Raw genomic sequence first — 57,671 nt, forward strand, 5'->3', positions numbered from 1 at the left:
GGAAATCCGCAAAAAGCGCCTATTTTGCGCCTCGACGTTCAAATCGAGACCAAACAAATTCGTCGTTTTATGCAAGTAAATCATTAACTTACAAGCTCCTGGCGTGAGAACGTTGGGACACTACTGATACAGAATAAACATTCACAAATCCATGGCTGCTTGCTAAAACCCGTCCCACAATTTTGTCCAGACATCAAATCTTTCTGCGGGCGCTCAACAGAGTCCACGCTAGAAATTGCTGGCATTAATCAATAGTGTCAATCATGATCAAAGCGATCTACAAAGGTGATGATCGGTTCATGATAACTATTACTATTACCATCATCGCAAGGATGAATTTGATCTAATAGCGTATAAAACGTGCGAATTTTACACACTTAATTTTATTTTTCGAAACCATGTAGTCTGAAGCGTTTCTCATTGCTACAAAAAATCGCTTTGCTTCACCCTCATACTGAATCCTCATCACACATCGTCTACATGACGTTAAGTGCCATTAGCACCTAAAATTTCAGGTTACAATAATCGATTAAGTTTTACATAAACTTGCAAACTCGGAATTATTTAAAATTACCTTGAATATAGATATTCAAAAAAGCCAGCAATTAAAACAACAATAAAGGTAGTGCAAAATGACACCAAACAAGATAACAACCATCGCGATTATTGGAGCTGGCTTTAGTGGTGTGGCTACCGCTTTGCATCTTCTCAAATTCGAATTAATAAAACCAATCAAAGTGATGTTGATCGATACGATTGAGTCATTCGGAAAAGGTTTGGCATATGTAACTGAAGATGATAATTTGGTTTTAAATGTTCCAATTGGTAATATGAGTTTATTTTCGGATCAGCCCAACGATTTTTTAGATTTTTGCCAAAAAATTGATGCGTCACTGAATTCAGGTTCATTTGTGTTTAGACGAATTTATGGCGAATATTTACAGGCCAGATTACAACAAGCAAAAACAGACTATCCGCAAAATTTTATTAAATTAAAAGATTTTGTTACGGGTATCTCGCAATCCAATAATTGCTTTATCTTAGACTTAAAATCAGGCTCGCAGGTACAAGCAGACAAAGTAGTCATGGCCTTCGGCCATTTTCAATCGAAACCGTTGGCTGAAATTCTTCCTAAAAACGCAATTAATCCCGCGATAGATAACAATATTCTTTTAGATAGTTCATGGGATATATGTGCCCTTGATCGTTTGCGAACCGATCAGAATGTGCTGATCCTGGGCGCAGGTCATACTGCAATTGATACGTTGTTTCGGCTGGTATCTAAAGGGGTTCAGCGTAAAATATATTTAGTTTCACGCCATGGATATATGCCCAACGGGCACAGAAAAGCGGGGGAATTTATAAAATTACCGATCCTGACCAAAGAAATTGAAATTAAGGTGAAAGAAGAACTGAAGATTAACCCCACCATCAGAACACTCTTTTCAACTTTACGCCAACTTACAAAAAATCATATGGCGCAGCAGGGGAACTGGCGTGATGTGATTACAAGCCTACGACAAATTACTCCTGAAATTTGGAGGGGACTTTCTGTAAAAGAAAGACGCCGTTTTTTGACTCATATTGTGCATCTTTGGGATGTATTGCGCCATCGTATTGCGCCGGTAGCGATGCGGAGACTCGACCTTTTAATCGCATCTGGTAAAGTTGAAGTTATCGCCGGGCGAATTAAGCAACTCAATCCAGATGGAAATAGCATCAATGCCGTAATTTCTTTAAGAAGGACAAATCAGAATCAGGAGGTTAAGATCGGCTCAGTCATTAATTGTACCGGCCCAAATTACGACATAAATAGAGTAATTAATCCATTGGTACGCCAATTGACTGAACTGAGAATATTACAACAAGATGAATTAAAATTAGGATTTAAGGTTGATGAGCAATACCGCTGCAGTCATATCCAACATCTTTACTATATTGGTCCTATGCTTAAAGCCAGTCATTGGGAAGCAATAGCGGTACCAGAATTACGTACCCATGCTCTAAATTTGGCCAACATTCTTGTAGAGAGTTGATGCACAGAGCGTGAAATAGAGTCGACTTTAATTATGACTCTCTGTATGCCCCCACCTGTAACGGAATCGTATGTGTCACAGCGGGCAATCAAATAACCATTTAAACCGGGAAGGGCATCGCCATAAAAATTATAGCAGTTGGTATCGATTTGATAAAACCATTTTTTCCAGATTCATGGCATAGATAGTCAATTTTGGATGCGCGTCAACACTTGGGTATATCAGTTGAAGTTAATGCAAACTTACGCGGATTAAAACCAAAGTCTTGCTTGGCTTCTAGATGGTCAAAAACCATATCGCAATTCATTCGTTCCGCCATTGCACCCGACCATTTCCGGTAACGCGGCAAAATTCGCAACACGGTCACTGTCATGCTAAACATCCAAAGCGGAATAGATAACATACGTGGGCGCTTATCCAACGCAAAACAAATTCGGGAAACCATTTCACGATAAGTAAGAACTTCATCACCGGAAATATTGTATGCGTGATTTGCAGAAGAGGATGCACACAGGGCGTCAAAACAAGCCTCAGCTACATCTTGCGCATGAATCGGCTGACGTAGACCAGAGGCTTTCCCCAATAAGGGAAAAAAACCAAATCGACGAATAAAATTAGCTATCTCGCTTATATTTTTATCGCGCCCAAAACCATAAATTAATGTTGGCCGCAATATCACCCATTCAACACAGCGACTTTCAGCCCAAATTTGCAAACGCGCTTCAGCATCTGCCAACTGCTTAGATAAAATTCGTTCATTGCGATCTGAGGAATTATCTTTGGTGAAGCGACTGGTTGAAGAAAGAGCCACCACTCGCCGCACGCAATGTGCTTCAAGTAAAGTGAAGTACTCTGGCAGCACAGCAATTGGCGCAAGACAAATCCAAAGAGGAATTTTATTTTCTGCAGCATTCTGTTGCATAGAATCTGCCTCAATCTGCAGCCATTTAATGCCACCAGTGAACTGCGTAACTGTACGACGTGAAAAAGCAAACACCGACCTATCTGCTATTTCTAACTGCTGTAGAACGGACACGCCAACAAAACTAGTTGCACCCAGCACCCCAATAGCTTGGAACTTATTATTTTCAATTTCACTCATATCTACGTCTTTTAGAACGCAAGGCGTTTCTAAAATGTTGGGTTGAATGATGGGTAGCAACCATTCCAAAGCGTAGCCATACACCTACCACGATCAACGCCATCAACGCACCGGGGTATTGATGACGAAAAAATTTATGATAAAACCGGATCATCCCCTTGTGCTTATGCCACTCAACAAACACCTTCTTATTCTTACCGCACGCACCTAATGCATGAGTAATTTTTGCAGTAGGGACAAACAAAATTTTCCAACCCTTTTGCCTAAAACGCATACACCAATCTAAATCTTCACAATGCAAAAAATAACCCTCATCCCACCCCCCAACATCCTGCATCACATCACGCCTAACCATCATACAAGCACCTGAAATTGCCTCGACCTCAATCGGATGGTCCGGAAGTTTTTGCTTATGCAAATGAAAATCATAGAACAATTTTGGCCATCGACCTGAAAAACGCACCAAACCAAATGCCCGCACAAATGAGCGCCACGGAGTAGGGATTGCTCTCCGTCCACCCGCTTGCTCTGTACCATCCCAATTAACGAGTAAACCACCGACCATTCCTACTTCCGCATCCTTACACATAGTCTCCAACAGACTTACTAACGCTCCAGGTTTAAAGGAGCAATCAGGATTCAGAAACAACAATATAGGTGCAGTGGCCTTGTTAGTGCCTTGATTACAAGCTGCGGCAAAACCAAGGTTAGTTACATTTTTAATTAGATGAACATTAGGTAGCCCAACTAGGGCATTCAAACTCTGATCCGATGAAGCGTTATCAACAATTATAATTTCGATTTTCAATGGACAATTCAATAATGAATTGACGCAAGCATACAGCAGGTCACCGGCATTGTAGTTGACAATTACTGTTGAAATATCGAAATTCATTATTTCCATTAACTTGAATCAAATCACTTATTAATACTCATAAACTAAAGGCCAATGTTTGATGTTAGGCGCAAAACATGATTTACAAACAACTTAGCTCTTAACAGGTATATATTATTTTTGCCATTAAATCCGTATTTCCATGCTTATTATAGTAAAAGGATGAGTTTTTAGTATTTTTTAAATAACTATTATAAAATGGATCAACAGATCCGGACGGCAGTTTAAGGCTTACCTAATCGAAAGATGAAGAGCTGGTAATGAGTAAGGTAAATGCACGATACTTATCGGCAAATAAAAAGCACAAGAATCTGGAGTTCCCTCAATCCAAGATCATTTATTAAAAAATTTGTTTGAAAATGCAAATCGTATATTGCAATATTGGCAATGTAAAGCTAATTTATCCAGATTCCGATCCAGCCAATTAGATGCCAACTAAACTGGTTCAATTTAATGGTAGAATTACGAAATTGCAATAGCTAATTACATAAAAAATTTAAAATACTTTGAATTTAACGTCGTAATTTCACAAAATTACTAGCGCACTAACAAGTTAAACTAAAAAATAATCTATTTCGCCACTGATTTATGCTAATGCATAATTTCCATTCACACTGAAAAATAAACAATTTTCCTAACTTAAACACACTATCAATATGACAATAAATCAAATGAAATCAGCAATTCTAGCACTAGCGGTTGCAGCGGCAACGTCCATCTCTGGTTGCGGCTCTGACAAATCAGAATTTGTCATTATTGCTGACGATAACTGTGGAATAAATGCACCTTTAGGAAATACTCCATTTAACAGACAAACAGACCTGCTTCCATGGGGATGGGCATTCGACAAGGCAACTGGAACCGTACCTGACCAAATTTTTATGCAAATAATTTCTGAAGATCATAAAAGTAGTACGAAAGCCACTATGAAACGAGCATCAAGGCCGGATGTTGCAAAAGCATTTGGCCTTCCAATTGATATGGCAGGGTACGGAGGTCAGATCGAAGTGAAAAATCTTCCTGCTGGGACTTACTCAGTTTCTATTGTACAAACATCTGGCAATAAAACCATAGTTTGCACCAGTCCTTCAAAAATAATTTTGAATTAATCTAAAAAGATCGATTTATTGAGATGCTTCCAAATCACACCAATGGAAGCAACTCTTCTCTTTTGAATAAATTTTCTTTTACTCCACATTTTTGGCAATCCTGATAAAGCATCCCATTTTGCACTTAAAATTGCACCAGAATGCCCATTAAGTACAAACCAAACAATGGAAATGAAATTTAAACCAATATGCAATGGGAGTAATATCCAGAATAAATACCCCGGCATATTCTTAATATACGTCCAAACCAGATTACGATGTCCGTGGTAAATTGAAAAATCACTATGCTGGCCTCCCGTAGTTGCTGAACCGACGTGATGCACTACTGCATTAGGTACATACCTTGCCTTATGCCCAGCAAGTCGTAGGCGAAAACCCAAATCAATATCTTCCACGTAACAAAAATAGTCTTCATCAAACCCATCTACGTCAACTAATGCCTGCCGCCGATACAACGCAGCTGCAGCGCATGGAGAAAAAATCTCCATGGCCCGCAAATGTTTTTTTTGTTGCTTTACCCCATACCGATCTCGCCAAACTAATCCACTCAGGTGATAACTATCGCCAATGCCGTCCAAAAATTCGGGATTGGCTTGACATAATTGCCGCGAACCAAAAGCCGCTACATCAGGGTAATTCGTAGCAGCAATAAGTAAATTCTCAAGCCAATCTGACTCAGGAAAAGCATCTGGATTTAACAATGCAACAAATTCATCTTTGCACTCAGCAAGAGCACGGTTATTGCCTGCCGCAAAACCTAAATTAGAAGTCATTTGAAATAAAATAACATTTTCAAACGATTCAACATTTTTAGCAGAACCATCAAAACTCGCATTATCAACAACAATAACCTGCTTGGGTAAAACAGTTTGCAAACTTAAGTGTTGCAAACATTGTGTCAAAAGTGAAGAGCTATTCCAGTTAACAATAATTACAGTTACAGCCATTGATAAATTTCCCGATTAAAGAGCATAATTTCCTGAGCTATTTTTTAATGAATCAATATATCAATGTAGATTTAAATTAAAGTTGACTACCTATTGCCACTTTAACTTCTCCGATTATTTAACGATTTCAAAACTTGATTAACGCTCAGTAGCTTCGCGCTAACAAATTTTAAAAAAAATTTCAATTGAAGTCCATTAAAGAAGCCCATATTAGTTGCACTATTAATGCGCTCGCCCAAATTTACCGCTCGCTCAATAATAGTTCGATTCAGCGTACCTATCTCACCCATTTGTTGTTGGAACCAACGATCATCTATTCGATAGGCAGTAACCATTACATCATAACATTTCTCTAGTCCAAGTATTTTAAACATATGTAATAAGCCAACTAATTTGTATGGTTTGCCTAACCATTGGTTTTCTCTTAGAAAAAGAAGTCCTTTTTCAATTTCAAGATGTTCGTCGCTCGGTAGATTTTTAACTACTAACAAATCTGAAAAGCCATCGATAAGCTGTTCACGGGTAACATGCTCAAAAAAATCTTCCGCGATTAAAAAGTGTTCATTAATAGTTCTGGTCGAATTCACTTCCGTCTGGCTGCTTGCATTCTCTCCAGGTAATATTCGGAAATTGATCAACTCACGATCTGAAATAAATATCTCGTAATACTTAATTAAGCGTATCCACATTTCAAAATCAGGCAACTGACGAAGCCGATTGTTATACATTCCAAGTTCGTTATAACAAGTCTTACGTATCAACATAGTCGGATGACAAATACAGTTCCCAAGATCAAAAAATCTTCTCAACCATTGACCTTGAGTACGATTTTCCTGATCAAAAACTGAACCAAATGGAAGTGTTTCCTTACCTATGCTTTCACCAGTTTTATCAATAAATTTCGCTCTGCCAAAACAAGCGCCAATCAAAGGATTATTTCGCAAAATTTGAACTTGGTACGCTAGCTTATCGCTACCGATCCAACTATCATCAGAATTTATTAATGCAATAAATTCGCCAGAAGCACGTTCAATTAACTCATTTGTTACGACACAAGCACCACGATTTACTTCATTCGGAAAGAATTGAATTCGTTGATCTTTGATTGAAGCAACAACTTCCCTCGTTCTATCAAAAGATCCATCGTCTGCAATCAAGAATTCGAAATCGACTCCTTGCTGCGCTAAAACGCTTTCAATAGCCTGCTTAACAAAATCAGCATGGTTGTATGTCGCCATGATTACGGAAACCAATGGAGATGTCATACTGCCCCCCTATGAAAAAAATTTACAATATATTTTTTAAGATTCGGTGGAATTAAGCCACGCATAAGTCCCATTACAAATGGCGGCAGCCAATCTACAACCTGTGCCAGTAATCCAGCAGGTGGATTTATCGCAGTAGAAACGACATGTATAAAATTTGATTTAGCGATCATATTTGTCAAATGATTTGATAAATTCTCAAACTCTGCATGATAGATGTGCTGGGTTAAAGCATCATAGCTGGGGATTAATTCCAATTGCAGCTTGAGTTGTTCTATATGGGGAGTTTGCGACCAGACACCATTTGAATGCACACGATAGACAGACATTGGCTGCTCTAAAAAGCCAATCATACTTTTTTTGGCAATACAAATATTAACTATCCAATCGTAGGAACAAATATTAAATAATTCTTCTGGTAAATTTTCAAGTGCAGATTTTCTGTACATGCAGGTAGAAAAATTTCCCACCAAATTATCAGCAATTAAATCCCGAGCCGTTACCAATCGGTGGTTATTACTAATGGCAACCCTTGGATAAAAAAGATTGCGATTTTCCTCATAAACAAAATAATTTACAGAGCACAGATCACATTCCCAATGAGTATCGAGAAATTCAATTTGACGCTGAAGTTTAAAAGGACTGACCCAATAATCATCTCCCTCAAGCACTGCTACATACTCACCAGAACAGGCCGAAAAAGCTCTTTGATAATTTTTTGTTATCCCTAAATTTTTTGTATTATCTAAATATTTGAAAATAAATTGATTGTTTTTACCTTCATAACTCTTAATAATATCTAATGTACTATCCTGAGAACAATCATCAGCAATAACAAGCTCCACTACACCACAAATATTTTGCTGAAATAAACTTTGTAAGGCTTGATTCAAATATTTTTTATGATTATAAGTAACCAATAATACTGATAACTTAATCTCATGTGGTTTATTCATTTCATTCATAAACGTTCCGCTATTTTTATTTAAATCTTAGTTTGATCGAATTATTTTAATGATATTTAAATCTATTAAATCAATATTGCCATTTTAAAAACAAGTGCTTATCGAAATTTTCATAAATTAGAAATTTTTTTAATGACTATTATTTTCTGATTCCAATGGTTTATTTTTTTTTATTGGCCTTGCGGGGTTTCCTACCACGGTCACCCCATCAGGAACATCCTTGGTTACAACTGCCCCCATTCCAACTACGGCACCCTTACCAATCCTCAAAGGCTTATCAATTTTACCTTCTTTAATTACTGCATTTGCTCCTATAAACGCGTAATCACCAACAATTACACGCCCATTACAACGGGCACCAGGTGACAATGTGACAAAATCGCCAATTACACAATCATGAGAAACAGATGAAAAAATATTTGCTTGAAAAAATTTTCCAATTTTCACATCCGATGTAATCATAGAATTTGGGCAAAATACAGATCCTATTCCAATTGAATTATTTTCCAAAAAATCGGCCCGAGGAGAGTGAATTTCAATAACTTCTGCTTTTCCTGCTACCATAGTGAACATAGCCTCACGCGCTCGCCCATCACCAATTGCGATGTTAAAATATTTATCACCATCCAATGCAAAAAAATCATCCAATGAAATTAATGGATAACCATTTACTTTGGAATTTTCTGGTTCCCACGTTTCTACAAAATAAACATGAATTATTCCAGGTGGAACAGACAATGTTTTACATATACTTGATTTCACAAAGGGCATCACTTCCCGACCTGATCCACCTGCACCAATTAATCCAAAAACTATTTTTTTCATAAATTAATTTTTAATATAGTCATATAATTCATTACTTAAATCTCAAAATCATTTTTCAACATAATACGTTGATTTTTTTACATTGAAATATGTTCGTAGCCACAACAGTTAAAACTATAAATTTGACTACAAATATCTTGAAGGGGGCATTCAAATTTGTTGAAATGAACAATCAAACTGCGAAACATAATTAAATAGCCAAAATAACTTCAATGACGCGGTTAATTTCTTCATTTGTTAATGCGGGATAAATAGGAAGGCACAACACTCTTGAAGCAGCATCCGACGCATTGGGTAAATTACTATGTTGCGCAGAAGGTAAGCTTCTATACATTGGGAAATCAGTAATTAATGGGTAAAAATAGCGGCGGGTAAAAATTCCATGATCTTTCATTTTTTGGAAAAGAGCATCTCTTGAAAGAGGATATGAATGAGAAACTAAAACAGGAAAGTAAGAATAATTTGCCACTACTTCACCACTATCCGATAAACATTGAATTCCCGAAACAGCGGCTAATCTTTCGCGGTAGATAGTATCAATTTCCTTTCTGCGCACCAACGACTGATCCAAGTGCTTTAACTGTAACAATCCAAATGCAGCATTAATTTCACTCATTTTTCCATTTATGCCAGGTGCGACAACGGTCACCTCATCCACAATGCCAAAATTCTTGAGCTGATCTATACGCTGTTTTGTTTTCAAGTCAGGGCATACTATTGCTCCACCTTCAAAGGTATTAAAAACTTTTGTTGCATGAAAACTCAATACAGCTAAATCACCGTGCCTGAGAATGCTGCCGTTTTCATCCTTTACACCAAACGCATGCGCGGCATCATAGATCACTTTTAAATTATAAGTGTCGGCAATTTTTTGAATCGCCTTAACATCGCAAGGATGTCCATAACAATGTACTGGCATGATGGCAGTTGTTTGCGGAGTAATGGCCGCCTCAATCTTTGCCGGATCAAGATTGAGAGTTTCTGGATCAACGTCAACGAATACAGGCTTAATACCATTCCATAATAAAGAGTGCGCAGTCGCCACAAAAGAATATGGCGTTGTTATCACTTCGCCCGTAATACGCAATGACTGCAATGCAGTCACCAAGGCAATGGTACCATTGGTAAATAACGAAATATACTCAACACCTAAATGCTCACACAACTCTTTTTCCAATTGCTGATGGAAAGGCCCACCGTTGGTAAGTATTTTATTTGTCCAAATTTTTTCAAGATAAGGAATAAACTCATTCAAAGGAGGCAATAATGGCTGTGTAACGTAAATATTTGGATTTGTGCTCATATTGTGTTTTAATTAATTTTTAAATAATGTTGATATACGTTTTGCTATATTTTCGAACACGGTATTTTGGCATCTTTCCAATTCAACTTCTATCAGTTGAATTCGAGTCATTTGAGATTTATTGGTCATTTCAAGATCGGAAATATGAGCTCGTAACAACGTATGTTCTTTATCACAAGATAAAATATGATCGTTCTTATCTTTTAACGTCAGATCTAAATTACTTATTTGTTTTACCCGTGAGGACAGTTCCGATTCAACTTCGTGGATATGTTTAGCCTTATCAGTAATTGTCTTTTCCAGTCCAGCTATATGCTGTGTTCTTGATGACAGCTCAGACTCTACCCCTTGAATATGATGAGTCTGATCTGTAATTGTCTGTTCTAAGCAAGCTACTTGTTGTTCCCTTGAAGACAGCTCTGACTCCACCCCTTGAATATGATTTGCCTGATCGGTAACTGTCTCTTCCAGTCCAGCTATATGCTGCGCCCTTAATGACAGCTCTGACTCTACCCCTTGAATATGATGAGCCTGATCGGTAATTGTCTGTTCTAATCCAGCTATATGCAGCGTCCTTGAAGACAGCTCTGACTCTACCCCTTGGATATGATTTGCCTGATCGGTAATTGTCTGCTCTAATCCGGCTATATGCCGTACCCTTGATGACAGCTCAGACTCCACCCCATGAATATGATGAACCTGATCGGTAATTGTCTGCTCTAATCCGGCTACATGCCGTGTCCTTGATGACAGCTCTGACTCTACTCCTTGAACATGATTGGCCTGATCGGTAATTGTCTGCTCTAATCCGGCTATATGCCGTGCCCTTGATGACAGCTCAGACTCCAACCCTTGAATATGATGAGCCTGATCGGTAATTGTCTGCTCTAATCCGGCTATATGCCGTGCCCTTGATGACAGCTCAGACTCCACCCCTTGAATATGATGAACCTGATCGGTAATTGTCTGCTCTAATCCGGCTACATGCCGTGTCCTTGATGACAGCTCTGACTCTACTCCTTGAACATGATTGGCCTGATCGGTAATTGTCTGTTCCAATCCCGCTACATGTTGCGTCCTCAACACCAGTTCTGACTTAACTTCACTTATACAGAGGGTTTGATTATGATTTTCAATCGTTTTTTGTCGGTTTTGCTTTAATAACTTATCCACTAACCTAAGCTGTGGTTTTGAATGCAAAAGCTCTTTGGACCACTTTTCAATTTTAAATATCAAAACGTTATCTTCAAATTTACTTTTTCCTGATGCAACTTCAAATAAGCTGCAATAAATTTCAGAAACTAGAGAAGGGCAACTTCCATCCAATAGTAAATCAGAAATTTGATAAGTTGTATGCCGTAATTTTGGATCTAAAAATTCTGAAACATAATTTTGCAATTTTTTTTGATCAACCTTCAAGCCAAGATAATCTGCTAGCCGATTCAATTCTTGATCTGGCATTTGCATAAGAAGATCGTAGTCAACTAATACCCTTTTACTATCAATACATCCCAATAAACTTGTGACAACGTAACTAAGCCACAAAAGATAACTATGCTCGCGTTCAAAACCATCTCGCTTAACCAGTGATTGAACTACGCTAAGTGGGTTACGTACAGCAAAAACATAACTTACATCTAAGCTGCAATAATCAAATACAATTTTCCAAAACGGTAATAATTTAGCTACCCGTGGATCTTTGAAGCCAAAAACCGACTTTGTTCCAATTTTATCTCTGAGCAACGCTACTGCCCGTAACAAATAATTTTGCTTAGTTAAAAATTCAACGTCAATTTGCTCCAACTGTTCAAGACAATTCCAGTCACTATTAATTGCATTCAACATCTCAATATTGAGCGCATTTAAGTCGATATCTTCCCAAAATCCTTTTGAATTGATCCCCTCAACACCTGGCATTATGCGGTCACCCAAGTCGACTCCAAGAACACTCAAACCTCGTGTGATCGCACTCGTGCCACTACGGTGCATTCCTAAAACAACAATTAATTTTTTATCCAACTTTTCCATAAATCCTTGTTGATTAATTGAAAATTTATTGCAATTCAAGCTCTGGATAACAGAAAAAATCAACTACGCCAGTTGCCAAATCTTCCGATTCTGGAAGCACTCTGAACATGGCAAAATCGACCACGCGATGCAAATAAGTTTCATTGCCATTCACATCACCTAGCACGCCCGCATTTAAAAAATAGACACCAGGATTCAAAGAACAACAGAATCGAAATTCGACCCGATATGATGAGTCGGCATCAACAAAGGCAATACTAGTCTTAACTGCATGAGCAGAAATTCCGCCCCCCAGCTCTACCCCAGAAGTCGTTTTAATCATCATACCAAATCGAACACTGCTCGCACTACTTGAAAATTTAACGTTATATGCATAGCGATAAACTTTGCCTCGTACCAAATTATTAACCTGCTCTCCAGATATATTCAATATCGCTGGCATACCAATATTAACCCCGCGGGATTCATATTCTATCGTGCTGCTCGGCTTCAAATTAAAGTCAAAATTTTCACGAATTTCAGTAATATGTTTTGTTGAAAGTCTTTCTTCTATCGCATCATTAATCTCATTTTTGCTATTATCAATGGCAGATATAACATAATCATCCGCATGGCGGATTTGTTCACGAATTGCATCGTATTTGTCAGCGGGGGCATAAAGCATTTTTTGGTAACGACCAACGATTTGTTTGGGTACACCTATTGCTAATTTCTCACCAGCATCCAATAACACAGCGCGATCACATAAATCAACAATCGTGCTTCCAGAATGTGACACAAACAAAATTGTCGCCCCACTAGCGCGAATTGCCTCAATACGAGAAAAACATTTTCTTTGAAATAATTCATCTCCGACAGAAAGTGCTTCATCGACAATTAATATTTCAGGATCTACATTTATAGCAACAGCAAAAGCCAAGCGCACCATCATTCCGCTGGAATATGTTTTTGTTGGTTGCTCAACAAATTCACCAATATCAGCAAAAGCAAGAATATCATCGAACCTGGCATCAATTTCTGCCTTGCTTAAACCGAGTACAGTAGCATTCAGATAAACATTTTCTCGCCCAGTGAATTCAGGATTAAACCCAGCACCAAGTTCCAATAGCGCAGCAACTCGTCCATAGGTTTGAATAGTTCCGCCGGTAGGATTAAGCGTTCCGCAAATCATCTGCAGTAATGTTGATTTACCACTGCCATTACGACCAATAATGCCGACTGTTTCCCCTTTTTTAACTTGAAAAGAAACCTCTTTCAATGCCCAAAATTCGTCAAAGTAATGTTTGGAAGATTTGCCAAATAAACGTCTTAGGCGAGGAAATATAAACTGTTTTAGCCGATCACGCGGACTGGAATAAACCTGAAAACATTTGCTCAAATTTTCAACTTGAATCGCAATTTCATTCATGATTGCAAACCACCACTCAAATATCGTTCATTTCTCATATTATTTAGCTTATTTAATAATTTCACTTTTTTGTGAACAAATATTACTCACCCAAATATCTTTTGTGGCTTGTAATTCAATCCTGCCATTTCTACCTGCTGGCAGATTAAATGCTTTTTATCCAACCATTTTGCTACGAGCGACGTCGCAATGCATGTTATGCAAACCCATTTTTAGTCAATTTATTCAAATACTTATCAAAGAACATCAGCAAAACCTTTTCTGGTTTTCTGAAAAAAAGTATATCCAGCCCAAAAAATAATGAGTGCCACAAGCGCATATACCCCTAAGCCCACCCAATTTGGCTGAACACCCCACACCAATACATCACGAGCTTGTTCAATAATAAACGTAAGCGGATTTGCCATAATGAAGGGACGAAATTGTTCAGGAACAGCAATAACTGGATAAAAAATTGGGGCCAAAAACATTAACACTGTAGTTAAAATAATAATTGTTTGACCAATATCGCGTAAATAAACCCCCAGCGATGCCAATATCCATGCTAACCCTGTAATTAGGATTATCATCGGCAAAAGCACTAATGGAATAAAAACAATAGTCCAATGTAAATAACCATTAAAAGCAACAAAGGCAATAAGCCAAACTGTAATACTGACCATACAATGAAACAAAGTCGAACCCAAAGCAATTACAGGTAAAATTTCCAAAGGAAACACAACTTTTTTGACGTAATTCACGTTGGATAAAATTAAACTTGGGGCGCGGTTTAACATTTCGGCAAATAAACCTTGCACGATTAATCCTACAAATAACACCACGGCAAATTCAGTCTTACTTCCACTCGCCGACATCCCGCCCCAACGTGATTTAAAAATTTCAGAAAACACAAAGGTATACACAATCAACATAAAAACTGGGTTGAAAAATGACCATGCCAAACCTAGGGCAGATCCTCTGTAGCGTCCTATAACTTCACGCTTACTCATCTGAAAAATCAATTGACGATTATGCCAGAGACTTTTTAATAATGAGGTGAAAGATACAGGTTGGTTAGCATGTGGATTTATTGCAATTGAGGATAATGTCATTTGAAATACTCGGCATCTGCAAATAATTTCGCGTCCAGATCTTTTGAGGATAATGCAGGAATACCTAAATTCGGCCATTTAATAGCAATTTCTGGGTCACTCCATAAAATACTGCGTTCAAACTCAGGGTTCCAATAATCTGTAGTTTTATACAAAAATTCCGCTGTTTCCGATGTCACCACAAAACCATGCGCAAACCCCTCTGGAATCCAAAACATCCGTTTATTTTCGGCTGACAATTCCACGGATACATGCTTACCAAAGGTAGGTGAATTTTTACGGATATCCACAGCTACATCAAATACAGTTCCCTGCACTACTCGAACCAATTTCCCTTGCGGTTGTTGAATTTGATAATGCAAACCACGCAAAACATTTTTAACCGAACAGCTATGATTGTCTTGTACAAAATCAACCTCACGCCCAACTAACTCGTTAAATTTACGCTGATTAAAACTCTCAAAAAAGAAACCACGATCATCACCAAATACGCGTGGCTCCAAAATTAGCAGATCTGGAATAGATGTAGTTATTGCTTTCATGGATAAACAACTTCCTTTAATACACGCAACAGATATTGACCGTAACCATTTTTAGCTAATGGCTGCGCTAATTTTTCTAATTGTTCTGCATTGATGAAATTTTTACGGAATGCAATTTCTTCAGGACAACAAATTTTCAATCCCTGACGATGTTCTATGGTTTGAATAAAATTACTTGCTTCCATTAAACTTTCATGTGTCCCTGTATCTAACCAGGCGTATCCGCGTCCCATGATTTCCACATTGAGTTTTTCACGCTCCAGATAAATGCGATTTAAATCTGTAATTTCCAACTCACCCCGAGCTGACGGCTTTAAGCTTGAAGCAATATCGACAACCTGATTATCATAAAAATATAATCCTGTTACAGCGTAATTACTTTGTGGATTTTTGGGTTTTTCTTCTAGGCTAGTAGCGCGCCCTTGTGCATCAAAAGCTACCACCCCATAACGTTCTGGATCCTGAACATGGTAAGCAAACACCGTGGCACCATGTTCACGCTGCATGGCCTGGCTTAATTGAGCATCTAAATTATGACCATAAAAAATATTATCACCAAGCACCAACGCGCTTGGTGAATTACCAATAAATTCCTTACCAATAATAAACGCTTGCGCCAAACCATCTGGGCTTGGTTGAACTGCGTACTGAAGATTTAACCCCCACTCATGACCATCACCTAACAACTGCTCAAAACGTGGTGTATCTTGTGGAGTTGAAATAATAAGAATGTCACGAATTCCCGCCATCATTAGTGTACTGAGAGGGTAGTAAATCATCGGTTTATCGTAAACAGGGAGTAACTGCTTAGAAACCGCTTGGGTTACAGGGTAAAGTCGCGTACCGGAACCACCGGCTAAGATAATCCCTTTGCGTTGTTTCATCATTATTTTTCACCTATTTCTGTCAGCATACGAGTTACACCTTTTTGCCAATGTGGAAGTTCTAAATTAAAAGTTTTTTTCAGTTTATGTGTATCTAAACGCGAATTGAGTGGACGTGGCGCGGGTAAAGGATAAGCGCTGGTTGGAATTGGTTTTATCGCCTCTGCAGCTACCTTAATTGCCAATCCAGATTCACGTGCAGATTCAATGACAAAACGTGCATAGTCGTACCACGTAGTTTCACCACCAGCAACCAAATGGTACAAACTTTGCGCTTCTGGTGTTTTAAGTGCCTGCTGTACGCAATGTGCGGTTACATCTGCCAGCAAATCAGCGCCCGTTGGCGCACCGATCTGATCATTAATCACATTTAACTGATCACGCTCTTGGGCCAATCGCAACATGGTTTTAGCAAAATTTCCGCCTCGTGCAGCATATACCCAACTAGTTCTGAAAATAAGATGCTTACATCCAGAATTGAGAATGAATTCTTCACCCTCCCGTTTCGTTTTTCCGTAAACACTAAGAGGATGGGGCGCATCCGTTTCCTGCCAATGATGATCACCACTCCCATCGAAAACATAATCCGTTGAATAATGCACGAGCAATGCGTCACAACGCGTTGCCTCTTCTGCTAACAGTGCAGGAGCTAACGCATTAACTTTTCGTGTATGCTCCTGATCTGTTTCCGCCTTATCAACAGCGGTGTAGGCTGCCGCATTAACGATGATATCGGGGTTAATTTGGCGAATTGTTTGAGCAATGCCATCTAAATTTAATAGGTCACCACAATATTCAGTACTTTGCGAACTAAGGGCAATTAGCTCACCTAAAGGAGCCAAGCTACGCTGCAGTTCCCATCCGACCTGGCCATTTTTACCCAATAATAGAATTTTCACGCACAACGCTCATTGTAGTTTTTTTCAACCCAAGCCCGGTATTCACCCGATTGAACGTTAGCGACCCATGGCTGGTTAACCAAGTACCAATCCACTGTTTTACGTATGCCAGTCTCAAATGTTTCTGATGGTTTCCAGCCTAGTTCACGCTCTATTTTGCTGGCATCAATCGCATAGCGGCGGTCATGCCCCGGTCGATCCACGACAGTAATTATTTGCTCTCTATAGCTCTTGCCTTCATCCCGCGGACGTAATTCGTCTAGCAGATCGCATAACGTATGGACAATTTCAATATTAGGTTTTTCGTTCCAGCCACCTACATTGTAAACTTCGCCCACTACCCCAGCCTCCAAAACACGGCAAATAGCACTACAGTGATCTTTAACATAGAGCCAATCACGGATTTGCTGACCATCACCATAGATTGGCAACGGCTTGCCTGCAAGTGCATTCACTATCATTAGAGGAATGAGTTTTTCTGGGAAGTGATACGGACCGTAGTTATTCGAACAGTTGGTCGTCAGTACAGGTAAGCCAAAGGTGTGATGATATGAACGGACTAAATGATCACTTGCAGCCTTACTCGCTGAATAAGGACTATTGGGCTCATAACGATGTGTTTCGGTAAAAGCTGGCTCATCTTTTGTAAGCGAACCATAAACTTCATCGGTCGAAACGTGTAAAAAGCGGAATTGTTGTTTGGCATCACCTTGCAAATTAGCCCAGTAACCACGCACAGCTTCAAGTAAATGGAATGTGCCCACAATATTGGTTTGAATGAAATCTTCTGGCCCAAGAATTGAACGATCAACATGACTTTCTGCTGCAAAGTTAATAATGGCACGCGGTTGATGCTTGGCAAGTAATGCGGCCACCAATACAGAATCTCCAATGTCACCCTGTACAAAAATATGCCGATTATCCCCAATAAGCGAACTCAAATTTTCACGATTGCCGGCATAAGTAAGCGCATCCAGATTAATCACTGTTTCATCGGATTGGGAAAGCCAGTCCAGAACAAAATTTGAACCAATAAAGCCAGCACCGCCTGTTACTAATATCATTTAAACACCTAATTTTTAATTAAAGGGAAGCTGAACAAATTATCTGCGTAACAATTGCAACAACCCACCGCTTATTTTATTTTTAAGTTGCAAAATTAATTGTGCACCGCACTAAACTCCGCACATTATATTTGATTACATCAGTTTGAAATCCGGCCTTGCGTAAGAAAGTATTAATTTTTCTTTTTTGTAGCTATTTAACCATTGCAACATTTCTCATAAATAAATTGATTTTATGCAATCAAAACCCGCTTCTTAGGCGGAGCATATTATAGCGATGGATTAATGAAGTGGCTATGCCCTATTTAGGGCATTTGAACTACACAACGCCACATAAAATTAATTTATTACTAATTTAACAGGGATTTTTACAAACTTTTTGCCCACAAATTTTGTTATGGGTTAAATTACACGAATTAACAGGGATTTACGCACTCGCTACTAAACCGTTTTCAATTTCCATTAATTTCATGCACATAACTACACGCACAATTCCAGTACAAAACCCAAACGAAAATAATGATAAGGTGTGCCCCACAGAACATTTCACCATTACGCCAACAGATCGTGAAAAGCGCCAGGGGCATCACTCCAAAGTAATTTGGCTAACAGGATTGTCAGGTGCGGGCAAATCAACAATCGCCAATGCCCTGGAAATTAAGCTGCATTTCGCCAATAAATTCACCTATATATTAGATGGCGACAACGTTCGTAAAAGTTTAAATAAAGACCTCGGATTTGACGCACCTAGTCGCACAGAAAATATTCGCCGCATATCAGAAGTTGCCAACATGATGAGGGAAGCTGGCTTGATCGTCATCGTCACTGCAATCTCCCCTTTTCGGATTGATCGGGAACAGGCAAAAAAATGCATTGGATCTGAACATTTTATCGAAGTACATATCAGCACGCCGCTGCAGGTATGCGAACAAAGAGACCCGAAAGGCCTTTATAAAAAATCAAGGTCAGGACAACTTTCCAACATGACCGGCATAGACAGCCCTTATGAATTACCTGAAAACCCGGCAATCGCGATAGACTCTAGCCGGACTGACATTGAAGCTAGTGCGGAACTTATTTTCAATTTAATCTACTCATCAGAATAACGCCCAAAAAATCACCAAGCCTATTTTTCTTTGGCACAATAATGGCTTGCATATCAGTGGCGCAACTGTAATCCTCAAACATGCTCGAGTCATAACATACCGGGTATATCAATTACTTAAATTTAATGGAAAATCATGCCACGATAAACTGGCGGGAAACATCAATCACTTCAATGAATTGACAATTATCTTGGCCTGAATTACCTACTTTCTCATCGACAATGGTTCTAACTTCTTCCACTGATCACCTCGCTACATGTTTCAACTGCTTTGTCATGGCAGTTTCCTGTTTTTCAAATGCCGAGACTGTGTAAAAACTAAAAATAAATTTGAGCGCGAAAAAATCGACCTATTAAAACGATCGCTATTCAATTATTTTAATGTTGGGAATGGTTTCCCTACCCACGCTTTTTCAGAAAAAGCGTGCAATTTTTTGTTTTTACACATAGATGGTCGCCCCCATTTTGCCAAGCTTTTATTCACTGATGTTAAGAAGGTAGAGATTGCAGCCATAGATCCGGACTTTTAATCAAGGCTGCCGCCTCTGTCCCTGATGGAATTTGCTGGTAGGTTCCTCAACAGTCTCTCGAGCTTTACGCTCCCTGTGTCAAATAGGTTTCACCTACCACGGTCTAACCTGTCTTGCCATCACTTCATAATTGCCTGTGCAATCGGTGGAGTTTTTCCTTTCTATCGTTTAATGCTTTAGCTTACAGCCTAACCTTAATGACCTGATGCAAAGTTAATCTGATATTTACGTTCGTGTGCCAAGAGCGCCCAAATGATCCGAGCATTTTTATTCGCCAAAGCGACTACGGCAACGTTGAAATTTCTGCGTTCCATCAGATTAGCCAACCAACTTCCCGCATGATGCACTTTGCGTTCAGCTGCCCGAAGAACGGATCTCGCGCCGTGTATCAGCAATGTCCTTAAATAAGAATCGCCGCGCTTACTTATTCCCAATAGCATCTGCTTACCGCCACTAGAATGCTGACGTGGCACCAACCCTAACCATGCAGCCAATTGCCGCCCATCTTTGAAGCACTTCGCATCGCCAATTGATGCCACGATCGCAGTTGCCGTTATCGGACCAACGCCAGGTATTTCTTCTAGTTTTTTACTTGCTTCGTTTTGTTTGTGCCAAATTTTAATTTGTACTTCTAATTCGCCAACTTGACGATCAAGTTCTTTTAAATGATCACCAAGTCGCTGGATTAATTGACAAAAAACTCCTGGAAGCTCATTTGCACATTCCTCCAGAATATGAGGAAGACGTTTTGTAACGTTGCAAATTCCCTGTCGTATCACAATGCAGTATTCAGACAATAAATCGCGAATCTGATTGGCTTGAGCCGTGCGCGATTTAACGAAACCTTGGCGTGCTCGGTGCAAAGACAGCACTGACTGTTGCTCAACATTCTTGATCGGCACAAACCGCATATTTGGTCTACCTACAGCTTCGCAAATTGCCTCAGCATCCGCTGCATCATTCTTATTCGTTTTAACGTAAGGCTTTACATATTGAGGAGCCATTAATTTGACAGTGTGCCCTTGCGACTGCAATTTTCTCGCCCAATAGTGTGCGCTAGCGCAAGCTTCCATACCGACTAAGCAAGGACTTAATTTAATAAAAAATTCCAAAACTTGATCGCGCCTCAGGGCTTTTCTAAGTACGGCTTTCCCTTGATCATTCACCCCATGTACTTGAAATACGTTTTTTGCCAGATCAATCCCGAATGTAGTAATCTTCATTTTGGTCGCCTCTTTCAGTTAGTGGTACGTCGCGGTTCCACTTTGGCACAATGATGCCGTTTCCGGAAGGGGGCGACCATTCCATTAGCCTCTGCCGAATGTAAACACATTTTTACGAACGTTAACAACCCCGAATATAGTAATATAGCAATTTTCCTGTCATTCAACGTCTATGTATTTAACAACTAATAATAAGCATGCGCTATTTTTAACATTAGCTTTAGCCACTTTTATTGTTTCTACAATTTTTATATGGCAAGGAAATAAAGGATTCAGTTTATGGGATGAGGGTTTTCTTTGGTATGGCGCTCAACGCACAATGCTAGGTGAGGTGCCAATTAGAGATTTCTTGGCCTATGACCCAGGTAGGTATTATTGGTCAGCAACTTTAATGAGTATATTTGGAAATAACGGCATTATCTCATTACGAGTTACCGTAGCAATATTCCAAACGTTTGGCTTATTCATAGGTCTTTTTCTAATTTCCATATCCACAAAAAAACAAAACCTCATTTATTTACTCTTATCTTGTGCAGTACTTTTCATATGGATGCTCCCAAGACACAAGCTATTTGATATATCATTATCAATATTTATTATTGGGATTTTGACTTTTCTCATTGAAAATCCAACAAATAAACGTTTTTTCATCACTGGATTTTGCATTGGTTTAATTGCATTTTTTGGGCGAAATCATGGCCTTTATGCAGTACTCGGGATGATCGGTGTAATGCTTTGGTTAAACATTAAAAAAAACCAAAATATAAATTTTTTGAAAAATTTTTTGGTTTGGATTACAGGTGTCATTATAGGTTTTTCACCTATGATTTTAATGATTGTATTCGTACCAGGATTCGCTCTTGCATTTTTGGATAGTATCCGCTTTTTGTTTGAAATTAAAGCTACAAACCTCCCTCTTCCTATCCCTTGGCCTTGGTTAATTCAATTTAATACTTTACCGTTTAACGAATCTATACGAGGTTTTTTAGTTGGCATAATTTTTATCGGTGTTCTTGTCTTTGGAGTGTTATCCATTGCTTGGGTATTTTTGGGGAAAATTAAAAACAAACAAATTCCCTCCGCATTTGTCGCAACTTCATTTTTAGCTCTTCCATATGCACAATTCGCCTATTCCAGAGCGGATGTTAGTCATCTTGCCCAAGGTATTTTCCCATTTCTTATTGGCGGCTTAGTTCTTTTGTCCTCTCAACCCTCAAAAATTAAATGGTCAATAACGATAATGTTTTGTATAGGAAGTGTTTGGATATTGTTAGCATATCAACCTGATTGGCAATGCATTGAAAACAAACAATGTGTGGAAATCAAAATTTCTAACAATAAACTGGAAGTAGATCCATCTACAGCAAATGACGTTGCTCTCTTACGTAAGCTAGTGAACCAATATGCGCCTAATAATGAAAGTTTTATTGCGGCTCCTTTCTGGCCAGGTGCATATGCATTGCTTGATCGCAAATCCCCGATGTGGGAAATTTACGCACTATTTCCCCGCTCACAAGCTTTCGAACAAACTGAAATCGAACGTATAAAAAAGACAAATCCTAGGTTTGCTATTGTTTTAGATATACCACTTGATGGGCACAACGAATTGCGTTTCAAGAACACTCATCCACTCATTCACCAGTATATTGTTGACAACTTCGATCTAATTCCTAACTCGCTCAATCAAACCTACCAAATTTACAAGTCTAAAGAGGGGAGTCTATGAAGAAAATCGCCATTCTTCAATCCAACTATATCCCTTGGAAGGGATATTTTGACATGATATCTGCCGTTGACGAGTTCATTCTCTACGACGACATGCAATACACGCGACGTGACTGGCGTAACCGCAACCAAATCAAGACACCGCAAGGATTACTATGGATAACAGTTCCAGTTTTAGTCAAAGGTAAGTACCATCAAAAAATCAGGGATACTGAGATAAATGACAATGATTGGGCTGCAAACCATTGGAAAGCATTGGTTCAAAACTATCGGCGTGCGCCACATTTTGAAGAAATTGCGTTATGGCTGGAACCGATTTATTTAACTAAGACCTATACCCATATCTCGCAACTTAATCGCAATCTAATTGAAGCTATTTGCAATTACTTGCATATAACAACTCGAATAACCAACTCATGGGACTATAACCTGCTTGATGATGGTAAAACTGAGCGTTTAGCCGATCTCTGCAAACAGGCAGGTGGCTCTGAATACATTTCAGGACCATCAGCCAAAGATTATGTTGAAGAGCGTGTATTCACCGATATGGAAATACAACTTAGTTGGTTTAACTATAATGACTATCCCGTATATCCACAACTTTGGGGAGAATTCACACATGGAGTCACCATTCTTGACCTTTTGTTTAATTGCGGGAAAGATGCTCATAAATATATGAGGCATGTGAGCCCATGAAACTATCAATAGTTACTACACTCTATCAATCGGCATCCTATATCAATGAGTTTCATCGCAGAGTAAGTGCCGTTGCCAATCAACTAGTTGAAGAAAATTACGAAATTATTTTAGTAAATGATGGCTCTCCCGATAACAGTCTTGAGCTTGCTTTACATCTTACCAAAAACGACAGCCATGTTGTCGTCATTGATCTTTCACGTAACTTCGGTCATCACAAGGCGATGATGACAGGGCTTGCTCATGCGAAGGGAGAATTAGTATTACTCATTGACAGCGATTTGGAAGAAGAACCAGAATATCTAATTACATTCGCCGACAAAATGCTAAAGGAAGGCTGCGATGTAGTGTATGGAGTTCAAGAGAAGCGTAAGGGGAATTGGTTTGAACGCAGGAGTGGTCAGTTATTCTATCGTTTTTTTAAAGCGCTGACAGGCTTAGCGCTACCGGAAAACATAGTTACGGCAAGACTAATGACCCGTCGTTATGTTGCAGCTTTATTACAGCATAAGGAAAGAGAGGTTTTCATGGCCGGTCTATGGCATATCACTGGATTTGAACAACGCCCACACTTAGTAAAAAAACATAGCTGCAGTGAAACCACCTATACCTTCCGCAGAAAAATGTCTCTGCTAGTCAATTCAGTGACCTCATTTAGTAATGCACCGTTGGTCGGTATTTTCTATATTGGTGTTTCGATCTCCTTGGTTGCATTTTTTTACACTTGCTATCTTGCAATTCAATGGGCATTCCTTGCCAAGCCCTTAAGTGGTTGGACATCAGTCATGGCATCAATCTGGCTGTTGGGTGGAATGATCATTTCTTTTATCGGCGTGGTTGGTATTTATCTCTCTAAAATATTTTCTGAAACCAAACAGCGCCCCTACACGATCATCAGGCAGATTTATGCTAAACAAAAAAACTGACCTATTAACCGAAATTGCGGAATATTACTCAACCAAATTGGCAGAGCATGGTGAGACACCTCTCGGGGTTGATTGGAATGGCGAAGATAGTCAACTACTACGTTTTGAGCATCTATGTAAAATTATTGATCCAATAAACCGCTTTTCATTAAATGACCTGGGTTGTGGTTACGGAGCTCTTTATGACTTTCTTCTTAAAAAGTACACCCAATTATCCTATTCAGGAATCGATGTTGCCGAAGTGATGATAAGTGCTGCTGAGCAACGCTATAAAGACCAACCTTTAGCTCGTTTTATTATTTCACACGAACCTGATCAAATTGCCGATTATTCGGTAGCAAGCGGTATCTTTAACGTCCGCTTGGACAAAACAGATGACGAATGGCTGTCTTATCTCAAAACCACTCTTGACGTACTGAATCACAGTAGCCGCAAAGGCTTCGCTTTCAACTGCTTAACTTCCTATTCGGACAAAGATAGAATGCGCGATTATCTATATTACGCAGACCCTTGTATATTATTTGATTTGTGCAAAAGTCGTTATTCTCGCAATGTTGCTCTACTTCATGATTACGGATTGTATGAGTTTACAATTTTAGTTAGGAAATAAACATGAAAAAATCTTTAGTAATATTTGGCGTCGGTGACATCGCCCAGCTTGCACATTTTTACTTTAATAGCGATTCAGAATATCAAGTTGTTGCTTTTACGGTTGACGCAGCCTATCTAACGAAAACAAATTTTTGCGGATTGCCTGTTATCGCCTTTGAGAAAATTGGAGAACATTACACACCAGACAATTACGAGGTTTTTGTTGCGCTCAGCTACTCCAAACTCAACGCTATACGCAAGGAAAAATATCTGCTCGCTAAAGCTTTGGGTTACCGGATAGCGAGCTACATTAGTTCTCGCGCCACTGTTTTAAATGAAGGACGTATCGGTGAAAACTGTTTTATTTTCGAAGATAACACCATTCAACCGTTCGTTAACATTGGCAACAATGTTACGCTTTGGAGTGGTAATCACATTGGACACCACTCCATTATCAAGGATCACTGCTTCATTGCCTCTCATGTGGTAATTTCAGGCGGTGTAGAGATTGGGGAGCAATGCTTTGTCGGGGTAAATGCAACGCTGCGTGATCATATCAAAGTTGGCGAAAAATGCGTAATTGGTGCCGGAGCTTTACTGCTTTCCAACGCAGATCCGGAAGGTGTATATATTGGCCTTGAAACAAATCGATCAAAAGTGCCAAGTACGAGGCTAAGTCATATATGAGCACTAAATGGCAAAAACTTGGTCTATTGTATTGCCCTTCTGAGATTGGTCAACACCCCAAACTCTTATCACACGCATCAAATCCATTACCAGTGTTAATCGACGGGGATGTCTATCGCGTGTTTTTTAGCGGTAGAGACGCTGATAATAGATCATCAGTAGGCGCCGTCGATGTCGATGTCGTCAAACATAAAATCGTTCAAGTTCATCGCCAGCCTTTTTTTGAGCATGGACAGGAAGGCAGTTTTTTTGCCGATGGCGTGAGCATTGGTAACTGCTACGAAATTGATGGTAAGCGTTACATGCTGTTTATGGGATGGCAAAACCCATTCAATAGGCACTGGCGCGGCGATATTGGCCGACTTATCGTGAATTCTGATTTGACGCTAGAGTTAGATAGTGACACCCCCTTTATGTCCTTAGACGAAGTCGATCCCATTAGCCTTTCTTATCCATGGGTGCTCAGGAATGAAAATGGTGGTTACAACATGTGGTATGGATCAACGACAACATGGGATGCTGGCAATAAAGAAATGCTGCACGTAATCAATTACGCCTCATCTTCTGATGGAAATCACTGGGAACGTGAGGGCTTGGCCGTTCCATATGAACTTGGCACAGCTCAAGCTTTTTCAAGACCTACAGTAGCATATTATGCTCAAGGATATGAAATGTGGTTTTCCTACCGTAGTGGATCAGATATGAAATACCGAATTGGATATGCCAATAGTAAAAATTCAAAGGAGTGGAAACTTCGATTGGAAGAGGCAGGAATTAATGTTTCCGCAGCTGGGTGGGATTCTGAAATGATTGAGTACCCATTCGTGTTCAAGCATAAAGGCATCAGATATATGTTGTATAATGGCAATTCTTACGGAAAAACTGGCTTTGGCTTAGCAATAGAGGAAGATGAGCATGGCGCGTCCAAGTGATTACATTTATATTTTGGCCACTATAGGATTCACCGTTTATGGACAACTGATTCTTAAATGGCGTATTTCCCATTATGGACCGCTCCCAATGGCCCTATTAGAAAAGCTAAAGTTTTTGACACTTCTTTTATTAGATCCCGCAATTTTTTCAGGATTTTTCGCAGGCTTTATTGCTTCACTCGCCTGGATGTCGGCAATGACAAAATTTGATTTGAGTCATGCATACCCATTCATGAGTCTTAACTTCGTTGTGGTCCTGTTGCTGAGCGGCTGGTTCTTAAACGAACCAATTACTCTCCAAAAAACACTAGGTATCCTATTAATTGTGGTTGGGACTGTGGTGGCCGCACGTGGCTGACTTAAGATCAATAGGCACGCCTTGGATGACTTAACTCACCAAGTTATCCTATGGAATGAAATCGTTTATCCAGTCTTGGGCGGAGTATCTTCTTTGGCATATAATTTAATGCCGTGGGTGCTTGACTTCTAGCACTTTTCCCCGTTAATTCCTTAGAAAAAAACGACCATAGCATGAGTGATCTACTTGTAAGCGAAGGTGATATGACAATTATTGCTAATGAACAGCGTTTTAATTTTCTTAGTACTTATTACAAATGACATTTGCATGGAGATTTGACAGAGCTGTTGGTTCAAAAATACGGTTAAATTCAATTTAGCAGGTGTCGATGTGTGACTACTACATGACGATCACATTGTATATAAGTGAAATTCTTGAAGTACGACCCTAAGGAACAGGATATGACCAATAAACGAATCCCTTTTAACTGGCCACATATGACCGGAAAAGAGCTATATTACATCGCCGAGGCTCACTTTAATGGTCGCTTGGCAGGTGATGGCCCGTTCACAAAACTTTGCCATAACTGGCTTCAGGAGCGTACAGGCAGCAGTAAGGCTTTGTTGACCCACTCTTGCACTGCTTCTTTGGAAATGGCAGCCTTACTACTGGATATTCAGCCTGGGGATGAGATCATCATGCCATCCTACACGTTTGTTTCCACCGCAAATGCATTCGTATTAAGAGGAGGCATTCCTGTTTTCATTGATATTCGTGAAGATACACTAAATATCAATGAGAGATTCATTGAACCTGCAATAACCCCACGCACTCGTGCGATTGTCCCTGTACATTACGCTGGCATTGCCTGCGAAATGGATACCATCATGTCAATTGCTAAGAATCATAATTTAAAGGTAGTTGAAGACGCTGCACAAGGCGTAATGGCGACTTATAAAGGGCGTGCTCTTGGTAGCATTGGTGATCTTGGTGCTTATAGTTTCCACGAAACAAAAAATGTAATTTCAGGAGAAGGAGGGGCACTGCTGATTAACGACCATAAGCTTTCCTTACGTGCTGAAATTATTAGAGAAAAAGGTACTAATCGAAGCCAATTTTATCGAGGTGAAGTGGATAAATATACCTGGCAAGAAATAGGATCATCATTTTTACCCGGTGAATTAATTGCCGCATTTCTTTGGGCTCAATTTGAAGAAGCAGATAAAATTACACAAAAACGAATGGTAGCTTGGCAGCGATATCATGAGTTACTTGCCCCTCTGGAATCTAGTGGAGTAATTCGTCGTCCGGTTATTCCCAAAGAATGCCATCATAATGCCCATATGTATTACGTAATACTTGGACCTGAAATCGATCGACAAAAAATATTGGATGTACTCAATCGCAATGACATTAATGCAGTCTTCCATTACGTTCCATTGCACTCATCTCCAGCAGGGCTTCGTTACGCAAGGGCGCATGGATCCCTTGAAATAACAAATAAACTATCTGAACGATTATTGCGTTTACCTCTTTGGGTAGATATTACAGAATCAAAGCAAAATAAAGTTATTGATGTCCTTAAAGAAGCAATTTATAGCGCCACACATTAGATAAATATCCTATAAAAAATACCCGCAAACGCGGGCATTTTTCAAAACACATTTCTAATTCTACAAATTTAATTAAACTAAATCAGCTTATTTATGTGTTTCTACATCATGAATAGCGTGCTCAGTAGCGTGGATAGCGGCATGGATATGATCCATCACACGGTGTTTCAACTCTCTTGTTTCTGGATTGTCTTCTTCGCCTGAAACATCAGATTCTGCTTTTTTCAACAATTCCAAAGCATGATGCAAACGACCTGGATGATCCATAGCAGCATCTTCATGCGGATGGTCATTCAAATTTTTGCCATCATCAATCGCTGCTTTTTTAATTTCGCCGATAGCTTTATCAACTTCAGTAATTGCAACATCTTCTTGACCACTTACCGCTGCATCGCCTGGGCGGTGCTCTAATTTCCAACGTGCATCACGCAAGTCGCTTAAAGCATGTAAATATGCAGGATGCTTACCTGGCAAATCGGCGTGCGCAGCTAGCGGCAACAATGCAGCAAATAACAAGGCGAATAGTGGTTGTTTCAATTTCATGATCAGATTTTCCTCTAGTTGTATAAATGTTGTATCACTAAAATAACTTCGTTATATAACAACGGTAAGCACCGTCTTCCCTTACCTGATTTCCTAACGATTAAAACATGGTTAGGATGACATATTAATTGCAAATTGACAACTAATTGGTGCAAGCTGGAGCACACGATTACTCTCTAGCGCCTTCCAACTTGCACTTCTTTCCCGCTTTAAAGTCCCACAAGAACTTACTGCGAAAAATTATTTACCAATAGCCTGGCTGTTCTGATTCAACTGCTGATTCAAGGCTTTTTGATCGGTTTTAGTAATGTGACCGTGATCTTGTGAGGCCATGGCTTTTTCTTCGCCATGTATTGTTTTATCATTGGCGCGTAAATTGTGCGCTTGTGCCTTGGTGATTTCGCCTTCTTTAACTTCTTTAGTGATGCGTTTATTTTGATTTGCCAAACGGTCATTCACCTGATCGCGACGTGGGTGATCTTTTTGCCATTGTGTTTCATCGGCAAAAGCAGAACTGGCCAACAGTGTGCTAACAGTGGCGATAGCGGCTAAAGTCATCATAATGCGAGTGCTGTTTTTCATGCTCTATTCCCCTTTAATCTGTGAGTTTGGTCTTACTTAGTGTCGTATTGTTCGACATGACTCATTAACGAGGCTTACCAAAACTGCGATGACCTGCATTACAATTTGTTTCAACTGTCCGCACTTCTCGCAAAACAAAATTTAACTTTAATCCATACCCCTGTATTTTATTTTAATACCAGGATATTTACCAATATCTACTTTAGCCTTACTACATACTGTTGAAAAATTAATTTCCAATCAATGGGAAACCCATTGGGCACGTTAAATTTTATAAAAAAACATGAGAGTATATAAAATTCATCTTTTCACCCATAAAATACGTGTTTTTTTGACCAAGCTAGAGCAACTTCCACTTTCACCAAATAAGAATAAAACCGCGCTTTCACCCAGTAATTTCGTATCTACGAGGGAAAACATTTATAATCACGCGTTTGATGTATTTGCCGAGATAAATAATGCCGATTTATGCTTACCGTTGCAACGAGTGTGGTTTTGCCAAAGATGTCTTGCAGAAAATGTCTGACCCTGTGCTCACCGATTGCCCTTCTTGCGGCAAATCTGAATTTAAAAAGCAAGTGACCGCCGCTGGCTTTCAGCTAAAAGGCTCGGGCTGGTATGTGACTGATTTTAAAGGCGCCTCAGGTGGGACGTCGGTAGCAGCATCTGACGCAAAAAAAACAGACTCTGGCAAATCTGATTCTGCCAGCTCAGCGGCAACTACGACAGCAGCCGCAACCAGTTCTACGGAATCCAGCAGCACAACCCCAAGCGCCACCAAGTAGAAATCAAGCTCGCTATGCTACGAAAATATTTTATTACCGGCTTACTGATATTAGTGCCCCTGTCGATTACCTTATGGGTAATTCATTCAGTGATCGGCCTGATGGATCAGTCGCTGCTACTGCTACCGATGGAATGGCGGCCAGAAACTTTGCTGGGTATGCATATTCCTGGCGTCGGCACGATCCTGACTTTATTGATCATTTTGGTCACCGGCTTATTGACCAGAAATTTTATCGGCAACTATGTGGTCGCCGGCTGGGAAGCATTATTAAATCGCATACCGATTGTGAATTCGATTTACTCCAGCGTAAAACAAGTTTCCGACACGCTTTTTTCCAGCGATGGCAATGCGTTTAGAACTGCCGTGTTAGTGCAATATCCACGCGAGGGAATGTGGACCATTGCCTTTGTTACCGGCACGCCCAGCTATGCAGTTCAACAGCATTTAACCGGTGACTATGTGAGTATTTACGTGCCGACCACGCCCAACCCGACTTCCGGATTTTTTTTGATGGTACCCAAAGCGGACGTCATCGAGTTGGATATGAGCGTTGATGTGGCCTTAAAACACATCGTGTCCATGGGCGTCGTTGCACCGGAACAGCACAACATTAGTAAGCAACCTGATTAACGTAGGTCGGGCTTGCGATTTGTCAGCCCAACATGCTCAACCAAATGCTGGGCTGATAGCGCTTTAGCCCAGCCTACGAATTTTGATTCGAATTTTTATCTATTAACTGGAACTATCATTATGTCCATGCGAACTCATTACTGCGGCCAAACTACCGAAGCCGCGCTAGATCAAACCGTTAGCTTATGCGGCTGGGTACACCGTCGTCGCGACCACGGCGGCGTTATTTTTATTGATTTACGTGACCGCGAAGGTTTGGTGCAAGTCGTTTGCGCACCGGAACAAGCCGAAGTATTTGCTGCAGCCGAAACAGTGCGTAATGAATTCTGCTTACGCATCACCGGTGTAGTTAGAAATCGCCCGGAAGGCACCGTCAATTCCAATTTAAAATCCGGCAAAATTGAAGTGTTGTGCCAGGTATTGGAAGTGTTGAATGCGTCGGTAACTCCACCGTTCCAATTAGATGACGATAATTTATCTGAAACCACGCGCTTAACACATCGCGTATTGGATTTGCGTCGCCCGCAAATGCAAAACAATTTGCGCCTGCGTCATAAAGTTACGATGGAAGTACGTCGTTACTTAGATGCGTTAGGTTTTATCGACGTTGAAACGCCGATGCTCACCAAATCAACGCCAGAAGGCGCACGTGATTATTTGGTGCCGTCACGCGTGAATGCCGGTCAATTTTTCGCCCTGCCGCAATCCCCGCAATTGTTTAAACAATTGCTGATGGTGGCCAACTTTGATCGCTACTACCAAATCACCAAATGCTTCCGCGATGAAGATTTACGCGCGGACCGTCAGCCTGAATTTACCCAGATCGATTGCGAAACTTCGTTCATGTCAGAACAAGAAATCCGCGATTTATTTGAAGACATGATTCGCCTGATCTTTAAAAACTGTTTGTCGGTTGATTTAGATAGCCAGTTCCCAGTCATGGACTACAGCACCGCAATGGGTATGTACGGTTCCGACAAACCTGATATGCGCGTTAAATTAGAATTCACCGAACTCACCTCCGTCATGAAGGACGTGGACTTTAAAGTGTTCTCCGGTGCGGCAAATATGGTCGGCGGTCGCGTAGTTGGTTTGCGCGTTCCAGGCGGCGGCGCAATGCCACGTTCAGAAATTGACGCTTACACGCAATTCGTTAGTATCTACGGCGCAAAGGGCTTGGCTTACATCAAGGTCAATGACAAAGCGGCGGGTCGTGAAGGCTTGCAATCACCTATCGTTAAAAACCTGCACGACGCGGCATTAGCCCAAATCATCGAACTCACCGGCGCACAAAACGGTGATTTGATTTTCTTTGGTGCGGATAAAGCCAAAGTCGTCAACGACGCTATCGGCGCGTTGCGCGTCAAAATTGGTCATAGCGATTTCGGTAAATCAAACGGCTTATTTGAAAACGTGTGGAAACCATTATGGGTTGTTGACTTCCCGATGTTTGAATACGATGAAGACAGCGCACGCTGGTTTGCTTGCCATCATCCGTTCACCGCACCAAAAGACGGCCATGAAGAATTGTTAGAAACAGATCCAGGCAACTGCATCGCCAAAGCCTACGATTTAGTCTTGAACGGCTGGGAAATGGGCGGCGGTTCAATCCGTATCCATAAAGCCGATGTACAAAGCAAAGTATTCCGCGCCTTAAACATTGACGCCGAAGAAGCCCAACTCAAATTTGGCTTCTTGTTGGATGCATTGCAATACGGCGCTCCTCCGCATGGCGGCTTGGCGTTTGGTTTGGATCGTATCGTGACGATGATGGCGGGTGCTGAATCTATCCGTGACGTGATTGCCTTCCCTAAAACCCAACGCGCACAATGTTTGCTGACACAAGCACCATCTGGCGTGGATGAAAAACAACTGCGTGAGTTGCACATTCGTTTGCGTGCGACTGAACCGGTAGTTAAGGCTTAAGCCCCAAGGTGAAAACCACTTCGGTAAATTTGTTGTAATGAGAAAAGGCGCGCAGTTTTACTGTCGCGCCTTTTTTTATTGATTAAAAGTCCTAGAATGAATAAACAGTACAAAATCCCTGAATCCGTATTAGTCATCATTCATACCGTTGATTTACAGGTATTAATCATGGAGCGCGCTGACCAGGAAAAATTTTGGCAATCCGTTACCGGCTCTAAAGATGATTTAAATGAAACATACGCGGCAACAGCTGCGCGTGAAGTACAAGAAGAAACCGGTTTGGATGCGGCGCAATTCAAATTAACTGACTGGCAGTTGCAGAATGTGTATGAAATTTACCCGATCTGGCGACATCGCTATGCGCCCGGTGTTACGCAAAACACGGAACATGTGTTTGCACTGACTTTGCCTCAAATTGTGCCCATCACCTTAGCACCAGGAGAGCATCGCCAATATCGTTGGCTACCCTACAAGGAAGCGGCAGATTGTTGTTTTTCATCATCCAATGCCGAAGCTATTTTGCAATTACCTCATCGCATAAATTAAATCCAAGCCAAAACCAACCATGAAACTGCACATAGCCACTTACAACATACACAAAGGCGTCAGTTGGTTTGCTCAGAAGCCGCGCATACACGATATGCGCGCAGCCCTGCAAAGTTTAGATGCTGATTTATTGTTTTTGCAAGAAGTACAAGGTCAGCATGATCGCCGCGCACAGCGCCACGAACACTGGCCCAGCGAAGGCCAGCATGACTACATAGCAGGGGACCGGCGTCAGGCCGCATATGGTATGAATGCAACTTACCAACACGGTCATCACGGCAACGCGTTACTCAGCCGCTATCCCATTCTGCATTACAAAAACCAGGACGTATCCGATCATCGCTTCGAAGAACGCGGTATTTTGCATTGCGTCGTACAAATGCTTGAAAAAGAAGTGCATTGCTATGTAGTTCATTTCGGCTTGTTCGCAGCAGGTAGACGCCGTCAAACCGATCTGTTAATTCAGTCTATACACAGCGGAACTCCACCTGATGCGCCCTTAATTATCGCCGGTGATTTTAACGATTGGCGCAATCACCTCAGCGAACCGTTACGCCAGCAATTAGGTGTTGAGGAAGTATTTGAGCATTTATCTATTCAACGGATTGGCCGCCCAAAACAAGCGAAAGCCGCGATGACTTTCCCGGTAGGTGCTCCATTTTTGCCCTTAGACCGCATCTACGTGCGCGGAATACAAATTAAATCGGCTAAAGTTTTACAAGGCTCGCCATGGGCCAGACTATCCGATCACGCGCCACTCACCGCTGATTTGGAGTTATGAACGATAGTAGCTCTGAATTGTTTTAAGAACTTCAACTCGTTTTACGTTAACATTGCGTTAACACAAATGAGGATTACATGGGATTACAACGCAACGTTATTTTTACCGAACAAAACCAGCTCACACTATTAAACAGTGGTGGTGAGTTTTTTCCTGCGTTAATCAGCGCCATCGACTCGGCACAAGTTGAAATCTATTTAGAAACCTACCTGTTCTCAGAAGACATTACCGGAAAATTAGTGCATGACGCGCTGTGTCGCGCCGCGCAACGCCATGTTAGCGTTTATGTCATCGTTGATTGGTTAGGCACAGGAAATACCCGCTCAGCCGAACTAGGGCGCAGCTTCACCGCCTGTGGTGTGCAATTCCGCCGTTTTAATCCCTGGTTCCGACGTGGCTTTGCCCGAACTCATCGTAAATTATTCGTCGCAGATCAACGACTCGCCATCATTGGCGGCATCAATATTAATCACGATTTATTCGCCGAGGGTGAGCATAAACGCACCCTGCCTTTCCCGCGCTGGGACTTTGCAACCAGTGTCTCCGGCCCTTTAGTGGCTGAAATACATCAACTGATGTCGGATCAATGGAAAAAAGTAGGTAAATTAGATTGGCTCAAACGACTTGAGCTATTGACCGCAAAAAAAGCGGCAACTGCCCAGCCACGTGCACCAATCGTAGCTGGCTTAGCTCCGCGCGACAATTTCCTATATCGCCGAACGATACAAAAAGCATATTTATATGCGCTAGGTAACGCCAGGCATCAGGCAATCATCGCCACGCCCTACTTTGCACCAGGTCGAAAATTTCGCAATGCCTTAATTAGCGCAGCCAGACGCGGCGTGCAGGTAACGCTGCTAATTGGTTGCGGTGACTTTAGACTTCAGGACGCAGTCGCGCATTCGTATTACCCAAAACTGCTCAAACATGGCGTTCAAATTGTTGAATATCGAAAATCCCAACTGCACGCCAAGGTAGCCGTAGTCGATAATGAATGGGCCACAATCGGTTCGTGCAATTGCGATGGGCTGAGTTTATTTATCAATCAAGAAGCCAATATATTAATAAAAGACCACGAATTTTCATCTCAGTTATCTGCCGCCATTTTGCAAGGTGTTGCTGATGGGGTGAAGATTAATCTCGCGGATTATGAAAATATTTCTTGGCAGCGAAAATTTTGGTACGGCTGTTCGTTTTTTATCTATAGTTCCATAATAAGATTAATTGCAGTTGAAGATTTTATGTAAAATTTATCACTTATTTTCCTCAATAAAGAATCACGCCCGAGTAGATAATAGATTCTCTCCTCTAAAGCCCAATTCCCATTTGACATTTACCTTGCCGTGAATAATAGTACGGTCGTTCGATTAATTTTTTAATCAATTTAATATTTATCGTAAAAAACCACCAACAGGCTTTAACAAACCATGAATCCCCCAGCAAAAATCATGCGTAAAGGCGAACTAACCCGCGCTGCCATTCTAGAGGCAGCATTGCAGGTTGCGTCGCGTGATGGTTTAGAGGGACTGACTATCGGTTTGTTGGCGGATCAGATGCACATGAGTAAATCGGGGGTTTTTGCGCATTTTGGATCGCGTGAAGATTTACAAATTGATGTGATCAAACTTTATCACGCCAATTTTGAACACGAAGTGTTCTACCCAAGCCTGAAACAAAAACGCGGTTTGCCACGCTTAACTTCCATGTTTTTATTATGGGTTAATCGCGTTTCGGTCGAAGTTGCGTCAGGCTGTATTTATATCAGCGGCGCGGTGGAATACGATGACCGGCCGGGCGAATTACGTGAAAAATTATCATGGATGGTCACCACCTGGCAGCAAGCCTTGCGGCGCGCCACGGTGCAAGCAATAGACTGCGGCGATTTAAAGTCAGATACCGATCCCGATCAGCTGGTATTTGAAATGTACGGTTTAATTTTAGCGCTGCATCACGATGCACGCTTTCTAAAAATACCTGGCAGCTTTGAGCGCGCGCAAAATGGATTTGAACGTTTGATTAAGCATTATGGCAGCACCGTTATGGTAGATCCCGTAGATCCTCTGCCAAAAGAACAAGCACTTTTTACTAACTGATTTATCAACTTAGCTATTTCTAATTTTTTCAGGAGAACATCATGGGTCAATACATTGCACCAATGCGCGACATGCAATTCGTCTTACACGAGTTACTGCATGTTGAAGATGAGTTAAAACAATTGCCGAAACATGCGGAAATTGATGCTGACATCATTAACCAAGTGTTAGAAGAAGGCGGCAAATTTACTTCGCAAGTATTGTTCCCATTGAATCACTCCGGCGACCGCGAAGGCTGCCACTACAATAAAGAAGATCAAAGCGTCACAACACCAAAAGGCTTTAAAGCAGCCTACGAACAATACGTTGCGGCAGGCTGGCCTGCATTGTCATGCGATCCTGAATTCGGCGGACAAGGTTTGCCATTGGTGATCAACAACTCGTTCTACGAGATGATGAACTCCTCCAACCAAGCCTGGACGATGTACCCTGGTTTGTCGCACGGCGCTTACGAATGCATTCACCATCACGGCACGCCAGAACAACAAGCCCTGTACTTACCTAAGCTGATTTCCGGCGAATGGACAGGCACTATGTGCTTAACTGAATCGCACTGCGGTACAGATTTAGGTATGTTGCGCAGCAAAGCTGAACCACAAGCAGACGGCTCTTACAAAATTACCGGCAACAAGATTTTCATCTCAGCTGGCGAACACGACATGGCAAAAAACATCGTGCATTTAGTATTAGCACGTTTGCCTGGCGCACCAGAAGGCTCCAAAGGAATTTCCCTATTCATCACGCCAAAATATTTACCAAATGCAGATGGCACAGTCGGCGCACGTAATCCGATTACCTGCGGCGCGATTGAAGAAAAAATGGGTATCCACGGAAACTCAACCTGCCAGATGAATCTGGACGGCGCGACCGGTTGGTTAATCGGCGGCCCGAACAAAGGTTTGCAAGCGATGTTTGTGTTCATGAACGCAGCACGTTTAGGCGTTGGTATGCAAGGTTTGGGCATTACCGAAATCGCTTACCAAAACGCCTTGGTCTACGCCAAAGACCGGATTCAAATGCGTAGCTTATCGGGCGTAAAAGCTCCAGAAAAAGCCGCTGATCCTATCATCGTGCATCCTGATGTTCGTCGTATGTTGTTAACTGCAAAAGCCTATGCCGAAGGCGCACGTGCTTTCTGTTCTTACGTTGCGCTGCAATTGGATAAAGAACTGAATCATCCGGACGAAGAAGTGCGTAAAGATTGCGCAGATCAAGTCGCGTTGCTGACTCCGATCATTAAAGCCTTCATCACCGACAACGCCTGGATTTCTACTTCAGAGTGTTTGCAAGTATACGGAGGCCATGGCTTTATCGCTGAATGGGGCATGGAACAATACGTGCGCGATGCCCGTATTAACATGATTTACGAAGGCACTAACACCATCCAGTCATTAGACTTATTAGGTCGTAAAATTTTGATGGATAACGGCGCAAAACTCCGTAAGTTTGGCGCGCAAGTACAAGCATTTGTAGAAGCTAACGGTACTGATGAAGCGATGAGCGAATTCATTACACCATTGGCTGATTTGGGCGACAAGGTCACTAAACTGACTATGGAAATCGGCATGAAAGCGTTCCAGAACCCAGATGAAGTTGGTGCAGCAGCAGTACCTTATTTGCGCGTAGTTGGCCACATGGTTTACGCTTACTTTTTTGCACAAATGGCTAAGATTGCTTTGGCCAAAGAAGATTCAGGCGATACTTTCTACAAAGCGAAACTGGCTACTGCCCGTTTTTACTTTGCGCGTTTGTTACCTGAGACAGCGACATTAATTCGTCAAGCCCGTTCTGGCTCGGCAAATCTGATGGCGCTTGACGCTGATTTGTTTTAATTAAGATGAAGGGCGTTTTGCAGTGCTAAAGCGCCCTTCAATCATTACAAACTTGAAGTTTTGATGAGGCTAAAAATGACTAATTTCATAGTAAAAAAAGTCGCCGTTTTAGGCGCAGGGGTAATGGGTGCACAAATTGCTGCACATTGCGTTAATGCCAAAGTACCTGTCGTATTATTTGATTTGCCAGCTAAAGAAGGCCCTAAAAATGGCATCGTGTTACGCGCCATTGAAAACCTGAAAAAACTCAATCCAGCTCCGCTCGGTAATAAAGACGACGCAGCTTACATTGAAGTCGCCAACTACGAAGACAACCTGGAATTATTAGCCGGTTGCGACCTGATTATTGAAGCAATTGCTGAACGTATGGATTGGAAACACGATCTGTACAAAAAAGTAGCGCCGCACATTGCACCAAACGCGATTTTCGCTTCGAACACTTCCGGCTTGTCGATCACCGCTTTGTCAGAAGGCTTTGATGCGGAATTAAAAGCCCGTTTCTGCGGCGTGCATTTCTTCAACCCACCGCGCTACATGCACTTGGTTGAGTTAATTCCAACCGTAACCACCGCGCCAGCGATTATCGATCAGTTAGAAGGTTTCCTGACGACGACATTAGGTAAGGGCGTAGTTCGCGCGAAAGACACACCTAACTTCATCGCTAACCGTGTTGGTATTTTCGGTATGTTAGCCACCATGTACGAAGCTGAAAAATTTGGGCTTTCCGTGGACGTGGTCGATGATTTAACCGGCAAAAAATTGGGTCGCGCTTCATCAGGTACATTCCGTACTGCTGACGTGGTTGGTTTGGACACAATGGGTCATGTTATCAAGACCATGCAAGACACCTTGCAAGACGATCCATTCTTCTCCGTCTACAAAACACCTGAAGTCCTGACTAAATTGATCGCCGCTGGCGCATTAGGTCAAAAATCCGGTGCCGGTTTCTACAAAAAAGTTGGTAAAGATATTCAGCGTTTAGATTTCGCTACAGCACAGTACGTGACTGGCGGCGCTAAGGCCGATGATTTGGTTGGTCGGATTTTAAAAGAAAAAGATCCTGTCAAAAAAATGAAATCGTTACGTGAATCAACGAATCCACAAGCACAATTCTTGTGGGCGATTTTCCGTGATGCTTTCCATTACATTGCCGTTCATCTCGACACTGTGGCAGACAATGCACGTGACATCGATTTCGCAATGCGTTGGGGCTTTGGCTGGCAAGTCGGTCCATTTGAAACATGGCAGGCTTCTGGCTGGCAGCAAGTGGCTGGTTGGGTAAAAGAAGATATCGACGCAGGCAAAGCTATTTGCTCAGCACCATTACCAGCTTGGGTATTTGAAGGTGAGCGTACAGGCGTTCATACCGCTGAAGGTTCATGGTCAGCAACCAGCAAAACCTATGTACCGCGTTCTACTTTGCCGGTATATCAACGTCAGGCTTTCCGCGCCACCGTTTTGGGTGAAGGCGCTGCAACGGGCACAACAGCTGGCACGACATTCTTTGAAGACGATTCAGTACGCATCTGGCATCAGAATGACGATGTATTGATTTTCTCGATGAAAACCAAAATGCACGTCATTGGCCCAGGAGTTATCGCCGGTATGGAAATGGCCTTGGCTGAAGCTGAGAAAAATTTCAAAGGTTTAGTAATCTGGTCAGCCGATGCAGCCGAAGGCGGCGCGTTCTCAGCCGGTGCCGATTTGCAATCGATGTTGCCATTGTTTATGTCGGGCGGCGTAAAAGCAATTGAACCGATGGTCGCCAAACTGCAACAAGCTCACATGGCATTGAAATACGCTAACGTGCCAGTAGTAGCAGCGGTTGCCGGTTTAGCTTTAGGTGGCGGTTGTGAATTGATGATGCACACAGCAAAACGCGTTGCTAGCATTGAATCCTACATTGGTCTGGTTGAAGTCGGTGTTGGCTTGATACCTGCCGGTGGTGGTTTGAAAGAAGCCGCAGTTCGTGCCGCAGCCGATGCTAAAGGTACAGACTTACTGCAATTCCTGAAAAACTACTTCACCAATGCAGCGACTGCCGCCGTATCCAAATCAGCGTTAGAAGCTAAAAAAATGGGTTACCTGTCTGCTGACGACGTGATTGTATTTAATCCGTATGAATTGCTGCACGTAGCGAAAGTAGAAGCCCGCGCCATGTTTGACGCCGGTTATCGCGCTCCACTGAAAGCGCAAATCCCGGTCGGCGGACGTTACAGTATGGCGACCATTACGGCGCAATTAGTTAACATGCGCGACGGTGGTTTTATCTCGGCACATGACTACAAACTCGGCGCCATGATTGCAGAAATCGTCTCTGGCGGCGAAATTGAAAATGGCAGCATCGTGAATGAACAATGGTTGCTGGATTTAGAACGCAAAGCCTTTATGGAATTGCTGAACCATCCAAAAACGCAGGAACGTATCATGGGTATGATGCAGACCGGCAAACCAGTTCGTAACTAAGCTAAGCCACTAATCGGAGCAATGAAAAATGACTAAACAACTTCAAGACGCTTACATCGTCGCTGCCACCCGCACCCCAATTGGCAAATCTGGTCGCGGCATGTTCAAAAATACTCGTCCAGATGATTTGCTGGTACGGGTACTGCAATCCGCTTTGGCACAAGTGCCGAATCTGGATCCTAAATTAATCGAAGACGCTATCGTCGGCTGTTCTTTCCCAGAAGCCGAACAAGGTAGCAACCTGGCCCGTATGGCCGTGTTGCTGGCTGGCTTGCCACAAACAGTGGGCGGCGTAACGATTAACCGCTTCTGCGCTTCCGGCATTACTGCGGTAGCGATGGCAGCTGACCGGATTCGCGTTGGCCAAGCCGACGTGATGATTGCTGCTGGTGCAGAATCGATGTCGATGGTCCCGATGATGGGTCACCATCCTTCCATCAATATGGGTGTTTTCAAAGATGAAAACATTGGCATGGCCTACGGTATGGGTTTAACTGCTGAAAAAGTAGCGCAGCAATGGAAAGTATCGCGTGAAGATCAAGATGCGTTTGCCCTGCAATCACATCAACGCGCGATTGCTGCCCAAAATGCTGGTTATTTTGATGCAGAAACTACGTCAGTAGAAATCATCGAACGCATCCCGAATTTTGCAACTGGTCAAATCGAATTAAAAACACGTACCGTCAATCGCGATGAAGGTGCACGCCCAGATACATCATTAGAAGGTCTGGCGAAACTGAAAGCCGTATTCGCAGCAAAGGGTACTGTTACCGCGGGCAATAGCTCACAAACGTCAGACGGCGCAGGCGCATTAATTTTGGTCAGCGAAAAAATCCTGAAGCAATTCAACCTGACTCCGTTGGCACGTTTTGCGTCCTTCGCAGTACGTGGCGTACCACCGGAGATCATGGGTATCGGCCCTAAAGAAGCCATCCCTGCCGCTTGCCGCGCAGCGGGTATTACCCAAGATCAAATCGACTGGTTTGAATTGAACGAAGCCTTTGCAGCACAATCGTTAGCGGTAGTAAGAGATTTAGGCTTAGATCCGGCCAAGGTCAATCCAATGGGCGGCGCAATCGCATTAGGCCACCCACTTGGCGCAACCGGCGCAATTCGTTCCGCCACCGCCATCCACGCTATGCATCGTAACAACCTGAAATACAGTATGGTAACGATGTGCGTTGGTACCGGTATGGGCGCCGCTGGTATTTTTGAGCGTATGTAATAAGTAGAATAAAATAAGCCGCCTTGCGCGGCTTATTTTTTATGGCCATTCACAACAAATTGAAGCAAACAAAGGAACTGCAAATGGATATTCTAACTAACAAAGAAAACAGCATACTCACCATCACCTTTAATCGCCCAGAAAAAAAGAATGCGATCACCGGTGCCATGTATCAAACCATGGCTGACGCACTACGCGCCGCCGAAACCGATAACGAAGTACGCGTTATATTACTCACCGGATCAGATAGCATTTTCACTGCTGGAAATGACCTGGAAGACTTTATGAAAAACGCCGCGCAATTTGTCAGCGGTGATGCGGAAAATACCCCAGTGGTTCAATTCATGCGCGCCTTAAGCAGTGCACAAAAACCAGTGATTGCCGCCGTAGCAGGCTTAGGCGTCGGCATCGGCACCACCCTGTTAATGCATTGCGATTTAGTATATTTGGCCGATAACGCCAAACTCACTATGCCATTTTCTCAACTCGGTTTATGCCCTGAATTCTCTTCCAGTATCCTGCTACAAAAAATTGCCGGCTACCATCGCGCAGCCGAAAAACTCATGCTAGGCGAAGCATTTAGTGCGCAAGAAGCGTTGGAAATGGGCATGGCAAACAAGGTCGTTCCAGCCGCAGAATTGTTAGCCTACGCCAACCAGCAAGCCAGCAAGTTAGTCGCCCTGCCAGCTGCGTCATTACGTGCCACTAAACGCTTGATGAAAGCTAGCCAAACCAGTTTAGTCAATGAAGTGATGCAAGGCGAATTGCAGCAATTTGGGAAGATGTTGAATGGACCGGAAGCCAAAGAAGCGTTTATGGCCTTCTTCCAAAAACGTAAGCCGGATTTTAGCCAGTTTTCTTGAATTGAACTGAGCAGTTGTTACTAAACATAGCCGGTCACAATTGACCGGCTATGTTACGTTCAAATGCTGCTTACGTGCGCCGAAGCTGCGTGAATCCTGCAAACTCCCATTCCCTCAGGGCCATGAACAAACCCGTGCCACGCTTCTGACTTAACGGTGCTGCAGCAGATTCTTCGTGCAGGCTCGCCAATTTACTGCGCAACTCAAGCTGGAATTGCGACGGGAAAACAAATGGACGCGTAAAATTTTTCAAAAAATAGGAGGGTGTATTTTAAATACTGCTCAAAAAGACGAATTTCTCCCTATTTACTCCGATAATTCCATCGCTCCAACTGCTGCAACATCGTCTGAATCACATCCGGCTGCAAACAATCCAGCACGATCCGTTCTGGCATAGAGCGTAGCCAAGTGAGTTGGCGTTTAGCCAGTTGTCGGGTGGCGATGATGCCACGTTCGCGTAACTCGGCCAAATCATATACACCATCCAAATACTCCCACGCTTGCCGATAACCGACGCAGCGCATCGACGGCATGTTTAAATTCAAATCTCCGCGTGCGCGTAATGCGCATACTTCGTCTAGAAAGCCTTGCTGCAACATCACATCAAAACGCTGCGCTATGCGTTGATGCAAAACGCTACGCTCGCTCGGCTCCAATGAAAATGCATGAATATTCAATGGCGGTTCAATCGTAGTTTGTTGCGCAAAAAGAGTAGATAAAGGCTGACCAGTAAGTTCAATAACTTCTAACGCACGCTGGATGCGCTGAGTATCGCCAGGCGGCAATCTGGTTGCCGTGATCGGATCTAACAACGCTAATCTAGCGTGCAGACTTTGCACGCCATTCGCAGCGATTTCTGCATCTAATCTGGCTCGAATTTCCAGATTGGCGGGAGGTAAATCACCCAAGCCATTCATCAATACTTTGAAATACATCATGGTGCCGCCAACTAATAATGGCACGTTGCCGCGCGCGCTTATTTGCTGCACTAATTCCATCACATCGGTTTGAAATTGGGCGACCGAATAGGCTTCGGCCGGATCAATAATGTCGATTAAATGATGCGGCACGGCGGCCAGTTCAGCGGCACTCGGCTTGGCGGAACCGATGTCCATCTGGCGGTATATCAGCGCTGAATCAACCGAAATAATTTCACACGGCAGATGTTGCGCCAACGCCAATGCGGCAGCGGTTTTTCCTGAGGCGGTTGGCCCCATGATGGCGATAACGTTAGGAGTCATCATTGACCGCGCAAAAATAATTTATCTAAATCGCCCAGTGCCAATTGCACCCAGGTTGGCCGGCCATGATTGCATTGGTCGGCCCGTTCGGTGTGTTCCATTTGGCGTAACAAGGCGTTCATTTCTACGGTAGTTAAACTGCGATTGGCCCTCACTGCGCTATGGCAAGCCAAAGTGCCGAGCATTTCATTACGTCGCTCAAGCAGCACCCGCGACGCACCGAATTCGCCGACATCACGCAGTACATCACGCGCTAACGATTCGGCATCGGCGTTTTTTAACAGACTAGGAATGGCACGCACCGCTAAGGTGGTGGGCGACAATACCGCCATTTCAAACCCCAATGAACGTAATACATCTTGCTGCTCTTCGACCACGCTAACAGCTTGTGGGTCGGCATAAAAAGTTACGGGTATTAGTAAATTTTGCACCGTCATTGCACCTTCGTCCAAGGCATTTTTTAATTGCTCATACAAAATTCGTTCATGCGCGGCATGCATATCGACCAACACCATACCGCGACTATTTTGCGCTAAAACAAAAATACCGTGCAATTGCGCCAACGCAAAACCAAGCGGAAATTCATCTGTGTCAGTCTCTGGTTTTATTGTTGTGAACTGGCTTAAATTAGTGAGCCCTACGTTCGTGTTTTGGTACGGTGTTGGTGTTGTATCAGGTGCTGTAAATAAAGCTCCATATGTCGCCGTGGATTGTGCTACGCCATAACCATTTGAACGTTGAAATAAAGCCTGTTGCGATTGCCCATCAGGGCGCCATGCATTGGCAGAAGTTGTTGGAATAGGTTGATTAGCATCATATAAAACCGCCGCTGGCAACGGCGCTGGTGCAGTCCCGAAGGCAGTCGCCGAAGTATGCGACAACGCTGCTTGCACCGCATGAAACACAAACTGATGCACGGCGCGGCCATCTCTAAACCGCACTTCAATTTTTGAGGGATGTACATTCACATCGACCAACGATGGATCAAGCTGCAAAGCCAGCACATAACTCGGATAACGGTCGCCGTGCAGGACGTCTTGATACGCCGCACGCACTGCATGCGTCAACAATTTATCACGTACAAAACGGCCATTTACATAAAAAAACTGTGCATCCGCGCGGGCTTTGGAAGCAGTCGGCAAACCGGCAAAACCATGCAGGCGCAACGGGCCGGCGGAATGATCTATCGCCAATCGTGCTTCGGCAAATTCAGCGCCCATAATATGTGCGCTGCGTTTATCCATGCTGGCGATATTCCAGTGATCTACGGTTTTACCATTGTGGGTTAAGGTAAATGTTACGTCGGGTCGCGCTAGGGCCAAACGGCGCACCACATCGGCACAATGACCAAATTCGGTCTGATCGGTTTTTAAAAATTTACGTCGCGCCGGCGTGTTGTAGTACAGCTCTTGCACATCAACTGTGGTGCCCGGCGCGCCGGAAGTTGGGCTCACTACGCCGTTTTCAATTTGAAATGCATGTTCTGCGTCCGCCGTACGCGAACTCATCATGAATTGCGACACTGAGGCAATCGAGGCTAAGGCTTCGCCACGGAACCCGAGTGTAGCGACATTTTCTAAATCCGTGAGCGAGGCAATTTTTGAGGTCGCATGGCGCGCCACAGCTAATGGCAACTGTTCAGGTGCAATCCCACGGCCATTATCGGTAATTGCAATCCGCTTAACGCCGCCTTGATCCAAGCGTACCGTAATTTGGGTAGCACCGGCATCCAGCGCATTTTCCAATAATTCTTTAACAACTGCGGAAGGACGTTCCACCACTTCGCCAGCGGCGATTTGGGAGATTAAATTGTCAGGCAAAGCCTGAATTGGGCGAATTTGGGAGTGTGATTGCGTCATAGAGCAGAATTATAAATCGTATTATTAATTGTAAATTGCGAATCTTAGATAGTGTATGATTTCGGCTCCACAAAGGAGAACTATGGATTTCATGCAATTTTTCAACATGATTTTACATGTTGACAAGACTCTAGGCCTATTCATCGCACAATATGGCACATTAATCTATGTCATTTTGTTTGCCATTGTTTTTTGCGAAACGGGGTTAATCGTTTTGCCATTTTTACCGGGCGATTCGCTGTTATTTATCGCTGGTACTTTTTGTGCTACAGGGGCTATAGATCCCTGGTTATTATGCGTATTGTTAATTACCGCAGCGATATTGGGAAACACCGTTAATTACTGGGTCGGAAGTGCTATCGGACATAAAGTATATGAGCGCGATTACGCCTGGCTAGATAAAGACGCACTGAAAAAAACCCATTCCTTTTATGAAAAACACGGTGGTAAAACTATCGTATTGGCGCGGTTTATTCCTATCGTCCGAACTTTCGCACCATTTGTAGCAGGTGTGTCAGACATGACGCACAAAAACTTCCAGATTTTTAATGTGATCGGCGCTGTTATATGGGTCGTCTTATTAGTCATGGCAGGCTTCTTTTTAGGGGACATCCCAATCTTGCGCGACCATTTAAATACTGTAGTCTTAATCGGCGTAGGTGCTGCAGTGGTGCCATTATTACTTGGTGCTGCCTGGAAGTTATTTAAGAACTTAACAGCAAATTAATAAATACATGGGGCGGCCACCCTTTGTGACCGCCCCATGCACCGTACGACACAGCTTTAATTCAAACTATTCCTTGCGCTCATGTTCGCGCTCTTGCTTTTCAATTTCCTCTTTCGATCGATTTTCAGCTGGCTTATTTGGCTTGACTTCTTGAGCAGGTTTACCAACTGACTGCTGCCTCTCTTCCTTCAGCCTTTCCTGCTGTTGTTGTTGCTGTTGTTGTTGCTGTTGTTGTTGTTGTTGTTGTTGTTGTTGCTGTTGCTGCTGCTTTTCCTGTTGCAGCCTTTGCTGCTGTTGCTGTTGCTGTTGCTGTTGTTGCTGCTTTTCTTGTTGCTGCTGTTGCTGTTTTTCTTGCTGTTGCTTCTCTTCCTGTAGCTTTTCCATATTCCGCTGCTCATTTGCTGCTGGTTGCGCTGGGTTCGAGCGTTGCTGCTGATATCGCTCTTCCTGCTCAGAAGGTATCGGTGCTGGCGTAACATGCTGAGGTACCGCAGGAGCTGCTATTGGCTGCGGATGCGATGGTGCAGCCTGCGTTTGTTGCGGATGTGGAGCTACCATTGCAGGTGACACTTCAGAATGCACAACTTGCGGTGGCGGAAGAGCTACTGGCTGACGTCCTGCCACATAAGCAGGTATCGACTTAGACGATGCAGGTTGCGGCGCGTAGGCTTTTACTACCGGCGTCATTGCAGCAGCCAAGTGCGGCTGAGCTGGGACCGAATTATTAAATGCTTGTCCGTTGGCCGTCGTACCAGCTGGAGCAACAACCGTCACGTTAGTAACATTAGTAACGTTGGTGACGTTATAAACATTTTTAACATTATTCGTAACGCTGTTATTGACATTATTGTTCACAGTAATGCGCATACCTTGACGAATAATCGGAGGTGCACTGGTCACAACAGCAGGGGCCGTACCAATTGGAGCGGGAACGATCAATCCAAAATGCGAACCAGGCGGTGGTGGCACAAATACACCTTCAGGCCCCATAGGACGCGGACCAGCAATAATGCCCACAGCAACAATACCAATCGCAATATTAATACCCATCGGCGGCGCGACAAAAGCCACGCCAGGAGCTGCCCAAAATCCATTAACAAACACAACTGATCCACCACGATTTTCATAGTAGGGATTAATCCAACCATAACCCGGGTGCGGAGGTGGGGCCCAACGGCCATGCGCCCAAACCCAGTTTCCTTCCCAGACCCAATACCCGCCAGTCCAGATTGCACCGTCATAAGGCATCATCGGCGGAGATTCAACCAACATCGGCGGCGGTGCCCACGCGACCAAAACAGGAGCAGGCTGATACTGCGGCGGCTCAACATAAACACTCACTACCGGCTGAGGAGCTGGGGCTTGATAAACCACTTCTGCGGGTGCGTAGCTAGGTTGTGCATATTGCGGGTACTGTGGAGATTGCTGAACATACATGTGAGCAGGTTCTACCACACATCCACTCAGCAACACTGCTGTGCCGATGATAAGTTTTTTCAAATTTTTCTCCAAAAATGGATAGTAAAGCTCAGCATCGAGCACGCGGTAAATTCATAGAAGCTATAAAAACGACTTGCAGGAAGGTTTGGTTGACTAGACGCTATCGATCAGCCGGATGACTTACACCGTCAAAGGTCTGAATCTCGCCAAGCTCAAATGGATTCACTCCTTCTAAACATCCAACGTTATAGCCGTATTCTTTTGGATTTGAGCGCCGTTGATGATGTGTGTAGATACCGCAATTGGAGCAGAAATAATGTTTGGCGGTATTGGTATTGAATTGATACAACTTCAATACATCGTGACCTTTAATAATGGTAATACCGGAAAGCAGAACCGACGCTACGATAGCGCCCTTTCTGCGGCAGATTGAACAATCGCAGCGACGCGGATTAACTATTCCATCAGGTAATGCAAGTAGCAATTCAACTGCCCCGCAATGGCAGGTGGCTTTATGCTTGGCGTTGATTACGGTAGTTCCGACTGTTTTGATCATGCTAATTCTTTCAAAAACGATTAAGTCAGGCGATTTTTAGCCAACGGTGGCTTTTTAGCGAAATACCGATTTATCCCTTTTAAAATCGCATCCGCCATCTGATTTTGATAATTCTCATCAGTTAACTTTGCCTCTTCTTCCGGGTTAGAAATAAAAGCAGTCTCAATCAACACGCTAGGAATATCCGGCGCTTTTAACACCGCAAAACCCGCTTGCTCAACCGAACCTTTATGCAAGCGATTGATGCCGCCAATTTCATTTAAAATCGCACTGCCTAACTTTAAGCTGTCGCTAATTTGCGCGGTGGTTGAAAGATCTAACAACACGCTGGCAAGCTGTTTATCGTGGTTTTTAATATTGACGCCACCGATCAGATCGGCAGAGTTTTCTTTATTCGCCAACCAACGCGCCGCAGTAGAACTGGCACCTTTGTCGGACAAAGCAAAGACCGAAGAACCACGCGCGCTGCTTTCAATAAATGCATCGGCATGAATTGACATAAATAGATCAGCCTGAACCTTGCGCGCCTTTTCAACCCGAACGTTGAGCGGCACAAAAAAATCGGCATCCCGCGTTAAAAATACCCGCATATTGGGCTGCGTCTCTATCTTGGCTTTTAATCGTTTGGCAATCGACAACACCACATCTTTTTCACGGCTTCCGCCGCGACCAATGGCGCCCGGGTCTTCACCACCGTGACCGGGATCGAGTGCAATGGTGATCATGCGCGTTAGTTGCGGCACATTTTTTAAATCTGGCGCAGTCTGCAGAGGTTGCTCTGGATTCGGGTTTAATTTTGGTTGCGGCATTGCTTGCGCTTGCGGTGCTTGCAATTGTGGCGCTTGTAATTGCGGCTGGGGTTGCATAGTCTGCTGAGATTCATCACCCAACGTGGCAACCGGTGCGTCTTGCAACCACTGCCCTTTTTCAATTAAAGCAGCAATCGGATCAACCGGATTAACCGGATACAAATCAAACACTAAACGATATTTATATTCGCCGACCGGCTTCAAGGTAAATACCTGTGGGTTGATTTCTTCTTTAAGATCAAAAACCAGTCGCACTACATTAGGGCGATTTTGCCCCACCCTTACCTGTTTAATATAGGGATCATTCGATTGAATTTTAGCGATGATTTCTTTTAAGGTGGAATTCAATTCCAAACCTTCAATATCCACCACCATGCGCAGTGGATCTTTCACGATAAACTGGGTCGCGTTTAGCTCAACATCACCTTCCAATGTGACGCGCGTATATTCCTCAGCAGGCCAAACCCGCACGGCCAAAATTTGTGCCGCGTACGAAAGTTTAGGAACTAAAACGGAAAGTAGCAACGTAGCGCCACTTTGTAAAAAAATACGGCGGGAGCGTTTTTGTTTGTTTAATTTCTTATCCATCTGCGTTACAGATTCGGAGCGAAATTGAGTTGGTTCAGACATGCACTTCCTTTCTCCGATAATGCCCGTAATTCTACATGGCGGCCAGTGCCTGCGACAGTTAAAAATACTTCTAAATCAGGGGCTGGTAAAACGCCATCGCCATTTTCAGGCCATTCCACCACACAGATTGTTGAATGATTAAAAACGTCTCTAAATCCGGCCTCTAAAAACTCTTCCGGACTGGTCATTCGATATAAATCGAAATGCATAATCGTGACTGTTTGCCCCGACAATTGCACTTCATAAGGCTCAGCCAAGGTATAGGTTGGACTTTTTACATGGCCCTCATAGCCAGCGGCATGCAACAATGCACGAGTCAGCGCGGTTTTACCTGCGCCTAAATCACCATGCAGATAAATGACTAAGCCAGGAACGAGTTGACGGGCCAAACAACGCCCAAGGGCGTCTGTTGCGGCTTCGTTTTTTAATTGGGTTTTATAGTGCGGCATCTCGTAAAATACGGTTATTTACTTCTAGAATATTATTTTAATCAGCATGATAAACGACAATTACCCTTTTCTGGCACTTAGCATTAAGGCATGGGGCCAAGAATTGGGATTTTCTGATGTCCGCATCTCGGACGTTGACCTTTCCCAGCATGAAGCGGGGCTTTCTGCCTGGTTAGCCGCTGGTTATCATGGTGAAATGGAGTACATGGCAGCGCACGGAATGAAGCGTGCCCGACCTGCCGAATTAGTTCCCGGGGCGCTGCGCGCCATCATGGTTCGGATGGATTATTTACCACCAGAAAGTCCGCCAAATTGGCGCAATGTAGAACATCAACGCGCCCAACAAGCTGGGCAAGCAATTATTTCACTCTATGCCCGCGGGCGCGATTATCACAAGGTGTTGCGTGGACGTTTGCAAGAACTGGCTAACCGGATTGAAGTTGAAGTGGGCGAATTCGGTTACCGTGTGTTTACCGATTCAGCACCGGTCATGGAAGTAGCGCTAGCAGAAAAAGCAGGGTTAGGCTGGCGCGGGAAACACACGTTGCTACTGAACAGGCAGGCCGGGTCACTCTTTTTTATTGGTGAAATCATCACCGACTTGCCACTGCCCGTTGATCCCCCCGTCACCCCGCATTGCGGCCAATGCACTGCCTGCATCACCAGTTGCCCGACCCAGGCAATTTTAGCTCCCTATAAATTAGATGCGCGGCGCTGTATTTCTTACCTCACTATCGAACTCAAAACCAGCATCCCAATTGAACTGCGCCCACTCATCGGTAACCGCGTTTATGGCTGCGATGATTGCCAACTGTGCTGCCCGTGGAATAAATTTGCCCAAGTCAGCGAACAAGCTGATTTTGCCGTCAGGAATGGCTTGGATAATGCCAGCTTAATCGATCTGTTTAGCTGGAGCGAAGCGGACTTTATGAAGAAACTGGAAGGTAGCCCGATAAGACGAATAGGCTACATCAGCTGGTTGCGCAATTTGGCAGTTGGTTTAGGTAACGCAAAACGTGAGCTCTCTATGCATCAAATGGATACCAGTGAGCTTGATTCTGCATTACAGAAACAGATATCGCACCCATCCGAAATAGTACGTGAGCATGTACTTTGGGCACTGCAACAAACGGCAATAGTTGCTTGAATAAGCCCACTTGAATAACTCTATTTGAGTAAGCCGGCCAACTCCACCGCCGTTTTCACTTCCATTTTGTCAAAAATATTCGCCCGGTGTACTTCCACCGTGCGCATGCTAATGCCTAACTGATCAGCAATCAGTTTGTTCATTTTCCCCAACAAAATCAGGTCAAGCACTTCACGTTCACGGGTAGTTAAATTCGCTAAACGCTGATACACCACCGCCATTTCACCTGCTTGCCGAGATAACTCCAAGGCCTCTTGCACGCGATCAAACAAAGCGTTGTCATTAAATGGTTTTTCAAAAAAATCAAACGCGCCACGTTTTAAGGCATCCACCGCCATCGGTACATCACCATGTCCGGTAATAAAAATAACGGGCAGACGTTTACTTATTGGCAGCTCGGCTAGCAGATCAAACGTGGCAATACCACTGATTCCTGCCATACGCACATCGAGCAAAACGCAGTCACCTTTGGGGTCAAAGCTAAATTGGGCAGCATGCTCGGCAGCTGTTCCTGAGCCATTTCTTCCATAGCTAGCCAATGCGCCAAGAAATTGTTCACCGCTTGCGTAGGCTACGCAAGGCAGTTGGCGTGACTTGGCCATCCACACTAAGGCGTCGCGTAAATCGGCATCATCATCAACGATATGTAACATGTCTATCCTTCTATAGTAGAGCTACTCTCAATGGCCGGGAGAGTAAAACAAAAAATTGTACCGCCCGTTGGATTGGCGCGGAATGTAAGCTGCCCACCATGAAATTCAATGATGGTACGGCAAATGTTTAAGCCCATTCCCATTCCTTCCGCCTTGGTTGAAAAGAACGGGGAAAACAAGCGATCGACTACATCTTGGTCCATGCCAGCACCATGATCGATCACTTCAACTTGCACATAATTGCCATATTTTTTTACTTCAATTTGCAATATGCGCTGCTGCAGGGTTAATTCCTGCATCGCTTGCAAGGCATTGCGGGTTAAATTAAGTATGACTTGTTCTAATGAAATTGAATCGACCAAGACATCCGGCAAGGGATGTTCAATATAAATTTGCACATTAATCAGATACGATTTAGCCTGCAATTCGATTAACGGTAGAACACTATTAAATACCGCTTTTAGCTGCATCTGAGTACGATTAGGTTCACGTTTTACGACAAAGTCATGCACGCTGCGGATAATTTGTCCGGCACGTTGCGCCTGATTTTGCATTTGGATTAACGCCGGTTGCAACACGCTTGGTTCAACATCACCCATTTTCATCATATTCAATGCGCCAGTGGCATAACTGGAAATTGCCGCCAACGGCTGATTTAATTCATGCGCCATTACGGAAGCTAATTCTCCCATAGTAGAAAGTCGGGCACTACTTTCTAATCTTTCTTCATGCTGTCGCAAAATTTGCTCAGCCTGTTTTCGGTCGCTGATATCTAAAATAGAACCCATCCAGCCTGTTTGCATGCCATCGTCATCCAGCAAAGCCGATTCATAAATCAACACTGGAATCAGGTGACCATCGGCATGTTTATACACTGTCTCAAAACCGCTTAAAGACATATTTTTACCCATGATAGGTAAACGTTTCTGATAACTATCAATCGCTTCGGCAGCCCAAAATGGCAATGGCGCCTTTTGCCCAACCAGTTGTTGCTCGGTATAGCCAACCATGTCGCAGAAAGCAGGGTTCACGTAGACCAGCCGCCCGTCCAGGCTTCTTACCCGTAAGCCGGTAACCAACGATTTTTCCATTGCGCTACGAAATGCCATTTGCTCCCGCAATGCAGTTTCAGCCGCCTGACGACGCAAAATATCACGCCACAATGCCCATAAGCTCCACACAAGACCTAAGCCCAATAACACTACCGCCGCCACTAAATAGTTAGATAACAATCTAGGCGTACTTTTAATGCTATTAATTTTCAATATTAAATTCACGCCGGATAAATCCAGGTTCCGGCTATGGGTATAAACGTTATGCCCGTAACCGCCATCGGCGCGCATGGCAAATACGATGTCGTCAATATCGGTCAAACTAATTTCATTATCTTTAGCAAACCACCATGGAACCAATTTTTCTAAAATTTCTGACATTTCGTAACTAACAACTAAACTACCTATGTAACGATTATGTCGAAAAAGCGGTAAATGATAGTCCATTAAAATAACGGAATCTTCGCCTTCCTGGGTAGCTGGCTGTGCATACTGAGGTGTTTCGCTAGAGCGCGCATGCACGATAGCTTGCTTTGAATACAATGAAAAATCAGCAGGGGTAAAGGGACGCGTACTAAACCGCACCTGGTCTTTGGCATCCAACCAAATTAATTGATGTAACTCAGGATGCTTTTGAATAAGTGCTGAAAATCGCGCTTTTAACTGTTCAGGAGCAACACTATTAGCGATAATATCGTCGCCTAAAACGCGTAAGCTATCTTCGTTTCTAATTAATTGAAATCGAATTCCTTGTTCAACCCACAACGTATCTGCGATTAATTGTTGCTGTCGGTCTTCAAATTCAATTTTTTGGGAGCGCCAAGGAAGTAGAATTAATACTGGCAATAAAAGTATTGCAAGCAATATGGGCGGAACCCAATGTTGCTTAATAAACGGGGAGCGCGTTCTTGAAATGTGGTTATCCACAATGGTTATTGGTTTTGGCAATTTTAAAATAGGCACTTTACTAAGAACAGAGACTGAAGAAAATGCTGCGCATCCGACATTATGCCTTGATATTTATGGCACTAGCTATGATAACTGGGAGCAACTATGCCCAGACGACGATTGTAATCAAGTTCAGCCATGTTGTCGCCAATGACTCGCCCAAAGGATTGGCGGCTATCCATTTCAAAGAATTAGCCGAAAAAATGACCAAAGGCCGGGTACGAGTTGACGTGTACCCGAACAGCAAACTTTACAAAGACAATGAAGAGTTGGAAGCCTTGCAACTTGGTGTAGTGCAAATGCTGGCGCCCTCGCTTTCCAAACTTTCCGCCTTAGGCTTCCATGAATTTGAGGTATTTGACCTGCCTTATTTATTCCCCAATAAAGAAGCGTTGCACCGCGTAACGCAAGGTCCGATTGGCCGCGACTTATTGAGCAGGCTTGAAACCAAAAATATTGTTGGCTTGGGCATTTGGGATAACGGTTTTAAAAGCATGTCGGCCAACAAGCCTATCCACACGCCAGACGACATGCGCGGTTTAAAAATGCGCATCCAACCCTCCAAAGTAATAGCGACCCAAATGCGCGACTTGGGTGCAACGCCACTTACCTTATCATTTACTTATGCGATTGATTCTTTACGCTTTGGCTTAGCCGATGGCACTGAAAATCCGCCATCCAATTTTTACATGATGCAATTCATCGATTTGCAAAAATACTTAACCTTAACCAATCATGGCTATTTAGGTTATGCCGTCATCGTGAATAAAAAATTCTGGGAAGATTTGCCTGCTGAAATTCGAGTCCAACTCAGCAGTGCAATGAATGAAACTACTAAATTTGCCAATGCCATGGCGCAACAACAAAACGAATTAGACTTGGCGGCCATTAGAAGCTCTGGCAAAACCACCGTCTACGAACTGACGGAAGCGGAACGAATTCAGTGGCGCAAAGCTTTGCTTCCCGTGCAACAGCAAATGGAAACGCGTATTGGAAAAGAGACACTAAATGCAGTGACTCAAGAAGTTGGTAATTCACATGAATGAAATACGCAATTAATTTTTTAGCTATTTTTTAAACGATTTTCCGCATATTTACCACAATTTATAAATTGATGTATTTCACATGTAACATGAATTTGCATATATAAAAGCGCTGTGATATCTTTGCTCCCAATGTGAGTTTAGCGGGTGTATAAAAATCGGAGTTATCCGACACAACATCGAGGAGACCGCGTTTTAATATAGCTGAGCATGCAAAGCATGACATTAGCAAAAAGCGCGAAAGTAGTTTTTAAAGGCGTATCTTCGGATACGCCTTTTTTGTATCTAGTTTTAGTATCATCATATATACAATAAATTTCCGACTGGTGCCGCTCAATGAATAAAGATACCTGGTTCTGCGCTGTCATTCCGGCGCCCTTTGGTGCAGTGGGAATTCGTACTGAAGCGGGTTTATTACGAGAGCTTGAGTATCTTCCGGCTAGCCACGCTCTGCAAGAACCGGCAACAGCATTAACCCAAGAAGTAACACATCAAATTCAGTGCTATTTTGAAAATCCAGCCTTTCAATTTACCGTCCCATTAGCACCCATTGGCACCGAACATCAGCGCAAAGTATGGCAAGCTATCTCTCAGATTCCTCTCGGCCAAGTAATTAACTACGGCCAAATTGCCAAACAGATTGCGTCTGCACCGCGCGCGGTTGGGCAAGCCTGTGGAGCAAATTGGTACCCAATAATTATTCCCTGCCATCGGGTGACCGCCGCAAAAGGTTTAGGTGGATTTGCCCATCATAGTGAAGTGGCTGGCTTTCACTTAACGGTGAAACGCTGGTTATTAGCACATGAAGGTGTACATGGTTATTAATCCATTAATGCAATCTGAAATTGATGAATTTTGCGACACACTTTGGTTGGAAGACGGCTTATCAAAAAACACACTGGAAGCCTATCGCCGCGACCTGACTTTATTTGCAAAATGGCGCACATCCAAAGAACATGATTCATTAATCAACGCGAGTGCGGCTGAGATAAATCAGTACACCAGTTACCTTCATGAAAGCAGCAAAGCAACAACTGCCAACCGCCGCTTAGCCGTTTTTAAACGATTTTACCAACACGCTTTACGCCAGCAAAAAATTAAAGCTGATCCTACTTTAAAAATCGCTTCAGCCAAAACACCGACCCGCAATATTCAAACCCTGAGCGAAGCCCAGGTTGAAGCGTTATTAGCCGCACCAAACCACTCAACAGAACTCGGCCTGCGTGACCGATGCATGTTGGAATTAATGTACGCCAGCGGCCTGCGCGTGACTGAATTAGTTTTACTGAAAATGCAGGAAGTCAGTTTGAATGACAACGTACTGCGCATCACAGGCAAAGGTGACAAAACCCGTCTGGTTCCATTTGGTGAAATCGCCAGCAGCTGGATTAGCCGTTATTTAAAAGAAGCTCGCCCGTTAATTATGAAAGGTCAAATTGACGATGCTTTATTCGTCACCGCACGCGGCGGTGCCATGACACGGCAAATGTTTTGGATAATGATAAAAAAATACAGTCTGCAAGCAGAGATTAACGCCCCACTCTCTCCCCACACGTTAAGACACGCCTTTGCCACTCACCTGATTAACCACGGCGCCGATTTGCGTGTAGTGCAGCTACTGCTCGGCCATTCGGATATAACGACGACCCAAATTTATACGCACGTTGCGCGAGAACGGTTGAAGCGGCTGCATAAGGAACATCATCCTCGCGGGTGAGTTCATTAAAAATCGATGTCTGACCTTCCAAAATAGCAGCAAGATGAGGCTGTTTCAGGTAATCCAAACAAAGCCCCGTTTTATCTACAGCTAGTTATAATTCTAATTCCTCAACCAATGAGGAAAAATAAGCTAACGTCCAACAACGCAAGGCCACTAATATGAGCCACCAAAAACACATCTCCGAAACGCCTGCCACGCAATTTTTACGCAAGTCTGGCATTACGTTTACTGAACATCCCTACACTTACGAAGAACGCGGCGGCACCACTGTTTCGGCGCGTGAATTGGGTGTGGATGAACATTGCGTCATTAAAACCCTGGTGATGCAGAATGAGGCGGGGAAGCCGTTGATTGTGCTAATGCATGGTGACTGTACAGTTTCCACCAAAAACCTGGCGCGCCAGATTGGCTGCAAGAGTGTCGCGCCGTGTAGT

Annotated in this window: 53 protein-coding genes (1 of these 53 running past the window's edge); 28 read left to right on the top strand and 25 right to left on the bottom strand. The window is 43.0% G+C overall.

What is annotated here, in order from left to right:
• Nucleotides 1-632 precede the first annotated feature (632 nt).
• Nucleotides 633-2,036 carry an FAD/NAD(P)-binding protein gene (locus tag S2091_RS07640; RefSeq protein WP_105531214.1) on the top strand — a complete coding sequence of 468 codons (1,404 nt, stop codon included), beginning with the start codon at nt 633-635 and terminating at the stop codon, nt 2,034-2,036.
• A gap of 205 nt (nt 2,037-2,241) precedes the next feature.
• Here S2091_RS07640 and S2091_RS07645 read toward each other — a convergent pair whose 3' ends face one another.
• Both S2091_RS07645 and S2091_RS07650 read right to left on the bottom strand, forming a co-directional pair.
• Entirely contained in the window at nt 2,242-3,138 is an 897-nt protein-coding gene (locus tag S2091_RS07645; RefSeq protein ID WP_105531215.1) for an NAD-dependent epimerase/dehydratase family protein, read from the bottom strand.
• Nucleotides 3,131-4,033 (bottom strand): glycosyltransferase family 2 protein, encoded by a 903-nt coding sequence (locus S2091_RS07650; protein WP_105531405.1) that lies wholly within the window; start codon nt 4,031-4,033, stop codon nt 3,131-3,133. Before S2091_RS07650 ends, S2091_RS07645 begins: the two co-directional genes overlap by 8 nt.
• Nucleotides 4,034-4,704: 671 nt before the next feature.
• On the opposite strand from S2091_RS07650, the gene S2091_RS07655 reads away from it, so the two are divergent.
• On the top strand, nt 4,705-5,142 hold the full coding sequence (locus tag S2091_RS07655) for a hypothetical protein (RefSeq protein ID WP_105531216.1): 438 nt from the start codon (nt 4,705-4,707) through the stop codon (nt 5,140-5,142).
• Here S2091_RS07655 and S2091_RS07660 read toward each other — a convergent pair.
• From S2091_RS07660 to rfbB, 12 genes are all read right to left on the bottom strand, one after another.
• Nucleotides 5,139-6,089 carry a glycosyltransferase family 2 protein gene (locus S2091_RS07660; protein ID WP_105531217.1) on the bottom strand — a complete coding sequence of 317 codons (951 nt, stop codon included), beginning with the start codon at nt 6,087-6,089 and terminating at the stop codon, nt 5,139-5,141. The genes S2091_RS07655 and S2091_RS07660 overlap by 4 nt on opposite strands.
• Nucleotides 6,090-6,190: 101 nt before the next feature.
• The gene (locus S2091_RS07665) at nt 6,191-7,354 is read right to left on the bottom strand and encodes a glycosyltransferase (RefSeq protein ID WP_105531218.1); all 1,164 of its coding nucleotides are present in this window, start codon (nt 7,352-7,354) and stop codon (nt 6,191-6,193) included.
• Entirely contained in the window at nt 7,351-8,319 is a 969-nt protein-coding gene (locus tag S2091_RS07670; RefSeq protein ID WP_207769656.1) for a glycosyltransferase, read from the bottom strand. The genes S2091_RS07665 and S2091_RS07670 overlap by 4 nt, the downstream gene beginning before the upstream one ends.
• A gap of 129 nt (nt 8,320-8,448) precedes the next feature.
• Nucleotides 8,449-9,144 carry an acetyltransferase gene (locus S2091_RS07675; protein WP_105531219.1) on the bottom strand — a complete coding sequence of 232 codons (696 nt, stop codon included), beginning with the start codon at nt 9,142-9,144 and terminating at the stop codon, nt 8,449-8,451.
• A 190-nt stretch (nt 9,145-9,334) separates the two neighbouring features.
• Nucleotides 9,335-10,447 (bottom strand): DegT/DnrJ/EryC1/StrS family aminotransferase, encoded by a 1,113-nt coding sequence (locus S2091_RS07680; RefSeq protein ID WP_105531220.1) that lies wholly within the window; start codon nt 10,445-10,447, stop codon nt 9,335-9,337.
• Between the two features lie 12 nt (nt 10,448-10,459).
• The gene (locus S2091_RS07685; RefSeq protein WP_105531221.1) at nt 10,460-12,475 is read right to left on the bottom strand and encodes a sulfotransferase domain-containing protein; all 2,016 of its coding nucleotides are present in this window, start codon (nt 12,473-12,475) and stop codon (nt 10,460-10,462) included.
• A gap of 25 nt (nt 12,476-12,500) precedes the next feature.
• Nucleotides 12,501-13,883 (bottom strand): ABC transporter ATP-binding protein, encoded by a 1,383-nt coding sequence (locus S2091_RS07690; RefSeq protein ID WP_105531222.1) that lies wholly within the window; start codon nt 13,881-13,883, stop codon nt 12,501-12,503.
• Between the two features lie 236 nt (nt 13,884-14,119).
• Nucleotides 14,120-14,974 carry an ABC transporter permease gene (locus S2091_RS07695; protein ID WP_105531223.1) on the bottom strand — a complete coding sequence of 285 codons (855 nt, stop codon included), beginning with the start codon at nt 14,972-14,974 and terminating at the stop codon, nt 14,120-14,122.
• Entirely contained in the window at nt 14,971-15,516 is a 546-nt protein-coding gene (gene rfbC, locus S2091_RS07700; RefSeq protein WP_105531224.1) for a dTDP-4-dehydrorhamnose 3,5-epimerase, read from the bottom strand. Before rfbC ends, S2091_RS07695 begins: the two co-directional genes overlap by 4 nt.
• On the bottom strand, nt 15,513-16,400 hold the full coding sequence (gene rfbA / locus S2091_RS07705; protein ID WP_105531407.1) for a glucose-1-phosphate thymidylyltransferase RfbA: 888 nt from the start codon (nt 16,398-16,400) through the stop codon (nt 15,513-15,515). Before rfbA ends, rfbC begins: the two co-directional genes overlap by 4 nt.
• A 2-nt stretch (nt 16,401-16,402) precedes the next feature.
• Entirely contained in the window at nt 16,403-17,299 is an 897-nt protein-coding gene (gene rfbD / locus S2091_RS07710; protein WP_105531225.1) for a dTDP-4-dehydrorhamnose reductase, read from the bottom strand.
• Entirely contained in the window at nt 17,296-18,363 is a 1,068-nt protein-coding gene (rfbB, locus tag S2091_RS07715) for a dTDP-glucose 4,6-dehydratase (protein ID WP_105531226.1), read from the bottom strand. The genes rfbD and rfbB overlap by 4 nt, the downstream gene beginning before the upstream one ends.
• A 470-nt stretch (nt 18,364-18,833) precedes the next feature.
• Between rfbB and cysC the strand changes: the two genes are divergently transcribed.
• Complete coding sequence (cysC, locus tag S2091_RS07720) at nt 18,834-19,469, top strand: adenylyl-sulfate kinase (RefSeq protein ID WP_105531408.1); 636 nt, start codon at nt 18,834-18,836, stop codon at nt 19,467-19,469.
• Between the two features lie 723 nt (nt 19,470-20,192).
• Here cysC and S2091_RS07730 read toward each other — a convergent pair.
• Entirely contained in the window at nt 20,193-21,221 is a 1,029-nt protein-coding gene (locus S2091_RS07730; RefSeq protein ID WP_105531228.1) for an IS110 family RNA-guided transposase, read from the bottom strand.
• Between the two features lie 172 nt (nt 21,222-21,393).
• Here S2091_RS07730 and S2091_RS07735 point away from each other — a divergent pair, with 172 nt between their 5' ends.
• From S2091_RS07735 to rffA, 8 genes are all read left to right on the top strand, one after another.
• Nucleotides 21,394-22,947, top strand: coding sequence for a hypothetical protein (locus S2091_RS07735; protein ID WP_105531229.1), 1,554 nt, complete (start codon nt 21,394-21,396; stop codon nt 22,945-22,947).
• The gene (locus tag S2091_RS07740) at nt 22,944-23,642 is read left to right on the top strand and encodes a WbqC family protein (protein ID WP_105531230.1); all 699 of its coding nucleotides are present in this window, start codon (nt 22,944-22,946) and stop codon (nt 23,640-23,642) included. Before S2091_RS07735 ends, S2091_RS07740 begins: the two co-directional genes overlap by 4 nt.
• Entirely contained in the window at nt 23,639-24,568 is a 930-nt protein-coding gene (locus S2091_RS07745; RefSeq protein WP_105531231.1) for a glycosyltransferase family 2 protein, read from the top strand. Before S2091_RS07740 ends, S2091_RS07745 begins: the two co-directional genes overlap by 4 nt.
• The gene (locus S2091_RS07750; RefSeq protein ID WP_105531232.1) at nt 24,549-25,178 is read left to right on the top strand and encodes a class I SAM-dependent methyltransferase; all 630 of its coding nucleotides are present in this window, start codon (nt 24,549-24,551) and stop codon (nt 25,176-25,178) included. The genes S2091_RS07745 and S2091_RS07750 overlap by 20 nt, the downstream gene beginning before the upstream one ends.
• 2 nt (nt 25,179-25,180) lie before the next feature.
• Complete coding sequence (locus S2091_RS07755) at nt 25,181-25,846, top strand: acetyltransferase (RefSeq protein WP_105531233.1); 666 nt, start codon at nt 25,181-25,183, stop codon at nt 25,844-25,846.
• A complete protein-coding gene (locus S2091_RS07760) occupies nt 25,843-26,778 on the top strand; it encodes a glycoside hydrolase family protein (RefSeq protein WP_105531234.1) in 936 nt (311 codons plus the stop codon). Before S2091_RS07755 ends, S2091_RS07760 begins: the two co-directional genes overlap by 4 nt.
• Entirely contained in the window at nt 26,762-27,136 is a 375-nt protein-coding gene (locus S2091_RS07765) for an EamA family transporter (protein WP_105531235.1), read from the top strand. The genes S2091_RS07760 and S2091_RS07765 overlap by 17 nt, the downstream gene beginning before the upstream one ends.
• A 401-nt stretch (nt 27,137-27,537) precedes the next feature.
• Nucleotides 27,538-28,689: a dTDP-4-amino-4,6-dideoxygalactose transaminase gene (gene rffA, locus S2091_RS07770; protein ID WP_105531236.1), complete on the top strand. Its 1,152-nt coding sequence runs from the start codon at nt 27,538-27,540 to the stop codon at nt 28,687-28,689.
• Nucleotides 28,690-28,776: 87 nt separating this feature from the next.
• Here rffA and S2091_RS07775 read toward each other — a convergent pair whose 3' ends face one another.
• Together S2091_RS07775 and S2091_RS07780 are read right to left on the bottom strand one after the other, a co-directional pair.
• Nucleotides 28,777-29,232, bottom strand: a complete 456-nt coding sequence (locus tag S2091_RS07775) for a hypothetical protein (protein ID WP_105531237.1) — start codon at nt 29,230-29,232, stop codon at nt 28,777-28,779.
• Between the two features lie 240 nt (nt 29,233-29,472).
• On the bottom strand, nt 29,473-29,793 hold the full coding sequence (locus S2091_RS07780; protein ID WP_105531409.1) for a hypothetical protein: 321 nt from the start codon (nt 29,791-29,793) through the stop codon (nt 29,473-29,475).
• Between the two features lie 479 nt (nt 29,794-30,272).
• On the opposite strand from S2091_RS07780, the gene S2091_RS07785 reads away from it, so the two are divergent.
• From S2091_RS07785 to S2091_RS07835, 11 genes are all read left to right on the top strand, one after another.
• Nucleotides 30,273-30,599 carry an FmdB family zinc ribbon protein gene (locus tag S2091_RS07785; RefSeq protein ID WP_105531238.1) on the top strand — a complete coding sequence of 109 codons (327 nt, stop codon included), beginning with the start codon at nt 30,273-30,275 and terminating at the stop codon, nt 30,597-30,599.
• A 14-nt stretch (nt 30,600-30,613) separates the two neighbouring features.
• Entirely contained in the window at nt 30,614-31,231 is a 618-nt protein-coding gene (locus tag S2091_RS07790) for a DUF502 domain-containing protein (RefSeq protein ID WP_105531239.1), read from the top strand.
• 120 nt (nt 31,232-31,351) lie between these two features.
• A complete protein-coding gene (gene aspS, locus S2091_RS07795; RefSeq protein WP_105531240.1) occupies nt 31,352-33,157 on the top strand; it encodes an aspartate--tRNA ligase in 1,806 nt (601 codons plus the stop codon).
• A gap of 96 nt (nt 33,158-33,253) precedes the next feature.
• The gene (gene nudB / locus S2091_RS07800; RefSeq protein WP_105531241.1) at nt 33,254-33,703 is read left to right on the top strand and encodes a dihydroneopterin triphosphate diphosphatase; all 450 of its coding nucleotides are present in this window, start codon (nt 33,254-33,256) and stop codon (nt 33,701-33,703) included.
• A 19-nt stretch (nt 33,704-33,722) separates the two neighbouring features.
• Nucleotides 33,723-34,484: an endonuclease/exonuclease/phosphatase family protein gene (locus tag S2091_RS07805; protein ID WP_105531242.1), complete on the top strand. Its 762-nt coding sequence runs from the start codon at nt 33,723-33,725 to the stop codon at nt 34,482-34,484.
• Between the two features lie 77 nt (nt 34,485-34,561).
• Nucleotides 34,562-35,731, top strand: a complete 1,170-nt coding sequence (locus S2091_RS07810; RefSeq protein ID WP_105531243.1) for a phospholipase D-like domain-containing protein — start codon at nt 34,562-34,564, stop codon at nt 35,729-35,731.
• A gap of 201 nt (nt 35,732-35,932) precedes the next feature.
• The gene (locus S2091_RS07815; protein ID WP_105531244.1) at nt 35,933-36,577 is read left to right on the top strand and encodes a TetR/AcrR family transcriptional regulator; all 645 of its coding nucleotides are present in this window, start codon (nt 35,933-35,935) and stop codon (nt 36,575-36,577) included.
• 41 nt (nt 36,578-36,618) lie between these two features.
• Nucleotides 36,619-38,409, top strand: a complete 1,791-nt coding sequence (locus S2091_RS07820; RefSeq protein WP_105531245.1) for an acyl-CoA dehydrogenase C-terminal domain-containing protein — start codon at nt 36,619-36,621, stop codon at nt 38,407-38,409.
• 75 nt (nt 38,410-38,484) lie between these two features.
• On the top strand, nt 38,485-40,875 hold the full coding sequence (locus S2091_RS07825) for a 3-hydroxyacyl-CoA dehydrogenase/enoyl-CoA hydratase family protein (RefSeq protein ID WP_105531246.1): 2,391 nt from the start codon (nt 38,485-38,487) through the stop codon (nt 40,873-40,875).
• Between the two features lie 28 nt (nt 40,876-40,903).
• Nucleotides 40,904-42,100 (top strand): acetyl-CoA C-acyltransferase, encoded by a 1,197-nt coding sequence (locus tag S2091_RS07830; protein ID WP_105531247.1) that lies wholly within the window; start codon nt 40,904-40,906, stop codon nt 42,098-42,100.
• 83 nt (nt 42,101-42,183) lie between these two features.
• Nucleotides 42,184-42,963 carry an enoyl-CoA hydratase gene (locus tag S2091_RS07835; RefSeq protein ID WP_105531410.1) on the top strand — a complete coding sequence of 260 codons (780 nt, stop codon included), beginning with the start codon at nt 42,184-42,186 and terminating at the stop codon, nt 42,961-42,963.
• Between the two features lie 302 nt (nt 42,964-43,265).
• Here the strand turns inward: S2091_RS07835 and miaA are convergent, their stop codons facing one another.
• The gene (gene miaA, locus S2091_RS07840; protein WP_105531411.1) at nt 43,266-44,204 is read right to left on the bottom strand and encodes a tRNA (adenosine(37)-N6)-dimethylallyltransferase MiaA; all 939 of its coding nucleotides are present in this window, start codon (nt 44,202-44,204) and stop codon (nt 43,266-43,268) included.
• Complete coding sequence (mutL, locus tag S2091_RS07845) at nt 44,204-46,063, bottom strand: DNA mismatch repair endonuclease MutL (RefSeq protein ID WP_105531248.1); 1,860 nt, start codon at nt 46,061-46,063, stop codon at nt 44,204-44,206. The genes miaA and mutL overlap by 1 nt, the downstream gene beginning before the upstream one ends.
• A gap of 82 nt (nt 46,064-46,145) precedes the next feature.
• Between mutL and S2091_RS07850 the strand changes: the two genes are divergently transcribed.
• Nucleotides 46,146-46,790 (top strand): VTT domain-containing protein, encoded by a 645-nt coding sequence (locus S2091_RS07850; protein WP_105531249.1) that lies wholly within the window; start codon nt 46,146-46,148, stop codon nt 46,788-46,790.
• A gap of 66 nt (nt 46,791-46,856) precedes the next feature.
• Here S2091_RS07850 and S2091_RS23825 read toward each other — a convergent pair whose 3' ends face one another.
• From S2091_RS23825 to tsaE, 4 genes are all read right to left on the bottom strand, one after another.
• Nucleotides 46,857-48,290, bottom strand: a complete 1,434-nt coding sequence (locus S2091_RS23825) for a hypothetical protein (RefSeq protein WP_133166877.1) — start codon at nt 48,288-48,290, stop codon at nt 46,857-46,859.
• Nucleotides 48,291-48,390: 100 nt separating this feature from the next.
• On the bottom strand, nt 48,391-48,786 hold the full coding sequence (locus S2091_RS07860) for a GFA family protein (protein ID WP_105531251.1): 396 nt from the start codon (nt 48,784-48,786) through the stop codon (nt 48,391-48,393).
• Nucleotides 48,787-48,806: 20 nt separating this feature from the next.
• On the bottom strand, nt 48,807-50,225 hold the full coding sequence (locus S2091_RS07865) for an N-acetylmuramoyl-L-alanine amidase (protein WP_105531252.1): 1,419 nt from the start codon (nt 50,223-50,225) through the stop codon (nt 48,807-48,809).
• The gene (tsaE, locus tag S2091_RS07870) at nt 50,189-50,674 is read right to left on the bottom strand and encodes a tRNA (adenosine(37)-N6)-threonylcarbamoyltransferase complex ATPase subunit type 1 TsaE (RefSeq protein ID WP_105531253.1); all 486 of its coding nucleotides are present in this window, start codon (nt 50,672-50,674) and stop codon (nt 50,189-50,191) included. The genes S2091_RS07865 and tsaE overlap by 37 nt, the downstream gene beginning before the upstream one ends.
• A gap of 46 nt (nt 50,675-50,720) precedes the next feature.
• Here tsaE and queG point away from each other — a divergent pair, with 46 nt between their 5' ends.
• A complete protein-coding gene (gene queG, locus S2091_RS07875; RefSeq protein ID WP_105531254.1) occupies nt 50,721-51,821 on the top strand; it encodes a tRNA epoxyqueuosine(34) reductase QueG in 1,101 nt (366 codons plus the stop codon).
• A gap of 20 nt (nt 51,822-51,841) precedes the next feature.
• Here the strand turns inward: queG and S2091_RS07880 are convergent, their stop codons facing one another.
• Both S2091_RS07880 and S2091_RS07885 read right to left on the bottom strand, forming a co-directional pair.
• Nucleotides 51,842-52,474, bottom strand: a complete 633-nt coding sequence (locus S2091_RS07880) for a response regulator transcription factor (protein WP_105531255.1) — start codon at nt 52,472-52,474, stop codon at nt 51,842-51,844.
• 2 nt (nt 52,475-52,476) lie between these two features.
• Nucleotides 52,477-54,372, bottom strand: coding sequence for a PAS domain-containing sensor histidine kinase (locus tag S2091_RS07885; protein WP_243405347.1), 1,896 nt, complete (start codon nt 54,370-54,372; stop codon nt 52,477-52,479).
• Between the two features lie 188 nt (nt 54,373-54,560).
• Here S2091_RS07885 and S2091_RS07890 point away from each other — a divergent pair, with 188 nt between their 5' ends.
• From S2091_RS07890 to ybaK, 4 genes are all read left to right on the top strand, one after another.
• On the top strand, nt 54,561-55,520 hold the full coding sequence (locus tag S2091_RS07890) for a DctP family TRAP transporter solute-binding subunit (protein ID WP_243405348.1): 960 nt from the start codon (nt 54,561-54,563) through the stop codon (nt 55,518-55,520).
• Nucleotides 55,521-55,853: 333 nt separating this feature from the next.
• Nucleotides 55,854-56,342 (top strand): methylated-DNA--[protein]-cysteine S-methyltransferase, encoded by a 489-nt coding sequence (locus tag S2091_RS07895; protein ID WP_105531256.1) that lies wholly within the window; start codon nt 55,854-55,856, stop codon nt 56,340-56,342.
• Nucleotides 56,332-57,234, top strand: coding sequence for a site-specific tyrosine recombinase XerD (gene xerD, locus S2091_RS07900; protein WP_243405349.1), 903 nt, complete (start codon nt 56,332-56,334; stop codon nt 57,232-57,234). Before S2091_RS07895 ends, xerD begins: the two co-directional genes overlap by 11 nt.
• A 161-nt stretch (nt 57,235-57,395) precedes the next feature.
• A protein-coding gene (gene ybaK / locus S2091_RS07905) for a Cys-tRNA(Pro) deacylase (protein ID WP_105531257.1) crosses the window boundary here: on the top strand, nt 57,396-57,671 show its 5' portion. 222 nt of this gene lie beyond the right edge of the window; the window shows 276 of its 498 coding nt (coding positions 1-276); its start codon is at nt 57,396-57,398; the stop codon falls past the right edge of the window.

The sequence above is a fragment of the Solimicrobium silvestre genome, from assembly GCF_002976435.1.
Lineage (GTDB): Bacteria > Pseudomonadota > Gammaproteobacteria > Burkholderiales > Burkholderiaceae_D > Solimicrobium > Solimicrobium silvestre.

Bases quoted from the DNA above. Each gene is read 5' to 3' on its own strand.
- S2091_RS07640 (WP_105531214.1), top strand. From the start codon at position 633: ATGACACCAAACAAGATAACAACCATCGCGATTATTGGAGCTGGCTTT.
- S2091_RS07645 (WP_105531215.1), bottom strand. From the start codon at position 3,138: ATGAGTGAAATTGAAAATAATAAGTTCCAAGCTATTGGGGTGCTGGGT.
- S2091_RS07650 (WP_105531405.1), bottom strand. From the start codon at position 4,033: ATGAATTTCGATATTTCAACAGTAATTGTCAACTACAATGCCGGTGAC.
- S2091_RS07655 (WP_105531216.1), top strand. From the start codon at position 4,705: ATGAAATCAGCAATTCTAGCACTAGCGGTTGCAGCGGCAACGTCCATC.
- S2091_RS07660 (WP_105531217.1), bottom strand. From the start codon at position 6,089: ATGGCTGTAACTGTAATTATTGTTAACTGGAATAGCTCTTCACTTTTG.
- S2091_RS07665 (WP_105531218.1), bottom strand. From the start codon at position 7,354: ATGACATCTCCATTGGTTTCCGTAATCATGGCGACATACAACCATGCT.
- S2091_RS07670 (WP_207769656.1), bottom strand. From the start codon at position 8,319: ATGAATGAAATGAATAAACCACATGAGATTAAGTTATCAGTATTATTG.
- S2091_RS07675 (WP_105531219.1), bottom strand. From the start codon at position 9,144: ATGAAAAAAATAGTTTTTGGATTAATTGGTGCAGGTGGATCAGGTCGG.
- S2091_RS07680 (WP_105531220.1), bottom strand. From the start codon at position 10,447: ATGAGCACAAATCCAAATATTTACGTTACACAGCCATTATTGCCTCCT.
- S2091_RS07685 (WP_105531221.1), bottom strand. From the start codon at position 12,475: ATGGAAAAGTTGGATAAAAAATTAATTGTTGTTTTAGGAATGCACCGT.
- S2091_RS07690 (WP_105531222.1), bottom strand. From the start codon at position 13,883: ATGAATGAAATTGCGATTCAAGTTGAAAATTTGAGCAAATGTTTTCAG.
- S2091_RS07695 (WP_105531223.1), bottom strand. From the start codon at position 14,974: ATGACATTATCCTCAATTGCAATAAATCCACATGCTAACCAACCTGTA.
- rfbC (WP_105531224.1), bottom strand. From the start codon at position 15,516: ATGAAAGCAATAACTACATCTATTCCAGATCTGCTAATTTTGGAGCCA.
- rfbA (WP_105531407.1), bottom strand. From the start codon at position 16,400: ATGAAACAACGCAAAGGGATTATCTTAGCCGGTGGTTCCGGTACGCGA.
- rfbB (WP_105531226.1), bottom strand. From the start codon at position 18,363: ATGATATTAGTAACAGGCGGTGCTGGCTTTATTGGTTCAAATTTTGTT.
- cysC (WP_105531408.1), top strand. From the start codon at position 18,834: ATGCACATAACTACACGCACAATTCCAGTACAAAACCCAAACGAAAAT.
- S2091_RS07730 (WP_105531228.1), bottom strand. From the start codon at position 21,221: ATGAAGATTACTACATTCGGGATTGATCTGGCAAAAAACGTATTTCAA.
- S2091_RS07735 (WP_105531229.1), top strand. From the start codon at position 21,394: ATGTATTTAACAACTAATAATAAGCATGCGCTATTTTTAACATTAGCT.
- S2091_RS07740 (WP_105531230.1), top strand. From the start codon at position 22,944: ATGAAGAAAATCGCCATTCTTCAATCCAACTATATCCCTTGGAAGGGA.
- S2091_RS07745 (WP_105531231.1), top strand. From the start codon at position 23,639: ATGAAACTATCAATAGTTACTACACTCTATCAATCGGCATCCTATATC.
- S2091_RS07750 (WP_105531232.1), top strand. From the start codon at position 24,549: ATGCTAAACAAAAAAACTGACCTATTAACCGAAATTGCGGAATATTAC.
- S2091_RS07755 (WP_105531233.1), top strand. From the start codon at position 25,181: ATGAAAAAATCTTTAGTAATATTTGGCGTCGGTGACATCGCCCAGCTT.
- S2091_RS07760 (WP_105531234.1), top strand. From the start codon at position 25,843: ATGAGCACTAAATGGCAAAAACTTGGTCTATTGTATTGCCCTTCTGAG.
- S2091_RS07765 (WP_105531235.1), top strand. From the start codon at position 26,762: ATGGCGCGTCCAAGTGATTACATTTATATTTTGGCCACTATAGGATTC.
- rffA (WP_105531236.1), top strand. From the start codon at position 27,538: ATGACCAATAAACGAATCCCTTTTAACTGGCCACATATGACCGGAAAA.
- S2091_RS07775 (WP_105531237.1), bottom strand. From the start codon at position 29,232: ATGAAATTGAAACAACCACTATTCGCCTTGTTATTTGCTGCATTGTTG.
- S2091_RS07780 (WP_105531409.1), bottom strand. From the start codon at position 29,793: ATGATGACTTTAGCCGCTATCGCCACTGTTAGCACACTGTTGGCCAGT.
- S2091_RS07785 (WP_105531238.1), top strand. From the start codon at position 30,273: ATGCCGATTTATGCTTACCGTTGCAACGAGTGTGGTTTTGCCAAAGAT.
- S2091_RS07790 (WP_105531239.1), top strand. From the start codon at position 30,614: ATGCTACGAAAATATTTTATTACCGGCTTACTGATATTAGTGCCCCTG.
- aspS (WP_105531240.1), top strand. From the start codon at position 31,352: ATGTCCATGCGAACTCATTACTGCGGCCAAACTACCGAAGCCGCGCTA.
- nudB (WP_105531241.1), top strand. From the start codon at position 33,254: ATGAATAAACAGTACAAAATCCCTGAATCCGTATTAGTCATCATTCAT.
- S2091_RS07805 (WP_105531242.1), top strand. From the start codon at position 33,723: ATGAAACTGCACATAGCCACTTACAACATACACAAAGGCGTCAGTTGG.
- S2091_RS07810 (WP_105531243.1), top strand. From the start codon at position 34,562: ATGGGATTACAACGCAACGTTATTTTTACCGAACAAAACCAGCTCACA.
- S2091_RS07815 (WP_105531244.1), top strand. From the start codon at position 35,933: ATGCGTAAAGGCGAACTAACCCGCGCTGCCATTCTAGAGGCAGCATTG.
- S2091_RS07820 (WP_105531245.1), top strand. From the start codon at position 36,619: ATGGGTCAATACATTGCACCAATGCGCGACATGCAATTCGTCTTACAC.
- S2091_RS07825 (WP_105531246.1), top strand. From the start codon at position 38,485: ATGACTAATTTCATAGTAAAAAAAGTCGCCGTTTTAGGCGCAGGGGTA.
- S2091_RS07830 (WP_105531247.1), top strand. From the start codon at position 40,904: ATGACTAAACAACTTCAAGACGCTTACATCGTCGCTGCCACCCGCACC.
- S2091_RS07835 (WP_105531410.1), top strand. From the start codon at position 42,184: ATGGATATTCTAACTAACAAAGAAAACAGCATACTCACCATCACCTTT.
- miaA (WP_105531411.1), bottom strand. From the start codon at position 44,204: ATGACTCCTAACGTTATCGCCATCATGGGGCCAACCGCCTCAGGAAAA.
- mutL (WP_105531248.1), bottom strand. From the start codon at position 46,063: ATGACGCAATCACACTCCCAAATTCGCCCAATTCAGGCTTTGCCTGAC.
- S2091_RS07850 (WP_105531249.1), top strand. From the start codon at position 46,146: ATGGATTTCATGCAATTTTTCAACATGATTTTACATGTTGACAAGACT.
- S2091_RS07860 (WP_105531251.1), bottom strand. From the start codon at position 48,786: ATGATCAAAACAGTCGGAACTACCGTAATCAACGCCAAGCATAAAGCC.
- S2091_RS07865 (WP_105531252.1), bottom strand. From the start codon at position 50,225: ATGTCTGAACCAACTCAATTTCGCTCCGAATCTGTAACGCAGATGGAT.
- tsaE (WP_105531253.1), bottom strand. From the start codon at position 50,674: ATGCCGCACTATAAAACCCAATTAAAAAACGAAGCCGCAACAGACGCC.
- queG (WP_105531254.1), top strand. From the start codon at position 50,721: ATGATAAACGACAATTACCCTTTTCTGGCACTTAGCATTAAGGCATGG.
- S2091_RS07880 (WP_105531255.1), bottom strand. From the start codon at position 52,474: ATGTTACATATCGTTGATGATGATGCCGATTTACGCGACGCCTTAGTG.
- S2091_RS07890 (WP_243405348.1), top strand. From the start codon at position 54,561: ATGATAACTGGGAGCAACTATGCCCAGACGACGATTGTAATCAAGTTC.
- S2091_RS07895 (WP_105531256.1), top strand. From the start codon at position 55,854: ATGAATAAAGATACCTGGTTCTGCGCTGTCATTCCGGCGCCCTTTGGT.
- xerD (WP_243405349.1), top strand. From the start codon at position 56,332: ATGGTTATTAATCCATTAATGCAATCTGAAATTGATGAATTTTGCGAC.